Origin of the sequence: Sphingomonas sp. NCPPB 2930, from assembly GCF_042867205.1 — a bacterium.
Taxonomy (GTDB): Bacteria; Pseudomonadota; Alphaproteobacteria; order Sphingomonadales; family Sphingomonadaceae; genus Sphingomonas.
In genome coordinates, this window is sequence record NZ_JBHZQU010000019.1 from 1 (window position 1) to 55,926 (window position 55,926).

General features: G+C 65.0%; 36 protein-coding genes and 3 pseudogenes. 21 read left to right on the forward strand and 18 right to left on the reverse strand.

Going from position 1 to position 55,926, the window contains the following annotated elements; all coding sequences use genetic code 11:
• Positions 1 to 670: pseudogene (locus ACFX59_RS16280) on the forward strand (Tn3 family transposase); the annotation flags it as partial.
• Here ACFX59_RS16280 and ACFX59_RS16285 read toward each other — a convergent pair.
• From ACFX59_RS16285 to ACFX59_RS16335, 11 genes and pseudogenes are all read right to left on the reverse strand, one after another.
• Positions 630 to 1,883: pseudogene (locus ACFX59_RS16285) on the reverse strand (IS701 family transposase). The pseudogenes ACFX59_RS16280 and ACFX59_RS16285 sit on opposite strands and share 41 nt — an antisense overlap.
• Positions 1,884 to 2,539: 656 nt before the next feature.
• Positions 2,540 to 2,806, reverse strand: a complete 267-nt coding sequence (locus tag ACFX59_RS16290) for a hypothetical protein (protein WP_387433720.1) — start codon at positions 2,804 to 2,806, stop codon at positions 2,540 to 2,542.
• A 361-nt stretch (positions 2,807 to 3,167) separates the two neighbouring features.
• A pseudogene (locus tag ACFX59_RS16295) lies at positions 3,168 to 4,135 on the reverse strand (IS3 family transposase).
• A 424-nt stretch (positions 4,136 to 4,559) separates the two neighbouring features.
• Positions 4,560 to 6,194: an ArnT family glycosyltransferase gene (locus tag ACFX59_RS16300; protein ID WP_387433723.1), complete on the reverse strand. Its 1,635-nt coding sequence runs from the start codon at positions 6,192 to 6,194 to the stop codon at positions 4,560 to 4,562.
• Positions 6,194 to 7,618, reverse strand: coding sequence for a hypothetical protein (locus ACFX59_RS16305; RefSeq protein WP_387433725.1), 1,425 nt, complete (start codon positions 7,616 to 7,618; stop codon positions 6,194 to 6,196). The genes ACFX59_RS16300 and ACFX59_RS16305 overlap by 1 nt, the downstream gene beginning before the upstream one ends.
• Positions 7,619 to 8,178: 560 nt before the next feature.
• Complete coding sequence (locus ACFX59_RS16310) at positions 8,179 to 8,562, reverse strand: GtrA family protein (RefSeq protein ID WP_387433727.1); 384 nt, start codon at positions 8,560 to 8,562, stop codon at positions 8,179 to 8,181.
• 1 nt (position 8,563) lies between these two features.
• Positions 8,564 to 9,517: a glycosyltransferase gene (locus tag ACFX59_RS16315; protein ID WP_387433729.1), complete on the reverse strand. Its 954-nt coding sequence runs from the start codon at positions 9,515 to 9,517 to the stop codon at positions 8,564 to 8,566.
• A gap of 144 nt (positions 9,518 to 9,661) precedes the next feature.
• Positions 9,662 to 10,603 (reverse strand): NAD-dependent epimerase/dehydratase family protein, encoded by a 942-nt coding sequence (locus tag ACFX59_RS16320; protein ID WP_387433732.1) that lies wholly within the window; start codon positions 10,601 to 10,603, stop codon positions 9,662 to 9,664.
• Positions 10,596 to 11,303 carry an HAD family hydrolase gene (locus ACFX59_RS16325; RefSeq protein WP_387433734.1) on the reverse strand — a complete coding sequence of 236 codons (708 nt, stop codon included), beginning with the start codon at positions 11,301 to 11,303 and terminating at the stop codon, positions 10,596 to 10,598. The genes ACFX59_RS16320 and ACFX59_RS16325 overlap by 8 nt, the downstream gene beginning before the upstream one ends.
• Complete coding sequence (locus tag ACFX59_RS16330; RefSeq protein WP_387433736.1) at positions 11,285 to 13,141, reverse strand: thiamine pyrophosphate-binding protein; 1,857 nt, start codon at positions 13,139 to 13,141, stop codon at positions 11,285 to 11,287. Before ACFX59_RS16330 ends, ACFX59_RS16325 begins: the two co-directional genes overlap by 19 nt.
• A gap of 4 nt (positions 13,142 to 13,145) precedes the next feature.
• Complete coding sequence (locus tag ACFX59_RS16335; protein WP_387433739.1) at positions 13,146 to 13,949, reverse strand: aldolase/citrate lyase family protein; 804 nt, start codon at positions 13,947 to 13,949, stop codon at positions 13,146 to 13,148.
• A 382-nt stretch (positions 13,950 to 14,331) separates the two neighbouring features.
• On the opposite strand from ACFX59_RS16335, the gene ACFX59_RS16340 reads away from it, so the two are divergent.
• The 4 genes from ACFX59_RS16340 to rfbH are packed head-to-tail and all read left to right on the forward strand — an operon-like array spanning position 14,332 to position 18,521.
• Positions 14,332 to 15,321, forward strand: coding sequence for an FAD-binding oxidoreductase (locus ACFX59_RS16340; RefSeq protein ID WP_387433742.1), 990 nt, complete (start codon positions 14,332 to 14,334; stop codon positions 15,319 to 15,321).
• Between the two features lie 12 nt (positions 15,322 to 15,333).
• Entirely contained in the window at positions 15,334 to 16,107 is a 774-nt protein-coding gene (gene rfbF, locus ACFX59_RS16345; protein ID WP_309690582.1) for a glucose-1-phosphate cytidylyltransferase, read from the forward strand.
• Positions 16,092 to 17,192: a CDP-glucose 4,6-dehydratase gene (gene rfbG / locus ACFX59_RS16350; protein WP_387433745.1), complete on the forward strand. Its 1,101-nt coding sequence runs from the start codon at positions 16,092 to 16,094 to the stop codon at positions 17,190 to 17,192. The genes rfbF and rfbG overlap by 16 nt, the downstream gene beginning before the upstream one ends.
• Positions 17,193 to 17,207: 15 nt before the next feature.
• Positions 17,208 to 18,521 (forward strand): lipopolysaccharide biosynthesis protein RfbH, encoded by a 1,314-nt coding sequence (rfbH, locus tag ACFX59_RS16355; protein WP_309690577.1) that lies wholly within the window; start codon positions 17,208 to 17,210, stop codon positions 18,519 to 18,521.
• Positions 18,522 to 18,590: 69 nt separating this feature from the next.
• Here the strand turns inward: rfbH and ACFX59_RS16360 are convergent, their stop codons facing one another.
• From ACFX59_RS16360 to ACFX59_RS16375, 4 genes are all read right to left on the reverse strand, one after another.
• Positions 18,591 to 19,949, reverse strand: coding sequence for an ABC1 kinase family protein (locus ACFX59_RS16360; protein WP_387433748.1), 1,359 nt, complete (start codon positions 19,947 to 19,949; stop codon positions 18,591 to 18,593).
• Entirely contained in the window at positions 19,939 to 21,264 is a 1,326-nt protein-coding gene (locus ACFX59_RS16365; protein WP_387433751.1) for an ArnT family glycosyltransferase, read from the reverse strand. The genes ACFX59_RS16360 and ACFX59_RS16365 overlap by 11 nt, the downstream gene beginning before the upstream one ends.
• A gap of 204 nt (positions 21,265 to 21,468) precedes the next feature.
• The gene (locus ACFX59_RS16370; protein WP_387433754.1) at positions 21,469 to 22,671 is read right to left on the reverse strand and encodes a sialate O-acetylesterase; all 1,203 of its coding nucleotides are present in this window, start codon (positions 22,669 to 22,671) and stop codon (positions 21,469 to 21,471) included.
• Positions 22,672 to 22,748: 77 nt separating this feature from the next.
• Positions 22,749 to 23,174, reverse strand: a complete 426-nt coding sequence (locus ACFX59_RS16375) for a MerR family DNA-binding protein (RefSeq protein ID WP_279333555.1) — start codon at positions 23,172 to 23,174, stop codon at positions 22,749 to 22,751.
• A gap of 45 nt (positions 23,175 to 23,219) precedes the next feature.
• On the opposite strand from ACFX59_RS16375, the gene ACFX59_RS16380 reads away from it, so the two are divergent.
• The 14 genes from ACFX59_RS16380 (at position 23,220) to ACFX59_RS16445 (ending at position 47,038) form a co-directional block, all read left to right on the forward strand.
• Positions 23,220 to 23,960: a MauE/DoxX family redox-associated membrane protein gene (locus tag ACFX59_RS16380; RefSeq protein WP_387433756.1), complete on the forward strand. Its 741-nt coding sequence runs from the start codon at positions 23,220 to 23,222 to the stop codon at positions 23,958 to 23,960.
• A gap of 240 nt (positions 23,961 to 24,200) precedes the next feature.
• Positions 24,201 to 25,391 (forward strand): AAA family ATPase, encoded by a 1,191-nt coding sequence (locus tag ACFX59_RS16385; protein WP_056434743.1) that lies wholly within the window; start codon positions 24,201 to 24,203, stop codon positions 25,389 to 25,391.
• A gap of 59 nt (positions 25,392 to 25,450) precedes the next feature.
• Complete coding sequence (locus ACFX59_RS16390; protein WP_387433761.1) at positions 25,451 to 26,500, forward strand: ParB/RepB/Spo0J family partition protein; 1,050 nt, start codon at positions 25,451 to 25,453, stop codon at positions 26,498 to 26,500.
• Between the two features lie 76 nt (positions 26,501 to 26,576).
• Positions 26,577 to 27,779 carry a replication initiator protein A gene (locus ACFX59_RS16395; protein WP_387433763.1) on the forward strand — a complete coding sequence of 401 codons (1,203 nt, stop codon included), beginning with the start codon at positions 26,577 to 26,579 and terminating at the stop codon, positions 27,777 to 27,779.
• 521 nt (positions 27,780 to 28,300) lie between these two features.
• Entirely contained in the window at positions 28,301 to 28,753 is a 453-nt protein-coding gene (locus tag ACFX59_RS16400; RefSeq protein ID WP_387433766.1) for a hypothetical protein, read from the forward strand.
• Positions 28,754 to 28,953: 200 nt separating this feature from the next.
• Positions 28,954 to 29,667 (forward strand): transposase, encoded by a 714-nt coding sequence (locus tag ACFX59_RS16405; RefSeq protein WP_387433768.1) that lies wholly within the window; start codon positions 28,954 to 28,956, stop codon positions 29,665 to 29,667.
• 530 nt (positions 29,668 to 30,197) lie between these two features.
• Positions 30,198 to 37,544: an autotransporter outer membrane beta-barrel domain-containing protein gene (locus tag ACFX59_RS16410; RefSeq protein ID WP_387433770.1), complete on the forward strand. Its 7,347-nt coding sequence runs from the start codon at positions 30,198 to 30,200 to the stop codon at positions 37,542 to 37,544.
• 144 nt (positions 37,545 to 37,688) lie between these two features.
• The gene (locus tag ACFX59_RS16415) at positions 37,689 to 37,940 is read left to right on the forward strand and encodes a type II toxin-antitoxin system ParD family antitoxin (RefSeq protein ID WP_307104965.1); all 252 of its coding nucleotides are present in this window, start codon (positions 37,689 to 37,691) and stop codon (positions 37,938 to 37,940) included.
• Position 37,941: 1 nt separating this feature from the next.
• Positions 37,942 to 38,235 (forward strand): type II toxin-antitoxin system RelE/ParE family toxin, encoded by a 294-nt coding sequence (locus ACFX59_RS16420; protein ID WP_307104963.1) that lies wholly within the window; start codon positions 37,942 to 37,944, stop codon positions 38,233 to 38,235.
• Positions 38,236 to 38,428: 193 nt separating this feature from the next.
• The gene (locus tag ACFX59_RS16425; RefSeq protein WP_387433773.1) at positions 38,429 to 40,786 is read left to right on the forward strand and encodes a TonB-dependent receptor; all 2,358 of its coding nucleotides are present in this window, start codon (positions 38,429 to 38,431) and stop codon (positions 40,784 to 40,786) included.
• On the forward strand, positions 40,786 to 41,625 hold the full coding sequence (locus tag ACFX59_RS16430) for a tyrosine-protein phosphatase (RefSeq protein WP_387433775.1): 840 nt from the start codon (positions 40,786 to 40,788) through the stop codon (positions 41,623 to 41,625). Before ACFX59_RS16425 ends, ACFX59_RS16430 begins: the two co-directional genes overlap by 1 nt.
• A gap of 299 nt (positions 41,626 to 41,924) precedes the next feature.
• Positions 41,925 to 44,732, forward strand: coding sequence for a TonB-dependent receptor (locus ACFX59_RS16435; RefSeq protein ID WP_387433778.1), 2,808 nt, complete (start codon positions 41,925 to 41,927; stop codon positions 44,730 to 44,732).
• Positions 44,729 to 45,745 (forward strand): phytase, encoded by a 1,017-nt coding sequence (locus tag ACFX59_RS16440; RefSeq protein ID WP_387433781.1) that lies wholly within the window; start codon positions 44,729 to 44,731, stop codon positions 45,743 to 45,745. Before ACFX59_RS16435 ends, ACFX59_RS16440 begins: the two co-directional genes overlap by 4 nt.
• 126 nt (positions 45,746 to 45,871) lie before the next feature.
• Positions 45,872 to 47,038 carry a nucleotide sugar dehydrogenase gene (locus tag ACFX59_RS16445; RefSeq protein WP_387433783.1) on the forward strand — a complete coding sequence of 389 codons (1,167 nt, stop codon included), beginning with the start codon at positions 45,872 to 45,874 and terminating at the stop codon, positions 47,036 to 47,038.
• A 632-nt stretch (positions 47,039 to 47,670) separates the two neighbouring features.
• On the opposite strand, the gene ACFX59_RS16450 is transcribed toward ACFX59_RS16445, so the two are convergent.
• The 3 genes from ACFX59_RS16450 to ACFX59_RS16460 form a co-directional block, all read right to left on the reverse strand.
• Complete coding sequence (locus ACFX59_RS16450) at positions 47,671 to 48,519, reverse strand: hypothetical protein (protein WP_387433786.1); 849 nt, start codon at positions 48,517 to 48,519, stop codon at positions 47,671 to 47,673.
• Between the two features lie 77 nt (positions 48,520 to 48,596).
• A complete protein-coding gene (locus ACFX59_RS16455; protein WP_387433789.1) occupies positions 48,597 to 51,170 on the reverse strand; it encodes a TonB-dependent receptor domain-containing protein in 2,574 nt (857 codons plus the stop codon).
• A gap of 143 nt (positions 51,171 to 51,313) precedes the next feature.
• Positions 51,314 to 52,474: a glycosyltransferase gene (locus ACFX59_RS16460; RefSeq protein ID WP_387433791.1), complete on the reverse strand. Its 1,161-nt coding sequence runs from the start codon at positions 52,472 to 52,474 to the stop codon at positions 51,314 to 51,316.
• 517 nt (positions 52,475 to 52,991) lie between these two features.
• Here ACFX59_RS16460 and ACFX59_RS16465 point away from each other — a divergent pair.
• On the forward strand, positions 52,992 to 54,290 hold the full coding sequence (locus ACFX59_RS16465) for a PKD domain-containing protein (protein WP_387433794.1): 1,299 nt from the start codon (positions 52,992 to 52,994) through the stop codon (positions 54,288 to 54,290).
• 245 nt (positions 54,291 to 54,535) lie between these two features.
• Positions 54,536 to 55,264, forward strand: coding sequence for a ZIP family metal transporter (locus tag ACFX59_RS16470; RefSeq protein ID WP_387433797.1), 729 nt, complete (start codon positions 54,536 to 54,538; stop codon positions 55,262 to 55,264).
• The last annotated feature ends 662 nt before the right edge of the window (positions 55,265 to 55,926 follow it).

A 55,926-nucleotide genomic window follows, 5' to 3' on the forward strand; every position in this document is an offset into this window, starting at 1 on the left:
ATGCGTTCGCCGCGCCAACATCGCGCACTGGTTTTTGCAACCGCTTAAATCTGTCCGGTGAAACGGGGGCTAGATCACCGACGCTGCGACCCCTCATTGCCGGACCGGTCAATCTGCGCGCCATCGAGGAGGACTGGGACGATACGCTGCGGCTTGCCGCCTCGATCCGTGCCGGCACCGTCCGCGCATCGGTGATGCTGCGCAAGCTTGCCGGCTATCCGCGCCAGAACCCCGTCGCCCGCGCCCTGCGCGAAATCGGGCGGGTCGAGCGCACCCTGTTCATGCTCGACTGGCTCGACGATGCTGATCTGCGTCACCGCACCAACGCCAACCTCAACAAGGGCGAGGCCCGGAACGCGCTCGCCCGCGCCGTTTTCTTCAACAGCCTGGGCGAACTACGTGACCGCACCTTCGAGAACCAGCGGCACCGCGCCTCCGGCCTCAACCTTATCGTCTCGGCCATCATCCTGTGGAACACCGTCTATCTCGACCGGACCGCCCACCACCTGCGCGAGCGCGGCATCGACGTGCCCGACACCCTGCTCGCCCATGTCGCCCCGCTAGGCCGAGAGTATATCAGCCTCACCGCGACTATCTGTGGAGCGAGATCGAAAAACCCCACGAGCGGTTCAGGCCGCTGCGGACCACGGGATCAGCCATCCGCCCTTAGCGTACGCTCGGAGACACATTCTGCGATGACCCCAGATGGCCGCCAGCATCGCGAAGGCCAGCATGACGAGCGAGACGTGCCGGTGCCAGCCATGCCAGGAGCGGGTCTCGTTGTGGTCGAGACCGAGTTCATTCTTGGCCGTCTCGAAGCTGCCCTCGATAGCCCAGCAATGTCCCTCCACCCCAACCAGGGTTTCAATGGTCGTGCTGACCGAGCACCAAGTCGTGAAGAAGGCAAGGTCATCATCCGCGACGTGGCGGCGGATCAGCAGGCCTCTGGTCCATGTCCCGACTGCGTCATCGACATATTCGTCGGCTTCGAGGTCGGCGAGCTCGAAATAGGCCCAGTCATGGACGCGCTCGCCCTTGGTGCCCTGACCCGCCGAAAGACGCTGCCAGACAGCAGGGTCGAGGTCGTGTGCGATCAGCGCGGCGGTGCCCGCGACAACCGGCTTGTCGCCCCACGACCCGAAGCGATGGCCGCCCTTCACGCCCAGCACATAGCCCTTGCCAGCACGGCGCAGCACCTGCTCGATGTCGCCGACGCCGTAGACCGCATCCGCCGCGATCCAGGCGAACGGCATACCGGCCATGATCGCGCGTCCGATCATCTTCACCGCCAGCGCTGGCTTGGTGACGAATGCCGCGCCCTCCGGCACATGCGCGGCCGCCGGGCGTGCCGGGTCGGCGGTCCAGCTCTTCGGCAGATAGAGCGCCCGGTAGACGAAAGCATGGCCCTTGGACGAGACATAAGCGGCGAACACGCCGATCTGGCAGTTGGTCACCTTGCCAGCCGACCCGGTATATTGACGCCCCCATGCCCCACGACGCCTTGCTCTGCTTCAGAAACCCGTTCGCCGGCGGATGATCCCCCGGATCATCCGCTGTTCGGCTCACCGTCGATAACCAGCACTGCATCATCAGCGCCCAGGTGCTCCAGCGCATAGTCGCGCACCACGTCGCGCAGGGCATCCGCAGCCCAGGATCGCCTACTGTTGCCATGGCCCCGCATCGCCGGCCACCTCGGCGCGCATCCACCCCGTCTTGCGACGGTCGTCGCCTAGCAGGCCATCCAGAAAACTGCTCGCCGATGCCGCAACTCGCGCCTGGTTGAACAGGGGGCGCATCCGCGTCTTCACCTCACGCAGCGATGATGTCCAAAGATCCAGCGTCGCCTCGATCGATGCTCCCGTCACCACACCCCCCCCCGTCATGGTGACCCATTGATTCAAAACACGATCAAGAACGCAACTGTAATGCTAGGCTGGCAGCAGCTGGGGAGATTGGCAACGCCCCCCCCCCCCCGGGGCCGTCCAACCTCACAGGTCATCAGCGATTGCGAACTTGTCACCGATGGTTGTATTTTTAAGGGAGATAGCATGACGTCACGCACCCACTGACCATGTCGACATTTCACATGTGTTAGACTTTTAGCATTTGTCGACCAGCTTCTCAGACAATCACCTGGAACATAAATTAGCTTCGCTCGAATCGACGAGCGCAACGGGAGAATGTCATGCTGAAAGCACAGCGTCTCGCCATTTATACGTTTTTCGCTCTTCCGATATGCGTGTCTCCAATGACCGCTACCGCACAGACTCGCGACGAGGCTTATACACAGTGCGTTATTAGTTGCGAGCATTGGATTGAAGTTGACCGAACACAATATACCAGATGTTATCGCATGTGCGAGAATCGCTTTGGATACGGTGAACCTGGCCAGCGCGGCGATCCTGATCGCTTTCCTCGTCCTACCCCAGGCCGGGACTGCATTGTCCATGCAATTGAAGGTTGCAGCACGAATTTTCAATAATCGAGCCGGTTTGATATAATGTCAGGGTGCGTGAATGGATTCGCGCACCCGCAAGTATCACGCCGCCTTCCACGCCTGATACTCTGCTGCCTGCCGGTTCAACCGATACCAGCGCTGACGCTCCGGCGTCCCGTCCTTTATGGCCTTATCCATGAACGCTGTGCCCGACTTCAGGCGATACATTCCCGCCTTCACCTCGGCACCCGATACCTCGAACCGGTTGCTGCCGCCGGTGATCATGACGTCTTGCGCCATGCCTGCCCCGAGCTTTGCCAGCATCGCGAAGATGCGATCAGCGCCCATGCCGGTGCGCAAACCCGCCATATCTGCTTTCGACAAGTCCAACTCGCGTACCGCGCTGTCGAGTTGCGCGATCTGGGCATCGGCCTGCCTGCCAGACGATTTTACTCACTCCGCCGACAAGCCGTTCTGGCGCTTCGCCTCGACATTCTTATCGGCCTCTGGATTTGGATGAAATCGTTCACCAGCCTCTGAAACGCGCCCTTTAGAACGCCGTACTTGACCCCGGCCTCCGCTCAGCCGGTTCAGCACCGCGTTGAACCGCGCCGGGTTTGTCGGAGGCTCCAACTCCTGAGAGGATGGGCTATGACGAGCAAGACGATAGAGGTAGCTCGTTTTGTCTGCACAGGCTCGCGGTCTGGATAAGTGGATCGCCGCTGGTTAATCATGCCGCTGCGAGAAGCGGCTGGGCAAAGTATATATGGTCGGGCGTGCGGCCGCCAAGCGCGGAGTGTGGCCGGACGGCATTGTAGAACGCAAAGTATCGACCGATGCCGGCCCGGGCCTCGGGAACCGAAGCGTAGACGTTGAGGTACACCTGCTCGTATTTCACCGAGCGCCAGAGGCGCTCGACGAACACGTTGTCGCGCCAGCGACCCTTGCCGTCCATGCTGATGGCGACCTTCTCGCGATGCAGGACGGCGGTGAACGCGGCACTCGTGAACTGCGGGCCCTGATCGCTGTTGAAGATCACCGGCCTGCCGTAGCGAGCCAGCGCTTCTTCCAGCGCCTCGATGCAGAACCCGGCATCAAGCGAGATCGACACCCGCCACGCCAGCACCCGCCGGGTGAACCAGCCGATGATGGCGACGAGGTAGACGAAGCCGCGCGCCATTGGCGCGTAGGTAATGTCGGTAGCCCAGACCTGGTTGGGCCGGGTCACGGCCATCTTGCGCAGCAGATGGGGATAGATGTGTGCTCTGGCGCTGGCTTCGACGTGTTGGGTCGGCGGTAGAGCGTCTCCAATCCCATCCGCTTCATCAGCGTCGCGACATGCAGCCGGCCGACCGTCGTGCCCTCCTGCTGGAGCAGATCGCGCAGCATCCGGCTGCCGGCAAACGGGTAAAGCAGGTACAGTTCGTCGATCCGCCGCATGATCATCAGATCGGCCGGGGGATACGGCTCGCCACAGATAGTAGATGCTGCCGCGGCTGATCCCGAGCTGCTGCGCCTGACGGGCCAGCGGCAGCGCATGACCACGGTCGATCATCGCTTTGCGCTCGGCAAGAGACCGGCCTTCCCAAGCGCACTGGCCAAAAAATCGTTCGCCAGCGTCAACTCGCCCTTCACGGCAGCCAGCGCTACCTTCGCCTTGAACGCCGGGCTGTGGTTCCGGCACGGTCGCTTGCTCATCTTGCCTCCTGCTCGCAGCCATCATGGCCGCTGTCAGATCGGCAATCCACTTATCCCAGCTGTGCAAATCTATCGAGCCACCTCTCACCCCCGCCCAGATAGCCGGCCAATGTGGTCCGGGGCATGCCCCGGACCACATTGCCATCCCCCCTCAACCCTCAGGCATGAACCCCAAGGTTTCTACGTCTGAGTGGTAACAAGATGGGGAGCACGTCACGCTGGCCCCGTGAGGCTCGATACGGCAGCACCGACCCTTGCGATGCAGACAAATACTTGAGATCCTCAAGGAACCACCCCCGATCAGACGCAAATACAGATTCTGAGCCAAGGCCAAGGCATCCGGTCGGGACCGGCACCCGCCGTTCGAGCAGGTAGACGGACAAACGGGATACTCAGTCACCTTTGTCCGAAAACTGCTGTCCTTTTACCGCCTTTGCCTGAAGTCTATTATGGTTACTGTTGGCCCCCCGATTTTGCCCGACAGCGGCCGGAACGTCGCAACCACGCGCCCATGTTGCTCTAGACGTTGATAAGCCTCGTCTTCGCGGGAAAATAGATTACGCTCGGCGTGATAGCGTTCAGCCTGGGTCAAAATGGCAAAATCGGCAGTACAGGTAGTGCGCATATGGGATGAGACTGTCCCATAGTCCACATTTGAACGGCCACGTCTTGCGCGTTCAATCGTGGCGTAACGAATACGTCCGTGCAGCATCGCGCCAGCATCGACGCACCCCGCATTACCCATCGGGAACAGAAAGTGCCATGGCTGATTCAGCAGATCAAAAGCGAAGTGCTCAACCAATACGATACTGCCGGGCGGGATGTGGCTGCGGGACCATGCCGCTGCGATTTGGCGCGTGTCGTGGGTTCGGGCTTTCCCATCAGCCCAAGCCCGTTGGCCTGATATTGCCAAGGTTAGACCTAATAATCCAACAGATGCGTGACGCGCTCTGTCCGTGCCGATGTGCTGGCGCAACCACGCCGTTAGGATCGTAAGCCCATGCGCCGCCACCATGGCGCCAATCATCATCAGTGGTAAGGCCCACCGCTCCCAGATCAGCCTTTGACTACACAGAACGATCAAGAAACCGGCGGCCATCGGCGCCAGCATCACAAAAGCCTGGCGCTGGCGCGGCAGACGCAGCCAGCCCAAAAGAAACAGTCCTAGGCCGACCATGCCGAAACCGGACAGCAGGGGCACCCGGATATACCACCATAGGTTCGCCAGGAACCCACCTCCGGTAGCGCCCAGATGATGAGCCTGTCCCTCGCCCTGCAGATTAGCGATGACGGTGGGATAGGCGAGCAGCAGGTAGGGCGAGATTACGAACAGGAAGCCGATAGCCATCAACCCCGCTGCAGCTAGCCGGATCATTCCCTGTCGCCTGCTCAGCACACCCGAACGAATGGCGAGCCATGTTCCAGATACGATGCCGATGGCCGATAGGGCAAAGGGCCATTTGGTTGCGATCGCCAGACCCAGCCACAAGGCGGCGCGAACATAATCGCGCCAGCGTCCTTGTTCAGCGATGTCTATGGCCGCTCCCAAGCACATCAGCATGAAGAGGCAGGCCATCATGTCGGACCGAATGATTTGCGACCATGCCATGTGAACCGGATTGAAAGCCAAGAGCAATGCTGCAATTACGCCCGTGCGGTTGCCGAACAGACGCGCTGCCAACCGTGCGGTGAGCCAGATCGTGGCGATTCCGAAAAACATCATCGCGATCCGGCCGGGCAGGATAATCCAGCTAGGGTCGGTATAGACGGCCTTCGTGAAGGCGTCGGGAGATGCGAACAGGCCACTCAGCCAGCCACCGCCAAAAACCATTATGTTGATGACGGCGAGCAAATAGATGGTGGTCGTTGCCGGGTGGCCGAACCAGCCTGGATTGAGCGTCGGTCCCGTAAGCATCCGGATCGCACCCATCTCGAACATCAATTCGTCGGGATCATTGAGTCCGGGCAAGCCGAACCTGATCGTTGCCAGTCGCATCATCAGCGCCGCCATCAATATGGCTGGGAGATACCAGCCATGACGTTTGCCCAAGGCGTTCATCAGATGCCGTCGACCGTGATGTATGCTTCACGGGATGGTAGCGAAAACGGCCGATCGCCGTTCATGACGCGCGGGCCATTTCCGTCCAGTGCTGCGGGCATTATCCCGCTAGCATCGACGTGCATCTGCACCGACCCTCCAACGAATCGTACGCCCGTGGCAAACGCACCGTCCTGTCCCGAAATCAGGGGAGCGATCGTTCCGGCCGTGCAGTTGCTGACGCTGATAGCATCGCCCCCAGGCCGCGAGGAGGGATTCGTAATCAGCAAACGGAGTGACAAGCCGTTGCATCTCGTCACGACCACTGGGCGTGAATGCTCCAAAATCTTGAGCCCAGTCGTTTGCAAGCCATGACTATCCAGCGCTTCCAGTCCCGCAGCATGGCCCCCTGCAGCCATATCCATGTTGCCGACACACTGGCCACCTGTCAGGGTCGCCGCGCCTCTCATCCGATCGAACCGCAGGGCCGCTGTGGCAGAAGGGGCGACGGCGACGTAGGGTTCGGTGATATCGATCATTGCATGGGTGGAGGTATTGCGGATTTCGATCCCTATCGTCCCGCATTGATCGATGATGGGCATCGTCAGGTGAAGATTGACATGACCGTTACGGCCGCGCGCAGCAAGGGCATCGGCGCGGCCATCCACACGGATGCCGGTGGCAATGCCCGTCGTCTCGAAGCCAAGAATGAAACTGTCGGCAAAAGCGCCATCGAGCAACAGCCCAACGCCATCCCCAATCTTGGGGTCTCCTCCAATCGATGCATTGCATTCGATGAGCGACAGCGAAGCATTGCCGCCTGCCAAGCCGATGTCGACGGACCCGTCCAGCAAAAAGCCACGCCAATATTGGTTGTCTTGCTTTCCTCGCATGGAACGAAAAGCGACACAATTCGTAAAAGTCGTTCGCACCAGCCCACGCGCCACGAAACCAACCGCGTGCTCAGCAGCGCTGACGTCGTCAATGCGACCAAACAAAAGGAATTGTGCCCGCAGTCCCGCTGGCTGGGCCTCCCCGCTGGTATCGGGTGCGACCGTGCGCGCCAGCGCGATGCCGCGAACGTCAACATTCTGGAGAAAATCATTGACCGTCTTCGGGCGACTGGCAGGCCCAACGCGTAGAACGTCGGCACGTCCCCCTGTCATGATCAGGCGCGTCCCCTGCCCCGGTTCCGTTCCCCGGAAACCGCTGCCGATGATCCGGCAGAAGGAGCGTTCAACTGCAAAGGTAGCCGATATGAAGTAGTCCGCTGCAAGCAATCGCATGACAGGATGCGCGGCCAAGCATGCTTTCAGCGCAGCCAGGCTATCTTGCCTACCATCGCCTGGGGCAGCACCCCACCACTCGGGATGGGCTTCGACCATCCGACTGCGATTGAGATCCACCGTGCCAGTTCCGGTAAAAACATGAGCGAGCGGTGCCATGAAGCTGCCCAGAAGGGTAAGGGTCCGGCCTTCCGCGATCTCGATCGTCGTGCCAGACGGGACCATGAGGTCGCCGCGGATCGTTAGATTGGTGTCAACGCGGTGGACACCAGGCGTGAGTACGGTTGGAGGTGTGTCGGTTAGCGATTGCGGGTTGGCTTGTGCAGGCGCACTACCAGCGAATAGCCCGACTGCTCCCCATCCTATACCAGTCGCTACGGGCAGCAGCGCACGGCGTGAAATGTCATGCTTCAACGTAGGCCTTTCATAACCAGCATGGTTTCTCGTCCTGCCGTGGCATTGGTTGAAGATCAAACCACCCGGTATCACTAGCCAATCGTACGGATAGTGCCAAAAAGCCAAAAGATCGGTCGATGCGGGGCCATGTGTGCTCCCATGAGTGACATGGCCGGATAGCTTTGTGCCAACCAGAAAACCGTCGAGACACGCGTATGTAGCCGATACGAAATCTTCACCATCGTCAGATTGGCATCGATAGCCGTCACCGCCATCAGAAATCCGCCGTGCTTACTTGCCGGATTCCTGCCAATCACAACCGATTAAGTCGCTCCAGTCAAAAACACAAAACGCTTCAGGATAAAATAGTTGACTACCGATACAGCGCCGGCAGACACGATCCCCGCGCCGTAAGGAGAAATGATAAATTTCGATACGAGTGCCAACGTGATCAGTCCGATCAGATAATTGACCACATAGGATAGCAGAAACCGGCCTGGGGATGGGTTTGCATCGCGAAATACATGACGACTATAGGTAAGATAGTTGAATGCAACACCCATTGCATGGGCAATGAACTGCGCCATGAATATACCAAGTCCAAGCCATACAAGCGCTGAATATGCCCCCAAGCCAAAAATTGTGTTGACTACGCCTGCTTGATAATAGCGCCATAATTCGCGAACGCGTTCGCGTGAAAACTTCATATCAATAATCCGACGGGAAGTTGACACGCTCACGCTCCAAAACCAAAGGCGTGCCACGCGTTCGCTCGGAAATGATGCGGACATTATCGCCAAGAAGGCCCAGGAAACCGAACAGCAACGCCAGCTCAGCCTGTACAATTGCCGCAATGAACCAGCCGGCAATTGGCCTGTCCAGGAAAAAGGCCAGCGTCCCTCCCAGCAGCATGACCAACGTCATCAATGCGCCAAAGACGCCAATATACAGAGGTACACGTAAAAGACGCTTGGATGATCCTGCCAGTGCAGACATAGCAAAATCCAGCAGCGCAAAGAAATTGTTCTTGGACTTTCCGCCAGCCCGGGGTGGGCGTAAAAATGCAATGGTTTCTAATTTGTAGCCAGTTTCAACCAGCATACCGCGGAAAAATGGTTCGGGCTCGGACAGAAGACGCGTCGCTTGCACGACCCGTGCATCGTACAGGCCAAAGCCAGTAGCATCAGGCAAGATCGGATAGTCGCCGAAATTCCTTGCCAGCCAATAGGATAAACCTCGCATCATGCGCAGCATCGGCCCGTTCTTGGTCTCCGACTTGCGGAGAGCTAGAACGATATCCACTCCCGATTGCCAACGGCGTACGAATTCAGGCAATAATTCGGGCGGGTCTTGGAAATCGGCGCACATGCCGATGACCGCACGTCCCCGCGCCTGATAGATACCATGGGTCGGCGACCGCATCTGCCCGTAATTGCGGGTATTGACGATCAACCGGATTCGAGCATCTGCCGCGCACAGGCCACGGACGAGATCGACAGTGCGATCCGTCGAGTCATTATCAATGAAGATGACGTCGAACGACATGCCAAGCGGTTCAAGCTGCGCGATAACCGCAGCGCAGATCGCCTGGACATTGTCTTCTTCGTTGTAACAAGGGATCACGACCGAAATATCAGGTCGCTGGCTTTGAATCTCAATCATAGTCACACCAGCGCTCTTTGGAAATAAAAAAGCTCAATAGAGCATTAATAAATAGAATTTATTGCTAATTTATCAATTTCCAATAATTGACGATATATCTAGCAACGCCGAACATCTCATTAGCATTATATACTTTTGAATAAGTCAGTTTTGCCGACGAAGGTACGCAGCAGTTTCATTAATTTGCTGGCCAAGCGGAATGGGGGCAATGGAATGCTTGGACAAAAGCTGTGCATAATGCACTTCGTTCCCAACATAACGATCGGCTACAGATTCAGTAATTGCAGCCCGCATCACGCCGTTGCCTCCCAGGGCCTGATCAACAACCATGGCGACTTCACCAAGCTCCAGCGCCTCACCTCCGCTATCGAACCTGGCCACCCCGTCGGCTGCCTCATTGAGCAACGCCCATATTAAAGCCATCAGTTCTCGAATGGCGACATAGCCGCGGATGACTTCACGCGGTGCTTTTACCGTAATTGGTCGGCGGGCTAGGGCATCAAGAATAAAGCTGGCCATAGCATAGGCCTGATGTTTGTTGATGTAAGGCCCAGTAATATTGAAAATCCGCCCTATGACTGCACGCCTTGCACGCAAATCAGCCCAGTCCGAAAAACGGTTTTCGTCATCGTACTTCAACTGCCCGTATAGTCGCATCGCCGGACTGGCGGTGGGATCATCAATTTTGGTCGCGGCGCCAGATGAAGCTATGAATAGGCGCTCCGCATCGATCTTATCCAAAGCGGTCAGCACGGTATCGGCAATGGCACGATTGGCGCTGCGGTAATCCGCTTCGCTCATCAATTCCGCCCGGTCCTTCGTCTGAAAGGCGAAATGGAGGACTGATATCCGCTTCGCTTTGAGTGCCTCTAGATCGGTCAAGGCGCGCTGTTGCACCGTCCTCCCCCCCCCTAAATCAAGAAGGCGAGCGGTGGAGCCGTAGCAACTTACCCGTGACGAGAAATCTGATCCGAGCGTTCGCTCCAGCAGATCAAGTGTCGCCAGACCGATCCAACCGCTTGCGCCGGTTATCGCGATGTGGCGATCGCTGGAGGCCAGGTCATGGCCGATGGAAGCCTCAGGCATGGGGCGAGGTTGATGTGCGCGCCAGGATCGCACTGGCCATGGTTTGAAAACAGTCGAAGGCGACGCCTTGCTGCAGCGCCCAGCCGGGTTCGGCATAGCCATAGGTCATGAAGTGAAATGGTATGTTCGCTGCGGCTGCGACCGCGTGGTCCAGTTCGCTGTCGCCGACGAACAGACACGCTTCGGCTGGATCGTCCACGCGGTTCAACACGGCATGAAGCAAATCCAAAGCAGGCTTTGGGCGCATGCCAGGCTGTCCGCCGACCACGACGGCGAAATGATCCGCCAAGCCTGTATCGGCCAGCACCTTCTCGCAAAGGATCTGCGGCTTGTTCGAGCAGATCGACAAGGTCAATCCCCCTTCACGTAGACGCGCCAAGCCGTCCGATACGCCAGGAAACAACGTTTCGACCGGCGTCTGACGCAGTTGATACCGCGCCCGGAACTCAGCCAGATCCGCTGCCGGATCGCGACATGCGTCGCCAAGCAAACCCGACACCATGTCGAGCCCGCCACGGCTCATATAAGCCCGCGCTCCGACCGGATCGATTGCCTGTACCGAACCACGCTCGACGAGGATTTCGGACAGGATATCGACGCAGACGGCACAGCTGTCGACCAGCGTGCCGTCCAGGTCGAAGATGACATGGGCGATCGGCGGGCTATCAGAACCGACCGGGCTCAGTCGTTCGTGACGCACGGTGCCATGGCCTCCGCCAGTTCCTCGCGCGGAAGGAAGGGGGACAGGTCCTCCAGGGTCGGCGAAACCATGGTGCCGTCCTCCAGGCGGCGCGAACTGAGCTTGGGCGCGAATTCCTGCCGCTTGTCGATCATGACCTCGCAAAGCTGAGGACCGTCGCTGTCCAACGTCGCACGGATCGCCGTGGAAAGACCCGCGTGACTCTCCACCTTCGATGCGGGCAACCCGAACCCTTCCGCAAGCCGCGCGAATTCGGGAAAGCTCAGCCCGCTGTCGGGACCACAGCCAACGATATTGTCGGGGAAGTGGTTCTGCTGGGACTGGCGGATCGAGTGATAGCCGTCATTGTTGAGGACGAAGACCTTCACCGGCAGCTTCTGACCGACGATGGTCTGAAGTTCCTGCAGGTTCATCATGATGCTGCCGTCCCCGGCGAGGCAGATGATGCGCCGGCCGCCGCCCGCATAATAGGCACCGATCGCGGCCGGTAGGTCATAGCCCATCGAGGCGCAGCCGGAATTGGTATAGAGCCGCTGACCGGGCTTCAGATAGGCCGCCTGGAAGATGGTGACGCAGGCCGTACCGTCGCCGGTCACGATGATATCGCCTTCTCCCAGCTCGGCGAACAGCGCCTCGCCGAAAACATAAGGATTGATCGGGCTTTCTACCGATCGATATTCGGGTAGCACGACGGGATAGCGCGCGGCGCGCTCGACGCTGCGCTTCAGGAAATCGGCGCGTGCCTCGTGCCGATCGCCCTCGGGCAGGGTGGCACGGGCCGCAGCCGCAAAGAAGTCGGCCAGATCGGCGTGGATGGGACGGTGCAGCGATAGGGTCGGCTTTTCCAGCTCGCTCCGATCGATGTCGACCATCGCGACCCGCGCATTGCGCGCGAAGCTCTTCCAGTTGTAGCTGATCTGACGAATGTTGAGCCGCGAGCCCAGCACCAGCACATAATCCGCCGTCTGCACGGCAAAATTTCCGCCGCGATCGCCGACCGAACCTGGCCGTCCGACATACAGCGGATGGGTGTTGGGGATCGCGTCATGCGCGTTCCAGCCGGTAACGACCGGCACGCCCAGTCGCTCGACGAAATCGAGGAATGCCTGATGCTGCCCGGACAGGCGTACGCCCGCCCCCGCCAGAACCACCGGGCGCTCGGCCGCGCACAGTTCGGCCAGCGTCGCCGCGACCACCTGATCGAGTGGCGTGCCCGTCAGCGCGCCCGTTTCCGCCCGGGTATTGGCGGCTTCATGCGCGTCATCGTCCTGGGACGGATCATAAGGCGCAAGCGTGTCGAAATCGACCGGCGCTGCCTGCACGTCGATCGGCACATCGATCCAGACCGGCCCCGGCCGCCCCCGCCGTGCGAGATGGATCGCTTTCTCCACCACGCGCCTCGCGTCCTTGGGATCGTCGAGCACCACTGCATATTTGGTGATGCCGCGGACCATCCCGACGATGTCGACCTCCTGATCGCCCAGCTGGCGCAGGGGCAGGGGATAGTTGAAGGCGCAGGTTTCGCGCTTCACCTGTCCCGAGACGACGATCATCGGGATCGAGTCCACATAGGCACCATAGACGCCATTCAGCGCGTTGACCCCACCCGGTCCGGTGGTGACATTGACCGCCGCAGGCCGCCCGCATAGCCGGGCATAGCTTTCCGCCGCGATCGATGCTGCCTGCTCGTGATGGACAAAGACCTTTTTCAGGCCCTTCGCCCGGCCAAGCGCATCGTTGAGATGCATGGCCCCACCGCCGGTGAGCATGAAGACGTCGGTAACGCCCTGCTCCACGAGCAGGCGAGCGATCAGGTCGGCAACGCGCATCTTGGCCATGGGATCAGGCAGCCGCCTTGATCGTGGTCTGCTGGCGCTTCTCCATCATGGCGATACGGGCTTCGTCTTCGGCCGCGATCGTCTTGTAGTAATCGCGCTTGTTCTTGAGCCACAACAGTTCGAACTCGATTGCCAGTTCCATGCCGGCGCGCGCCGCGACGGGCGTGTTGGCGATCGCACCGTCGAAGATGACCTTGCGCGTCTCGAACCGGTCCAGTCGGCGTTCATGGACATGCGCCAGGAACGGGATGGAATCCGGGCTGACGGCGCCACCAACAACCAGTTCGACATCGGCGTCACGCGCGGCTTCACCGACCTTCGCGACGTAACCGCGCATCTCGTCGGAATTCACGAAATCGCGGCTGTGGCCCATCGAACCGGCGAAATCGACGCGGCCAAACACCATGCCGACGCGGCCTTCCTGCGCGACCTTGGCCAAGGCGTCGAGTTGCTCATAAGTCTGATAGGTTTCGACGTTGAACAAGAAGCTTACGTCGGCCTGCTCTTCGCGCGGATAGACCTTGTCCTTGGCCGCGACATATTTGCTGAGCGCGTAAGGGGTTTCGACCATCGGAGCGATGATATAGTCGACGCCATACAGGCGACATTCGATCAGGTCGCGAATGGCCTCGCATCCGCCGATCTTGATCGCGACCTTCACCCCTGCACGTCGGGCAATCTCAAGAAGCCGGAGCAACTCGTCGACCCGCGTTCCTTCGGCCTCGAATTCCGCCTTGACCGCGAGAATGCCGTACTTGGCCTTACCTTCTTCAAGGATGGCCTGCATCCGCTTTTCGTACTGATTCACGTCGGGTCCCCCGATGATCCGTTAGGTTGTTGATGGATTTAGGAATGTTGTCGTTCAGGCAATTGAGCGACTGCCGCCCTGCTTAAGGCAAACTCGACCACGGCTGTTCTCACCTTAGGCAAAGAGGCAGGATGAAGGCGATTAATCTGTCCGCCTTGCAGAGGCGATTTTTAAGATGCGAGGCATTCGCAGTCGACACCGACATATCAACCAACACATCCCTCGAGCAAGATGGAAAAGCCAGCCATGCATGGTCTCACTTTAAAAAATCCCTTGCTCGGCTTTGGCAAGCCGTGTCAATGCCCGACCACCGCGAATAGGGCGGCGTTCGTCATTTTATGTGCTGGACTAGTACGCATAAACAAGTATCAGCGTAGCGCCCATGCCTATCATACGCCTTAGCAATGGACGTTCCTTTGAAGCGGATTCCGCGACGTCTATCCTTGACTCAGCTCGCGCTGCTGGCGTCGCGCTCGAGTATAGCTGCCGGACAGGACGTTGTGGTATCTGCAAATCGCTCGTTCTGAATGGTGAGACGCTCATACTCCGCTCGGAAGACGAAAGCCTCACGGGCGATGAAGTGGCGCAAGGACTTATCCTTACTTGTTGTCGGTCTGCTACCGACGATGTCAGCCTCGACATCGAGCCGCTCGACCGGGTCGCAGGGCTTGAGATCCGCACCATGCCCAGCCGGATCGTCACGATCGACCGGCTGGCGCCGGACATCGTCAAGGTCATCCTGAAGACGCCGCCCGCCTCGCCGATGCGCTTCCTGCCCGGCCAATATATCGACGTCCTCGCAGACGGCGTCCGGCGCAGCTATTCGCTGGCCAACGCGCCGCGTGAAGACGCCCTGCTCGAACTGATCATCAAGCGCTATCCGGGTGGCCGGCTGAGCGACTATTGGTTCGAGCGGGCCAAGCCCAACGACCTGATCCGTATCGAAGGCCCGTTCGGCACCTTCTTCCTGCGCGACGAGGCGCCGACCAACATCCTGTTCCTGGCGACGGGGACAGGGATCGCGCCGGTCAAGGCGCTGCTTGAAGAACTGGCAGCCGACCCGGCACGCGCCGCGCGCCATCGAATCAGCGTGTTCTGGGGCAATCGGGCGGCCGAGAGCTTCTGCTGGGATCCCGTCGGCCTGGGGCTGGATATCGGCGTTCACCATCTTCTGTCCGATCGCCAGGCGGCTTGGCCAGGCAAGCGCGGCTATGTTCAGGATGCGGCGATCGCCGCTGGCATCGATGCCGGCGACACGGTGGTCTATGCCTGCGGCTCGCAGAGCATGATCGCCTCGGCCCGCAACGCTCTTCTTGCGCTGGGCCTACCGACCCGGCGCTTTTTTTCCGACGCATTCGTCAGCTCGAACTGAGGTTTTTCATTCATGAAGGCAGTCATTCTGGCCGGTGGGCTTGGCACGCGCTTTGCCGAAGAAACCAGCCTTCGGCCCAAGCCGATGATCGAGATCGGGGGGCGTCCGATCCTGTGGCACATCATGAAGATCTACGCGGCGCATGGCGTTACCGATTTCGTGATCTGCTGCGGCTACAAGGGCTATGTGATCAAGGAGTATTTCGCCAATTACTTCTTGCACATGTCGGACGTGACCTTCGACATGAAGGCCAATGAGATGATCGTCCACGAACGCCGCGCCGAACCGTGGCGGGTGACGCTGATCGATACGGGCGACGAATCCCAGACCGGCGGACGGCTCAAGCGCGTGGCCGAGCATGTGAAGGATGAAGAACTGTTCTTCTTCACCTATGGCGATGGTGTCGGCGACATCGACATCACCGCGACGATGGAATTCCACCGCAGTCATGGCAAGGCGGCGACCCTGACCGCGACCTATCCGCCAGGCCGTTTCGGCGCGCTGCAGATCGAGGAGGGCCGGGTCGCCAATTTCCTCGAAAAACCCCAGGGCGACGGTGGCCTGATCAATGGCGGCTTCTTTGTTCTGTCGCCCAAGGTGCTGGACTATATCGAGGGCGACCATACGCTTTGGGAGCAGGAACCGCTGCGCAACCTGGCCAGCGACGGCGAACTGATGGCCTTCGAGCATCATGGTTTCTGGCAGCCGATGGACACGCTGCGCGAGAAGCAGATGCTCAATACGCTTTGGGAAAGCGGCAAGGCTCCGTGGTGCGTCTGGCGATGAGCGCCGATCGGCGCGGCATGGTCGACCCCGCCTTCTGGGCGGGCAAGCGCGTCTTCCTGACCGGTCATACCGGATTCAAGGGCAGCTGGATGGCGCTGTGGCTCCAGCAGATGGGCGCGGACGTGACGGGCTTCGCGCTCGCTCCTCCTACCGAACCCGCCTTGTTCGACGTGGCGCGCGTATCGGACGGCATCACCTCGATCATCGGCGACATTCGCGATCGCGACATGCTCGAACAGGCGCTGGTGGCGGCCGATCCGGAGATCGTGATCCATATGGCCGCCCAGCCCCTCGTGCGGGCCAGCTATGACGATCCTGTCGGCACCTATGCCACCAACGTCATGGGCACGGTACATCTGCTCGAGGCGGTACGCCGGGCGGGCCATGTCCGCGCCTGTGTCGTGGTGACGACCGACAAATGCTATGAAAACCGGGAGTGGGTCTGGGGCTATCGCGAAGACGAAGCGATGGGCGGTCATGACCCCTATTCCAACTCCAAGGGATGCGCCGAGCTCGTCACCTCCGCCTATCGGCGTTCGTTCTTCGATGGCGAAGGCAAGACGGCGGTCGCCTCCGGCCGGGCAGGCAATGTCATTGGCGGGGGCGACTGGGCGGTCGACCGGCTGGTCCCCGACATTTTGCGGGCGATCGCCGCGAACGATCCGGTGCTGATCCGCAACCCCCTGGCAATCCGCCCGTGGCAGCACGTCCTCGAGCCCGTATCCGGCTATCTCGTCCTGGCACAGGCCCTGTGGGATGATCCCTCGGCCGCCCAGGCCTGGAATTTCGGTCCGCGCGACGAGGATGCCCGTCCCGTCCAATGGATCGTCGAGCATATGTGTGCCGCCTGGGGCGACGGTGCCGACTGGGTGCGGGACGAAAGCGTCCAGCCTCATGAAGCACGCTACCTCAAGCTCGACATCTCCAAGGCGCAGGACCGGCTCCGCTGGCGGCCGCGCTGGACATTGGCCGAGGCGCTGGAGCGCATCGTCGCATGGCACCGCGCCTGGCTGTCCGGTGCGGACATGCGCGCCTATTGCCTTTCCGAACTGGAACGCTTCGCCAGCGCTCCCCATTCTTCCTGACAGGATCGATTTTCTATGACCGCTGATGATCTCCGCAAGCAAATCCGCCAGCTTGTCGGCCAATATGCCGAGGCCCAGTTCGCCCCCAAGCCGTTCGTACCCGGCGAAAGCGTCATTCCGCCCGCCGGCAAGGTGATCGGCGCGCCCGAGATCGAGCTGATGGTCGAGGCGTCGCTTGACGGCTGGCTGACCACCGGCCGCTTCAATTCGCTGTTCGAGGCCGGGCTAGCGAAGATGCTGGGCGTGCCGCATGTCCTGACCACGACCTCGGGATCGTCGGCCAATCTCCTGGCGCTGTCGTGCCTCACCAGCCACAAGCTCGGCGACCGCCGCTTGAAGCCGGGGGACGAAGTGATCACCGTCGCGGCCGGCTTTCCGACCACGGTCAACCCGTCGATCCAGCATGGCCTGGTGCCGGTCTTCGTCGATGTCGACATTCCGACCTACAATATCGACGCCAGCCTGATCGAAGCAGCGATCACCGAAAAGACCGGTGCGATCATGCTCGCCCATACGCTGGGGAACCCGTTCAACCTCGCCGAGGTCCGGCGTATCTGCGACGAGCATGACCTGTGGCTGGTCGAGGATTGCTGCGACGCGCTCGGCTCGACCTATGACGGCAAGTGGGTGGGCACGTTCGGCGACGTCGCCACCCTGTCCTTCTATCCGGCGCATCATCTGACCATGGGTGAAGGCGGTGCGGTCTTCACGCGTTCGGCGGAACTCAAGCCGATCATCGAGAGCATCCGCGACTGGGGTCGCGACTGCTATTGCCAGCCGGGTTGCGACAATACCTGCGGCTCGCGCTTCTCGCAGCAGCACGGTTCGCTGCCCTATGGTTACGACCACAAATATGTCTATTCGCATCTCGGTTACAATCTTAAGATCACCGACATGCAGGCGGCATGCGGCCTGGCGCAGCTCGACCGCGCACAGGATTTCATCGAGGCACGCCGGCGCAATTTCCGGTTGCTGACCGAACGCCTGAAGAGCCTCGAGGAAGTGTTGATCCTGCCGGAGGCGACGCCGAATTCGGACCCGTCCTGGTTCGGCTATCCGGTCATGCTGCGCGAAGGCGTGGATGCCAAGCGCGTCGACGTCACGCGCTTCCTTGACCAGAACAAGATCGGGACGCGGCTGCTGTTCGCCGGAAATCTGACCCGTCAGCCCTATTTCCAGCATGTGAACTACCGTGTCGAGGGCGACCTGACCCGGACCGACCGGGTCATGAACGACACCTTCTGGCTGGGCGTCTTCCCGGCGCTGGGCGAAACCCATTTCGACTTTGTCGGCGAAAAGCTCGAAGAATTCTTCGGCCTGAACTTCTAAAATCCCGAGGGGCCTCATCATGTACGTGGCGGCATGATGAGGCCTCGAATGGCCCGCAGGGGCTGAACCCTACTTCACCGCCCCGATCGCCTGCGCCGCCAGCCCGCGTATATCGACCTTCGCCTTCAACCGCGCGCACAGCAGGGCGGTGCCGCTGATCTTGCGCTGGACGAACAGCGTCTCGACATGGGGCACGTGCCAGGTGTCGCGGTCGGCGATCATGGCGCGGGTCTCCTCGCGCACCACCGGCACGAAGGCGCGGTCGCCGAAGTCGAAGGGGCCGGGACGCGCCATGGTGTCGTCGATCGCGGCGATGATCCGGTCGACCGCCGGGCGGTGCGCCGCGACCGCCCTTTCGCCCAGGAAACCCGTCTCCACCGCGATCTCGCGGATACGGTCGCGGTCATGCGCCAGCCCGGCCTCGATCAACCGGCGATAGGAGGCGGCGGTCTCGGGCGGCACGTCGCGCGCCGCGCCGAAGTCGAGGAGGACCAGACGCCCGGTCTCAGCCTGCCAGCGGTAATTGGCGAAGTTCGGATCGGTCTGCATCATCCCGAACTCGAACAGCTCGCGCAGGACCAGCTGGATCAGCGCGGTCATCGCGCCGTCGCGGGTGGCCTGGTCGGCCTCGACCAGCGTCTCGATCGGCTGGCCGGGGATATAGTCCATCGCCAGCACCAGCGACGTGGTCAGCGACGGCTCGGGCGCGGGCACGACATAGCGCGGATCGCCCGCCAGCCGCTCTCCAAAGCAGCGCATCCGGTCGGCCTCGCGCCGATAATCGGCCTCCTCGGCCAGTTGCCGCTTGGCCTCTTCCAGCAGCGGCTTCAGGTCGACCGAGGGCGGGATCAGGTTCGACACGCGCAGCAGCGTCGCGACATTGTCGACATCCGACCCGATGCTGCCCTGCACGCCGGGATATTGCACCTTGATCGCCAGCACCCGGCCATCGGGCAGGGTCGCGCGGTGGACCTGCCCGATCGAGGCGGCGGCCATGGGGGCCGCCTCGAAATGGCGGAAGCGGCGTCGCCAGTCGGGGCCCCATTCGGCCCGGAGCAGCTTGTCGAGCTGCGCGGGCGGCATCCGGTACGCCTGGTCGCGAAGCCGCGCGAGGATGGCCTGGAGCTCGGGCGGCAACAGGTCGCCCGCATCCATCGAGATCATCTGGCCCAGCTTCATCGCCGCGCCGCGCAAATGCGACAGCCGGTCGGCGACCCGCGCGGCATTGCCGGGGGTGAGGATCAGGTCGCCGAACCTGGGCCGCTCGCCGCTGGCCAGTCGCCGCGCGCCCTCGGCCAGCATCCCGCCCGCGACCCCGCCCGCCAGCCGCCCGAACGCGCCCGCGCGCGCGAAGCGGCCGCTGGGGACGGCGCGGTGCCGGGGCTCCTGCCCGGACTGGGATGGGGGATTGCTGTCGTCATCGGCCATGATCCGGGATAGCGGCGGGCGGGCGGCTTGGTTCCGTCGCCCCGGCGATCACGCTTGCCGCGACCCAGCCCGCCAGGATCATGACGAAGGGCATGGCGGGATAGTGATAGCGGGTCTGGCCGGTGAAGCCGAAGGCCAGGACGGTGCAGAAGACCGGCATGGCGGCGGGGATCAGCATCGCCGCGCCGGGCGCCCCCCGCCACGCCGCGCGCGCCGCCCGGCCGGTGCCGACCAGGCCCAGCGCCAGCACCGCCAGATAGAAGAGCTGGTTCACCCCCTGCATCGCGCGCCACAGCCCGCGCCGCGCCGGGTGGCTGGCGTCGAGCGGCCAGAAGCCGTCGCTGTCCTTCCACCAGAGCAGCCCCATCTTGCGCAGGCCGAGCAGCCCCCAGCGCAGCGGATGCGCGGCGATCCAGTCGATCGCCAGCGTCTTCAACCGGCGCTCCATCTCCATCTGGCGCTCGACCCGCTGGGCAAAGGGGATGCCGACCTGATCCCACAGCGGCGACCGCTCGACCTGGAAATAGCCGCCATCGGCCAGGTCGTTGGCCCCGGCGTGCAGCGCGACGCCGCTATTGCTCGACACCAGGACCGGCGCGCCGAGCATCGCCTGGTTGCGCCAGCTCCAGGGCAGCAGGACCGCCGCCATGCCCGCCAGCACCAGCGCCAGCATCAGCCCCGCCCGCCGCACGCCATGGCCGCGCCACGCCACCGGCAGGACCAGCGCCAGCAGCACCGGGAACAGCATCATCTGCGGCCGCATCAGCGCCCCCGCCCCCAGCACCAGCCCGGCGAGCAGCGCAGGGCCGATCCGCCCCCGCGCCTTCAGCATCAGCGCGGTCCCCGCCATGACGATCGCGGTCGAGCTGGGTTCGGCCGCGGTGTCGCCGCTATAGGCGATATGCGCGGGATAGACGGCATAGAGCAGCGCCGCGAGCCGCGCCGCCCCCTCCCCTGCCCCCAGATGCCGCGCGAACCACAGGATCAGCGCCAGCGTGGCGGCCTGCGCGATCAGGTTGACCAGGATCGGGCCGACCAGCGACGACCCGAACAGCGCGGTCGCCAGCCCCAGCAGCGCGGGATAGCCGACCGGCCAGAAGGCGGTGGGAAAGCCCCCTTCCTGATAGCCCAGCCCTTGCGCGATCTCGCGCCCCCGGATCAGATACCAGAGCGAGTCGCCGCGCGGCGCGATCGGAAAGGCCAGGATCAGCCCCAGGCGCAGCGCGATGGCGGCCAGCAGGATCGCGGGGATCACCCGGCGCGAGGTGGCGAAGCCGTGCCAAAGGCCGGACGGCGCGCGCGCAGGATATGGCATGGCGTGATCCCCCCGTGACGACCCTGTCCCCATCGCCGTCCCCCGCTTCCCCCCGGATGCCTCCCCCAAGCCTCCCCCACGGGACAGGCGAGGGCGGCCGCGGATCGGAACGGCGATCCGGCTTAGGATGACGGGGGCGCCGGGGACAAGGGGACGGCTTCGGGGCGCTGTGCCGGGGCGGGATGGCCGACCGCGCCCGGTTCGTCAGCCGGTGACGGCGACGATCCCCAATGACGGCTCCATCGGCAGCCGGTCGGCGCTGCCGTCATGCACCCCGTTCAGATCGTCGGGATCGGTGGCCAGGCCATAGGAGACGCCGCGCGCCCCGGTCCCGATCGCGCCATGCGACAGCAGGATCGTCGTCCGGCTGGTCCGCACCGCAGCGGTGATCGGCACGGCCTGTCCGTTGTCCGTAACCTGAAAGCCCAGGATCGCGCTGGTCGGGGTGAAGTCGACGCCGTCCGCCAGCGCCAGCGTCACCTCGGTCTGGCTCGCCCCGACCGCGCGGACCGAGGCCAGGCGCGGCCCGCGCGGGCCCGGCTGCCCCTGCAACCAGGCCATGACCTGCGCGGCGAAGCGCTGGCCCGACCGGACCTGCCCCTGTTCGCTCTGGTGGATGCCGTCGATCACCGGCAGGTCATAGGTGGTGAAGCCGTAGCGGACATGGGGATCGCCCAGCGCGACGGTCATCTCGGCCTGGCGCTGGATCGCCTGCATCCGGTGCAGGCCAGCGTCGCTGCCCCCGATATTCTGCGACCCGCCGATGAAGACGGTCAGGTCGGGCAGCCGCGTCTCGCTGCGCAGCGCGGCGATCAGCGTGCGGATCAGCCCCAGCTGGGTGGCGAGATCGCCGATCAGCCGGTCCGCGACGTCGTTGCGCCCGACCTGCAACAGCACCGCATCGACCCCGCCCGCCGCGACGATCGCCCGGACCAGGTCGGCACGCATCGTGGAGTGGGACGCGGCCCATTGGATCAGCGTCGTGCTGCCCACCCCGCCACGGACATAGCGCACCGTCCGCCCGGTCGCCGCGTTGATCGCCAGCCCCGCCGTCTTGCCGAACGCCCCCCGGCCGAGCGGCGCGAAGCTGATCCCGTCGCCGGTCGACACGACCGCCGAACTGGTCGCCGGGCCGTCATAGTTGGACAGATATTGCGCGCTGCTGCTCGACCCGGCGAAGGCGATGGTCAGCCGGTCGGCCGCCAGCGTGGTCGGCCGCGTGGGGGCCGGTGTCGGCGTGGGAGTCGGCGTGGGCGTCGGGCTGGGTTGCGGGGTCGGGGTGGGGGTCGGGATGATCAGGTCCGACGGCGCCTTGTCGTCGGCGCAACCGGGGATCAGCGGCAATGCGATCGTACAGGCGGTGCCGGTCAGGAAACGGCGTCGGCTCGGAAAGGGCGTATCGGTCACGGATCAACTCATGGCGGGGGGAGCGGGGCGGCCCTGCGCCATTAACCATCAATATAGATTAAATGTGACGCGGAATGTCATGCCCCCTCGAACGACCGGAGGATGGGGCACGGCCCCGCCCCCTCGCCCGCGCATCGCTCGGCCAGCGCGTGGAGCGAGGCGCGCGCCTGTTCGAGCGCCGCGATCTGCGCATCCAGCGCGACGATCCGCTCGCGCGCGAGCTGGCGCACCCGCGCCCGGTCGTCGGTCGCGTCGAGCGCCAGCAGTTCGCCGATCTGCTCCAGCGTGAAGCCCGCCGCCTGGCCCGAGCGGATGAAGCGCAGCCGCCCCAGATCCTCCGCGCCATAGCGCCGGACCCGCCCCCCCGCGCTCGCCCCGGCGGGGCGTTCGGGCGTGTCGAGCAGCCCGCGCCGCTGGTAATAGCGGATCGTCTCCACCCCCACCCCGCCTTCGCGCGCCAATCCGGCGATGGTCCATTCCGACACGTCTTGACTCCGTACCATGGTACGGATGCCATATGGCGCATGGACCCCAGTCGGAGAAGGACCATGACCGCCACCCGCAAAGCCATTCTCTACCGCATGGTGATGCCGACCCACAGCTGCCCCTATGGCCTGAAGGCGAAGGACCTGCTGCGCCGACAGGGTTACGAGGTCGAGGATCACTGGCTGCGCACCCGCGAGGAGACCGACGCCTTCAAGGCCGAGCATGGCGTGAAGACCACCCCGCAAATCTTCGTCGGGGGCGAGCGGGTGGGCGGCTATGACGATCTGCGCCGCTTCTTCGGCAAGCGGGTCGCCGATCCCAAGGCGACCAGCTATCGCCCGGTCGCCGCGCTCTTCGCGATGACCGCGCTGATGGCGCTGGCCACATCGCAGGCGGTCTATGCCACCCCCTTCACGACCCGCGCGGCCGAATGGTTCATCGCGTTCAGCATGGCGGTGCTCGCGCTTCTGAAGCTCCAGAATGTCGAGAGCTTCGCGACCATGTTCCTGAATTACGATCTGCTCGCCAAGCGCTGGGTCCCCTATTCCTATATCTACCCCTTTGCCGAGGGGCTGGCCGGGGTGCTGATGATCGCGAGCGTGCTGACCTGGCTGTCCGTCCCGATCGCGCTGTTCATCGGGGGCATCGGCGCGGTGTCGGTGGTGAAGGCGGTCTATATCGACCGGCGCGAACTCAAATGCGCCTGTGTCGGCGGATCGAGCAACGTGCCGCTGGGCTTCCTGTCGCTGACCGAGAATCTGATGATGATCGGGATGGCGGTGTGGATGGTGGTGGCCAAGTAGATTCCTCCCCTGCAAGGGGAGGTGGCAGCGCGCAGCGCTGACGGAGGGGTGTCGCGCTATCGAGAGGGGGACACCCCTCCGACGCGCTCTGCGCGCCACCTCCCCTTGCAGGGGAGGAATAGAAGTTTCCCCGGGGAAACATGCCTCCTCCCTTCCCCCCATCTTGCCCATTTGAATGAACTTTGCCATTAACCAACCCCAAAAGCTTCAAGGGGTGCGCGAGTGGCGGAAGATCATGCAATGCTGTCCCAGATCGGAGATCTGGCCAGCGCGGGCGAGCGGATGATCGAGCGGTTGCGGCGCAAGGCGTTCCTGCCCGAAAGCCGCAAAGGCCTGCATGTCCGCTTCGGCATCGCCGAGGCCGCGCAGCTGCTCGGCTGTTCGACCAACCGCATCCGCATGGCCGAGGAGGATGGCCGCCTCCCCCCTGCCCCGACCACCGACAATGGCCGACGCCAGGGCTATACGGTCGAGGAACTGCTCCACATGCGCGAGGTGCTGGGCGCCTCCCCGGCGCGCGCGCCGCTCGACATCCCCGCGATCATCGCGGTCCAGAACTTCAAGGGCGGCGTCGGCAAGTCGACCGTCACCACCCATCTCGCCCATTATTTCGCGGTGCAGGGCTACCGCGTGCTGGTCGTCGATTGCGACAGCCAGGCGACGACGACGACTTTGTTCGGCTTCAACCCGCATTTCAACGTCACGCGCGAAGAGACGCTCTACCCCTATCTGTCGATCGACCCGACCCAGACCGACCTGGCCTATGCGGTCAAGCCGACGCCCTGGCCCAATGTCGACCTGATTCCGTCGAACCTCGAGCTGTTCGACGTGGAATATGAGCTGGCCGCAGCCGGGTCCGACGGCGGATCGGTGCTGGCCGCGCGGTTCCGCAAGCTGAAGCGGGGCCTGGCCGATCTCGCCCGCAATTACGACGTCGTGCTGCTCGATCCGCCCCCTGCCCTGGGCACGATCAGCCTGGCGGTGATGCAGGCGGCCAATGCGCTGCTGGTGCCGATGGCCGCGACCACGCCCGATTTCTGTTCGACCGTCCAGTTCCTGTCGATGATGGATCAGGTGCTCAACCAGCTGACCGGGGCGGGCATCGAGGTCGATTATCAGTTCGTCCGCCTGATCTGTTCCAAGTTCGACGGCAACGACCCCAGCCACGCCATGGTCCGCGCGATCATGGAGCAGAGCTTCGGCCCCGCGCTCCTGCCCGTCCCCATCCTGGAATCGGCCGAGATCAGCCATGCCGCGATGCGGATGATGACCGTCTATGAGCTCGAAAAACCGATCGGCACGCCCAAGACGCACAAGCGCTGCCGCGCCAATCTGGACGAGGCGATGCGCCAGGTCGAGCAGCTGGTCCGCCAGAGCTGGGGCCGGGTCGAACCGCTGAGTGAAGAGGCGGTGATCCATGCCGCGGCTTGATCGGCTTCCCCTTTCCTACACGACAATGTTCTGCCTATGTTCCTGGCGGGAGGCATAAGATGGCGCGTAAACAATCCGATTATCTGGCGGCCCTGCTGGCGGAGGAAGAGGGCGACGCCCCCTCCCCCACCCCGGCCCGCGAGGTCGTGGCGGAACGCAGCCGGGGCACGACCCTGCTCGGCCGCGAGTCCGCGCTCGCCCGCGTCGCCAGCGGCGAGGTGCGACAGGTCACGCAGCTGCTGCTCGACCCGGCACGGGTGAAGATCTGGTCGGGCAATGCCCGCAACTACGACCTGCTGACCGAGGCGCATTGCCGCGAGCTGATCGACTCGATCATCGCCGAAGGGGGGCAGAAGGTCCCCGCCGTGGTCCGCCGGATCGAGGGCGATCCCGATCATGATTACGAGGTGATCGCGGGCACGCGGCGCCACTGGTCGATCAGCTGGCTGCGCGCGAACAGCTATCCCGACATGGTCTTCGTGGCGCAGGTCGCGCAGCTGGACGACGAGGCCGCGTTCCGCCTCGCCGATCTGGAGAACCGCGCGCGCGCCGATGTCTCGGACTATGAGCGGGCGCGCAACTATCTGGCCGCGCTGACCACCCATTATGGCAATCACCAGACCCGCATGGCCGAGCGGCTGAAGCTGTCCAAGGGATGGCTGTCCAAGATGCTGAAGGTCGCCGCGCTGCCCGACGAAGTGGTCGCCGCCTTCGCCTCGCCGCATGAGGTGCAGCTGAAGCCCGGCTATGCGCTGGCGCAGGCGGTGCAGGACAAAAGCGAGGCGTCGGCCATCATGAGCGTGGCCCAGTATATCACGCGCCAACAGGCCGAGCGGCGCGAGGCGGGGCAGCCGCCCATCCCGGCCAGCGAGGTGCTCCACCGCCTGCTGACCGCGCGCAAGATGATGCTGGGCGAGGATGGCGAGCCGGAGCGCTACAGCTATCACAACCGCTATGGCCGCCCCGTGCTGTCGGTCCAGTCGGCCAATCGCCAGGGCGTGACGGTGCGGCTTCATGCCGGATCGGGCGCGGATGTCGAGGAAATCGTGACGGCGCTGCGCGGCGCTCTGGCGCATCTCGAGCAGACGGGCAGGGGGCTCCAACCCTGATGTTTCCCCGGGGAAACACGCTTGCCCGCCCATCTTGCATGTTTCCCCGGGGAAACATGCGCCGGGGTCATGACGCATGAGCAGCAAGCCCAAGGACGGATCGGCCGAACAGTTCGAGCTGTTCCTGCCCTATCTCGCCGACCTGCCGCTGCGCGACCAGCGCGAGATGATGGAGCGGCCGTTCTTTAGCCTGGCCAAGTCGAAACGGGTCAAGCCGATCGACTATCGCTCGCCCGACGGCAAGCTGTGGGTCCATGTCTCGGGCAATCCCGATTATGGCATGGCGACGATCTGGGATGCCGACATCCTGATCTATTGCGCCTCGATGCTGGCCGACATGGCCAGGCGGGGGATCAACGACGTGCCGCGCAAGCTGCACCTGATGCCCTATGACCTGCTGCGCGCGATCGGGCGCCAGCCGACGGGGCGTGCTTACGAGCTGCTCGGCCAGGCGCTCGACCGGCTGGTGTCGACCACGGTCAAGACCAATATCCGCGCCGAGAATAGGCGCGAGGCGACGTTCAGCTGGCTCGACGGCTGGACGCAATTGGTCGACGAAAAGACCGAACGCTCGCGCGGCATGACGATCGAGCTGTCGAGCTGGTTCTATGAAGGCGTGATGATGACGGGCGGCGTGCTGTCGATCGACCGCGCCTATTTCGACATTTCGGGCGGCCGCGAACGCTGGCTGTACAAGGTCGCGCGCAAACATGCCGGCGGGGCAGGGGAGGGGGGCTTCGCCATCTCCATGCCGACCCTGTTTGAGAAATCGGGGGCCGAGGGCCAGTATCGCCGCTTCAAGTTCGAGATCGCCAAGATCGCCGAGCGCAACGAGCTGCCGGGCTATGCCCTGACGCTCGAACAGGCGGAGGGCAAGCGCGAGCCGAGCCTCAGGATGCGTCGACGGGCGGAAGGGGAGGGGGCTGGCCCAGCCGTCCCTGCGCCCCCGAAAAGGTCCAGGGGCGCTGCCGCGCCAGCACCCAAGCCACCGACGCCGGAGGACACTCCGCCGCCCCCCTCTGACCAGGACATGGATGCCAGCGGGCTGATCCGTCGCAGCGTCAAGAGCCTGTCGACCCGCTCGACCTTCGGAGAGATCACCGACGCGACCCTGGCCCTGCTAAGATCCGAATGTCCGGGCTGGGACTATCAGACGCTGCACGCCGAATTCAAAGCCTGGGTCGAGGGCGATCCGGCCCGCACGCCGGTCAGCTATCAGAACGCCTTTATCGGCTATGTGCGCCGTTTCGACGCCAAAAACCGGCACCTGCTTCGCTGACGAAAGGGGAGGGGGGCGCGGCAATGGCGCTCCCTTCCCGCCATTTCAGCCGCTGGAATTGCGGCGCAGGAGGGATGCGCAGCGAAAACGCGTTCCCGAAATATCGCGTGTTCGATCGTCGCTACGATCGCGTGTCCCGGCGGGTCGCCACTTTGAACCTCACCATGCGGGATCGGTCGAAAACTGATTCAATCCGACCCGCTCCGACGGCGTCCGTCCCGCCTTTTCGATATATCGGGAACGGGCAACGATACTCCCGGAACGGTCGGGCGATACATCGGGAACGCTCATCACGATATTCCGGGAACGGACACTCGATATGTCGGGAACGCGAGGGTCCCGAAAAAGCGAGTGAATCCGGCATTTTAGCCTGTGGAAAACACGGCTTAACCCTTTAAATCCCTTCTAACGCTCTAACCCTTCCGGATATGTTTTTTGAGCTTTTTTGAAGAGCTTGATGAGTTTTCTGAATCAGTCGCCTTTTCGCTTTGGGTTTGCCCCCTATCGATTCACAAAGGGCCATGCCGATCGCGCGCGAACATCGCTGGCTCTACCCGATCGACTGGCGCGAGCTGTCCGCGCTGATCCGCTTCGACCGCGCCAAGGGGCGGTGCGAGCATTGCGGGCGGCCGCACGGACGCGAGATCGTGCATCTGGGCGACGGAACCTGGTGGGACGACACCCGGGCCCGCTGGCGCGACGGCCGGGGCAGGGGGGTCAAGGCGCTGCCCAGCCCCACCGCCATGATCCACGCGCAACCGGGCCTGGCAGGCATCGCCCCGCCCCTGCCGTTCCGCCGAACCCGCGTGATCCTGGCCAGCGCGCACCTGAACCACGACCCTGGCGACAACCGACCGCGTAATCTCGCCGCGCTGTGCCAGGCCTGCCACATGCGCCATGATGCGGGGGAGCATCGCAGGCGCCGGTTGCGGAACTGGTTCCGGTCCAGTGCCATTCGCGATCTTTTTGCTTGAGCGGGCAGCGAGCCTTCCAAAAGGCAATGCCCCCCCTTGTCTGATGTGATGCTGGTCTGACGGTGTTGCGGAAGGGAGCCCGTCCCCCCCCGAAGGTCTGGAGCCCGATAGGGAGCAAGGGTCCCTTCCGCGTTGGTCACAACCCTGAACAGTTTGCTTGGGACTGCTGATCCCGCACGACATGGACAGGAGCCTATACCATGCCACAAGCCGTCATCGGCTGCGACCTTTCACGTGCCGTCATCGACATTTGCGAGCTGCCATCCGGCCGGATCGGGCAGATCGCCAATACACCGGATGCCATCGACGCCTGGCTCGACACACTCGACCACGACATTCGCCTCGTCTTCGAGGCCACCAGCGGCTGCGACGGCGACCTGATCGCCGCGCTGGCGACCCGCAGCCATCCTTTCTCGCGCGTCAATCCGCGTCAGGCGCGCGAGTTCGCCAGAGCCACCGGCACGCTCGCCAAGACCGACTACGTCGATGCCCGGGTGCTCGCGCAGATGGGCGCGGCGCTCGACCTGCTGGCTACCATCCCGCTCAGCCCGACGCGTTCCCGCCTAGCCGATTTCCTGCGCCGTCGCAGGCAGTTGGTCGACATGCGAAAAGCCGAAAAGCTGCATCGCCACAGCGCAGGTCAGCCCGATATCGCGCAAGCCATCGAGGCCATGATCGACCTGCTCGGCCAGCAGATTGCCGAGCTCGACCGACAGATCGCAGGCATCATCGCCCAAGATCACGCCCTGTCCGAACAGGCCCGGCTGCTAACGGCCGTTCCCGGCATCGGGCCCACCGTCCTCGCCACCTGCTCGGCGAACTTCCCGAACTCGGCACGCTCTGTCGTCGCAAGATCGCCTCGCTCGCAGGCCTCGCCCCCTATCGCCTGGACGCGACCGCGATCGCCGACCTGACCGACGGACGGGGCCGCGCGGCCGACGAACGGATCGCCCAGGCCCTGGCCGCACCCTGGAAGGCCATCGCCGGGATCGAAGGCGGCATCCCGCCGAGCTGGGCGCTGGCGCAGGCGCTGATCGCGCGCGGCGCGGAGGGCGCGCTGGTCCCCTCCGCGCAAAATCCGGGCGGCACCGCGCTGGTCCTGTGGCGCTGGCACCGTGCGGATGAAATGGGGGAGGGCGAATCGAGGGAGGGCGCGGCGCTGGAACTGCTCGATCCGGACCATGTACTGACGCCGCATCCCTGAGCGGCGCCGATTTGCTTCGGTGCCGTCGACCGGCAACTGGCCGCGCAAGTGATCGGATCGCCCGATCCTTTTCGACCCCCGAACCGTCAATGATGGAAATTCGGTAACTCCGGTCGTGCCAAGAAAAGAGCAATGACTTTATTTCGTCATGACGATTATGTCATGAATTCACGTGACATGACGCCGACTTCATCATAGGAATCGTCCGACAATTGGGGGTTTCGAAAAATGGTGAAGGCAATGTCGCGCGCTCGGCAGGTGAAGGCGCGCGCTCTGGAATCGAGTGCCATTCTGCTTGCGGTGATGGTGGCGGGCCCGGCCTTTGCCCAATGCACCCCCGATCCGACCCAGGCCAACACCACCACGACGTGCAGCGGCACCGACAGCAACGGCCTGACCGTCACGACCTCGGGCACCACGGTCGATGTGGCGACCGGGGCGACGGTGACGAACAGCGGCGCACCCGCCATCGCCTTTGCGATCCCGACCTCGGCCACCAGCTATCCCTATGGGGTGCTGACCGTGGGCGGCCGGGTCGATGGCGCAAGCCAGACCGGCGTGCAGTTCGTCCGCCAGACCACCGCCAACAGCTATTCCAGCGGCCAGCTGTCGGTGACGGTGCGCGCAGGCGGCAGCATCAGCGGCGCGAACGGCATCGTCATCGGCCAGACCGGCAACGGCTATGGCAGCACGACCGCGTCGATCGACAATAGCGGCACGATCAGCGGCACGGGGACCGGCTCGGACGGCTATGCGCTGCTGTCGAGCAACCCGACCTATGCGGGCTTCCAGACGATCACCAACCGCGCAGGCGGCACGATCGGCGCGATCAGCGGCCCCGTCGGCACGCTGACCAATGCCGGCACCATCGATGGCGGCAGCCGCAGCGCGATCGATGTGGGCGCGACCTACAGTTCTGTAGTCTATGGTTTCAACTGGACCAACAGTGGCGCGATCCGCAGCGCCAGCACCACTGCGACGCTGGCCAATGTCCGTACCTCGACGCTGACCAACAGCGGCACGATCGCCAATATGGGCACGGGCGCGGCCATCACCGGCATCGGCGTGTCGCTCGTCAACCAGGCCGGCGGTCAGATCACCACCGCCGGCACCATCGCCATCCAGGGTAGTGGCGGGGTCAATCTGGTCAATAGCGGCACGATCGTCGGTGGCATCACGACGACCGCCAACCAATATGGCTATGATGCCAGCACAGTCGACAACATGCTCGGCACGATCACGGGCGATCTGCGTCTGGGCTCTGGCAACGACACGCTGACCGTCGGCTATGCGAACGGCGCGATCCGTACCGGAATCAGCGGCGCTATCGACGGTGGGGCGGGCACGGACACGCTGCGCGTTCGCCTGACGAGCGACACCAGCCTGTCCTCCGCGCTGACACTTCCGACCAATTTCGAACAGCTGACCCTGGTTACCGATGCGAAGATGACCGCCACGCTGGCAGGCGGCTTTGCAACGACGGGGACCTTGCGCGTGGGCGGCGACGGCACGCTGGTCAACAATACCGCGCTCAGCGGCAGCGGTACGGTCCTTGCCGACGAATATGCCTCGTACAGCGCGGCCATCGTGAAGAATGCCGGTAGCATCAGCGGCACGGGATCGCAGGTCGACAGCTTTGCCGTATCGCTGGGTTCGGTGAAAAGCTTCGAGAATAGCGGCACGATCACCGCGAGCATGGGCGGCCTCTCGTTCACCTCGCAAGGTACGGTCGTCAATTCGGGTACGATCACGGCAGGCGGGACCGCCGTGTCGCTGATCGGAAGCTTCACCAATTCGGGCACGATCCGCTCGACCGGCGGGATCGCTGCGATATTGTCGGCGTCGTCGGGGGCCACCCAGACCAATAGCGGCCGGATCGAGGGCTCGACCGCCGGGGTCCAGCTGTCGAGCAGCCTGAACAACAGTGGCACGATCACCGCGACCGGGACCGGTCTGTTCATCAATGCCTATGGTCGGCTCAACAACCAGGCGGGCGGCGTCGTCACCGGGGGCACGCGCGGTATCGGGCCGAACGGCAATTTCACCGTGTTCAGCGCCGAGATCGCCAATGCGGGTACGATCAACGGCAGCGTGACCTTCGGGACGTCGTCGGACTATTTCTACGGCAACAACATCTATTACGCGCTGCCCGGCGGTATCCTGAACGGCGATCTGACGCTGTCGAGCAGCGACCTGCTGGTCGCCGAACTGGCGGGAACCAGCGGCGACCGCTTTGCGGGGATCAACGGCACGGTGTCGGGTTCGGGGGCGGGGTTGCGCCTGCGTGTTCGCAACGACACGAGCACGACGCTGCCGACCTCCACCACATTCGCCAAGATCGGCTATGAGCTGTTCGACAAGGCAACGCTGACCCTGACCGGCACAGCTTCGGGTCGGGCGCTGACCCTGGCCGGGCAGGGAACGGTGGACGTCACCGCCGATATCGCCACCACCATGGGGGCGGCGATCTCCACCCTCTCGCGCACGACGGCACCTGGCGAGAGCTATGCCGCCAACGCCCTGACCATCATCAGCCGCGGCACATTGTCGCTGGTCCCGGCCAACACCAATCTCTATCTGGGCGGGGTCGTCCTGCTCGGCAGCACCGATATCTTCACCAATATCGGCACCATCGCGGCCAGCGGGCGGGCCATCAACGGCTATAACCCGATCGTGGCGATCTCGGGCGGCAAGACCGTGACCAACCAGGGCACGATCACGCTCGATGGCGCGGTCGGTGCCCAGGGCGTGCAGAGCCTTACGAACAGCGGGCGCATCGTCCAGGCCACGAATGGCCGCGCGGCAACCGGCGTCACCGGTATCGGCACGCTGGCCAACAGCGGCACGATCGAGGTGGGCGGCTCGGCCGTCCTGCTCGATTACAGCGGCTATGCCACGGTGATCGAGAATAGTGGTCGGATCGCCAGTACGGGCGGCGTCGCGATCGCCCAGAGCTATAATTCCGGTTACGGCATCACGATCCGCAATCTGGCCGGTGGCACGATCGCGGGAGCGACGGGCCGGTCTGCGATCCAAGTGGCGGGCGGCCAGATCGTCAATGCCGGTACGATCACCGGCGACGTTGATCTGGGCTACACCACCTATGGCGGTCGTTCCTACGCCAGCGCGGTCTATACCAGTAATGGGGGCACGCTGACCGGCAATCTGCGCTTCGGCGAAGGCGATGACCTGTTCGTCGAGACGGACGGCCAGACCGGCGTGACCGGGACAATCGATGGGGGCGGCGGGACGGACACGTATCGTCACGCCTTCACCAAATCGGCGAGCGCAGCACTGGGCAAGCTGACCGCCATCAATTTCGAGCGCGAAGACGTCCAGGCGATCGGCGCCGATACGGTCGTGACTATTGGAGCCGACGCTACGCTGACGTCGCTCGGCCTCCGGGGCGATGGCCAGATCGTCAACACCGCCAATGTCGATGGCGACGTCACCATCGGCGACGCCAATTACTACTACCAGCCGCAGCCGCAGGCCATGCTGGCGGCGCTGACCAACCAGGCCGTCGTCAAGGGCGCCATCTCGGGCCAGGTTTCGCGCTTCACCAACAGCGGGACGGTCGGCGATGCGGCGCTGAAGCGCACCGCCGTTTCCATCTATGCGGTCGGCGACCTGAGCTTTACCAATTCGGGCAGCATCCTGAACGACGCCAGCCGTCGCGGTGTCAACCTGTCGGTCAATGGGGGGGCGATCACCGCCACCAACAGCGGTTCGATCGCCCAGGGGTTCAACGCCTTTGCCAGCGACTATAGCTATTACGGCACGACGCCACCGGACGCGCCGCAGCCGCAGAAGATCGCGCTGACCAACAGCGGCACCATCGCCTCCACCGACGAGGGTCGATCGGGCGTCCTGCTTCAGATGAACAATGATCTGGGCGGGTCGATCCAGTTCGACAACAGCGGCACGGTCACCCAGGGCGTCAACGCCTATGCGGGCCGCTACAGCTATTACGGCACGCCGGTATCGGACGCCGCGCGCTCCTATGCGATTGCCGTCACCAACAGCGGATCGATCACCGCGACCGGGCAGGGCCGGTCGGCCGCCCTGCTGACGATCGACGATTACCGGGGCACGGGCGGTTCGATCCGCCTCGACAATAGCGGCACGATCGACGCCAGCGGAACCTCGGCCTATGGCGTCCGCGCCGGTTTCAACGGCTCCGGCACCACCACCACCGGCGCGCAGAGCATCGCCATCACGAACAGCGGCACGATCCGCGCCAATGGCGGCGGGGTGACGATCACCGATCCCTATGCGGGCGCCAGCGTCCCGAAGGATCCCACCGCACCCACCACCTATATCGCCGCGGCCGTGTCGGTCTTCGGCAACGGCACCGCGACCGCCACGATCACCAACGCCGCGACCGGCACGATCGAGGCGACCGGGCCGCTGTCCGTCGCGGTCAGGACCAACGGCGCCGCGCTCGACCTGACCAATGCCGGGACGATTCGCGGCGGGGCGGGCACCACGCCGGCCGCCAATGACACCCTCGTGCGCCAGATCGGCAGTCCCTATCTGGCGGGCGCGATCCACAGCATCGGCGCGACCGACGACAGGATCGTCAACACCGGCAGCATCTTCGGATCGATCGCGCTGGGCGACGGCAATGACCGGATCGAGAATTACGGCCGGATCGAGGGCAATGTGTTCCTCGGCGCGGGCGACGACACCTTCCTGCACCGCGCCAGCGCGACGCTGGTCGGGACGGTCGATGGCGGCACGGGCACGAACAGCCTGATCGTCGACGCGACCGGGGGCGGGACGGTCAATGGCGACCAGTTCGTCAATTTCCAGCGCTTCAACCAGGTCGGACAGGGCAATGTCACATATGCCGGTATCTTCCGCTTCGACACGATCGGGGTCGCGGGCGGAACGGTGACCGTCGCGGCGGGCCAGACGCTGGCCAGCACCGGCCCGGTCACCATCACCGGCACCGATGCGAACGAGACGGTCGTCAATTCCGGCACCATCGCCGGTTCGGTCGCGCTGGGCGGCGGGAATGACAGCTTCGTCGAGGGGCCCAATTCGCGCGTCCTGGGCACTCTCGATGGCGGCACGGGCACCAACCTCTACGGCGTGCTGCTGGCGGGCGACCGCAGCGGCATCGGCCAGCGCAGCAATTTCCAGCAGCTGGCGGTGACCGGCACCGGCACGCTGTCGCTGACGCTCGACCAGAGCTTCGACACGGTCGCGCTGGCGGGCACCGGGCTGAACGTCGCGCTGGCGGGCAACCGGATCGGATCGGTCACGGGCTCGGACGCGGCCGAGCAGCTGCGCGTCGATGGCGACATCGCCGGCGTTTCGCTAGGCGCGGGCGACGACCTGCTGGCGCTGGGCACGACCAATGCGGCGGGCCGTTACGATGGCGGCGCGGGCACCGACAGCTTGCGCTTCGCCGCCAATGCGCCGGTGGTGCTGAGCGGGGTGGCGACCGGATTCGAGACTGTGTCGCTGACCGGCAACGCGCTGACCGTCACCGGTTCGCTGGGGTCGCAGGGTGCGCCGCTCGGCTTCGGTGACGGCGATACGGCGCTGACCGTCGCCAAGGGCGGCACGCTGGCCGGGGTCATCGACCTGGGCGCGGGCAATGACAGCTTCCGTCTGGCGGCGGGTTCGGTCCTGATCGGCAGCGTCGCGGGCGGCGCGGGCAACGACACCGCCACGCTGGAGCTGGCGGGCAACCAGATGCTGGCGGCGGGCACGCTGACCGGGTTCGAGACGCTGGCGACCGAAGGGACCGGCGCGCTGACCCTGACGGGCACGCAAAGCTATGCCCAGGTCAACGCCGCGACCGACCTGACCATCGCCTCGGGCAGCAGCCTGACCGCGGGCCAAGTCGCCTTCACCGGCGGAAACCAGCGCTTCACCATCGCGGGCACCTTTGCGGGCGCGGTCGATGGCGGGGCGGGCACCGACACGATCGCGCTGTCGGGCGGCACCGCTGCCGCGCCGGTCGCCTTCACCAACGTCGCCAATGTCGAGGCGCTGGCGATGACCGGCGGCTATGCCACCGTGTCGGGCAACGCCGCCTTCGGCGCGGTCGATATGACGAGCGGCCGCCTGGTCGGTTTCGCCGGGTCGACGATGAGCGCCGCGCAGTTCCTGGTCCGCCAGGGCGCGACCTTCGGTTCGGCGGGGACGGTCAACGGCAATGTGACGGTCGCGGGCATCCTCAGCCCCGGCGCGTCGCCGGGCACGATGACGGTCAACGGCAACGTCACGCTGGCCAGCGGCTCGCTGTCCTATTTCGAGCTGACCCCGACCGTGTCGGACAAGCTGATCGTCAACGGCGCGATGACCATCGGCAGCGGATCGACGTTGCAGATCGTCTCCAGCGGCGCGCTGCGCCCCGGCACCTCCTATGACCTGATCGTCGCCAGCGGCGGGATTTCGGGCAGCTATGCCAATGTCCTGAAGCCCGCCGACCTGTTCGGCTTCATCGTCCAGCGTGCCGACCGCATCCAGCTGCTCGGCCAGTTCCTGGGCGATGCCGGGTTCAGCCCGCAGGTGGCGCGCAGCATCGACTATGCCAATGCGACCCTGGCCAAGCAGCCCGCGACCAGCACGCTGTTCGCCGCGCTCCCGTCGCTGCTGACCGCCTCGGGCGCGTCCAATCCGCGTGGCTTCGCGCAGATCACGCCGGAGGCCTATGCCTCGGCATCGCAGATCGGCGTCGACAATGCGCTGGGGCTGGTCCAGGCGGCGCGCGGGCCCGCCTTCGCCACCACGCGTGAGGATGCCGGCGTCTTCACCTTCGCCCAGACGCTCGGCCAGTGGCACACGCTGGGCGCCGACCGGGCACAGGGGACCAGCACGGCGCAGACGCGCGGCTATGGCTTCCTGGGTGGGGTCGGTTACGGCGATCGCCAGTGGATGATCGGCGCGTTCGGCGGCTGGCTCGACACGCGTCAGTCGATCGCCCCGCTCGCCGCCTCGACCAGGGCCGATGGCGTGGTGGCGGGCGTGCATGGCCGCTATGCGATGCCGAACGGCTTCGGCTTCGGCGCGTCGATCGTCTATGACGGTGCGCAGGCGCGGACCACCCGCGCGCTGCCGGGCACGGCCTCGGGCTTCGGCCGCTATGACCTGCACACATGGACCAGCGACCTGTCGGTCCATTATGCCGCCGAGATGCCGGAGGGCTGGGCGCTGACCCCGCGCGCCGGGATCACCTATCTGCGCACCCGCCGGGCGGGCGTGGGCGAGACGGGGGGCAGCCCCTTCGCGCTCACCGTCGCGCGGCGCGATCTGGTCGCGGGCTTTGCCGATGCCGGGATCACGGTCGGGCGCAGCGATGCGTCGGACGCGCCGTTCCGCCCGTTCGTGACGCTGGGCGCGCGCTACCAGATCGAGGGCAACCGCGCGGTCGCGCTGGGCGGCTATGCCGGGGGCGGCCTGGGTCTGGTCGCGCTGGGCGCCGCGCGCGCGCCGCTGGTCGGCACGGCCACGGGCGGGGTCGCCTATCGCTTCCGCAACGGGATCGACCTCTATGCGACCGGCAGCGCGCAGACCGGTCGCGACGATCACCAGGAAACGATCGCGGCGGGCCTGCGCCTGCGCTTCTGATCGACCGGGGGTGGAGCGGGCCATGTTGCTCCACCCCTTGCTCCTCACAGAACGGGCAGGCGATATCCTTGCAGCCTCTGCCGTTATGAATTATTATGAACGGCATCGATGGATGCGAGTTCTACGATGGGTGAATATGCCAGAATGACCGTCGTGGTCCCCGAGCCGATGGCGGAGACGATCCATGCCGCCATCGCGGCGGGGGAATATGCGTCGGCGAGCGAAGTGGTGCGCGATGCGATGCGCCTGTGGAACGAGCGCCGGGCCTTTCGTGCGGAGGAATTGCGGCTGCTGCGCGACGCATGGGACAAGGGCAAGACCAGCGGTATTGCCGGTCCACTCGACATGAAGGCGATTATCGCAGAAGCCCGAGGCGAAGCCGACGCTGCGGGCTGAGATGACCGCGATCGTCCTATCGCGTCGCGCCCGCGAGGATTTCAAACGGATCTGGACCTATATCGCGCGGGATGACGACCATGCTGCCGACAGGCTGCTGCTGGCGCTGGACGCCAAGATCGAAAGGTTGCGGGATTTCCCCGGCATCGGCACGTCCCGGGACGATATCCGACCAGGCGCCCGCACGCTCGTTCATGGGCGCTATCTGATCCTCTACGAGCATGACGCCGACGCCGATCAGGTCGAGATCGTTGCGGTTGTCGAAGGCGTGCGCGACCTCGACCGCCTGTTCTGAAGGCGACGTTGCCGATGGACGGCACGGATCGCAGCGATATTCTCGGGTTGCCGGGCTCGGCGTAGGATTGACCCGCCCCCAAGATGACACAATCGTCATCATAAAAACCGCAGCATCCCCCCAAAACGTCATCATCCCGCAATGATCCGCCACCAAGGGACGCGCCGATAATCCTTTGGGGGGAACCACGGAAATGACTTCGTTTGACTCGCATTTCGCGGGGCGGCTCTTTGCGTCCAGCGCGCTGGCTCTTCTGCTTGCCACGCCCGCCTTTGCGGCCGAGCCCGAACCGGCCAAGACCGCCGCGCCCGACGACCAGAAGACCAATGCCGACGGTTCGCTCAACGAGGTCATCGTGACCGCCGAGAAGCGCCCCCAGAGCCTGCAGAAGACCCCGATCGCCATCTCGGTCCTGTCCGCCGAGGATCTCCAGAACCGCCACGTCCAGTCGCTGGTCGACCTTCAGGACGGCGCGATCCCGTCGCTTCGCGTCGCGCCCTTCTATTCGCGCAACTCCGCGCTCATCATGAACATCCGCGGCATCGGCGTGCTGGCCGACAGCAACCAGCCCGCGCGCGACCAGGGCGTGGGCGTCTATATCGACGGCGTGTATCTGGGCCGCGCCCAGGGGCTGGGCACTGCGCTCTATGACATCGAGAGCATCGAGGTGCTGAAGGGTCCGCAGGGCACGCTGTTCGGCCGCAATACCGAAGGCGGCGCGGTCAGCATCGTGACCAAAAAGCCCACCGGCCAGTTCGGCCTCACCGCGACCGCGGGCATCGGCAATTTCGGCAGCCACAAGGCCGAGGCGCATCTCAACCTGCCCGAATGGCATAATTTCAGCGTCAAGCTGGACGGCATCGTCACCAAGCGGGGCGGCCTGGTCGCCAACCCGCTGCCCGGCCAGTCGGACTTTAACGGCTTCGACCGGCACGGCGCGCATGTCGAGGTGCTGTGGAAGCCCGAAAGCGGCGTCAGCGCGGACTATGCCTTCGACACCTCCTATGACGCCTCGACCCCGCTCTATCTCCAGGCGATCACCGCCGGAACGCTGGCCCGCGCGCCCGCCTTGCCGCTCCAGCCCGACCGCGTCCGCACCGCCAGCATCGGCGTGCCGCAGCAGGAGAGCATCGGGCGGACGCATGGCCACCGCCTGACGCTGGGCCTGGACATCGCGCCGGGGCTCCAGCTCAAGTCGATCACCGCCTATCGCGAGCTGGACCAGAGCCAATATGACAATGGCGGGCAGAACAGCTCGACCTACAAGCCGAACGGCGCGTTCAGCCGCTATAGCCTGGCCGGGTTCGCGCAGAACCAGTTCAGCCAGGAAATCCAGCTGATCGGCGACACGCCGCGCCTGAAATATGTGCTGGGCGCGATGGCGTACCGCGAGCATACCGAGGACAACGCCCAGGCGTTCAACTCGATGGTTTGGAACGCCGACGGCACCGCCGCCACGGTCGCCACCTATAATATCGCGACCGTCCCCTATGACCGCGCCAGCCGGATCACGACGCGCAGCATCGGCGCGTTCGGCCAGGCGACCTGGACCCCGGGGATCGCCGACGACCGGCTGCACCTGACCGCGGGCGCGCGCTATACCCGCGACATGAAGCGGGGCGAGCTGTTCATCGTCAACGGCAAGACCCCCAGCGTCAACGGCGTGGTCGCGCCGCGCGCGCTGGACGCGGCCTGGTCGCGGGTCGATCCGCTGGTGACGCTGGCCTATGACGTGACCCAGGCGGTCCATGTCTATGGCAAATGGTCGGAGGGCTATAAGTCGGGCGGCGCCAATTCGCGCTCGCTGACCTATGCGCCGTTCAACCCGGAAACGCTGTCGATGTTCGAGATCGGCGCCAAGAGCGAGTTCCTCGACCGCCGCGTCCGGCTGAACCTGGCCGCCTATACCGGCGCGTACAAGTCGATCCAGATCGATTTCCAGGCCAATTATTTGCAGTTCGACGCGAACGGCAAGCTGCTGGAAACCACCCGCACCACGATCGAGACGACCAATGCGCCCGGCACCGGCCGCGCCAAGGGGATCGAGGCGGAGCTGACCGTGGCGCCGATGGCGGGCCTGACGCTGACCGCCAGCTATTCCTATAACGACCTGACCATCCCGGCGACGGTGAACCCCTTCCCGCAGGGGGTGAACGGCACGGTCGTCGCCACGCCGATCAAGATCTATCCGGTCTATACCCCCGCGCATGCCGCCAGCGGCGCGATCGATTATGAGCGGCCGATGGGCGATTACAGCCTGGTCGCGCATCTCGACGCCAATTATGACAGCGGCTTCTATGCCAATTACAACGACCCCGCGCCGGGGGTGAACCAGCCCAAGGGCGATCCGGGCTTCATCGTCAACGGCCGGATCGGCGTGACCGACATCGCGCTGAACGACACCGGCGCACGGCTGAGCGTGTCGGCATGGGCGCGCAACCTGCTGAACGAGCAGCATCTGTTCTACAAGACGCTGAACACCGCGACCGGCGTGTCGGGCTTCTTCAACGAGGCGCGCACCTATGGCCTGGAAGCGACGGTGAAGTTCTGATGCGCCGCGCGGTCGCCTTGGCGATGCTGTTGGCGGTCCCGGCGGGGGTGGGGGCTTCGGCGCCCGCCCCGGTGGCGGGGGCGGCGCACCGCCGCGTGCTGCCGCTTCAGGGCGGCCGCAATTTCCGCGATCTGGGCGGCTATCGCACCGCCGACGGGCGGATGGTGAAATGGGGGCTGCTCTATCGCTCGGGGCAGATGCACGACCTGACCCCGGCGGATTACGTGACGCTGCAAAGGCTGGGCATCCGCACCGTCTGCGACTTTCGCGACACGCGCGAGCGGGCGGGCGAGCCGACGCTCTGGCCTGCGGGCCGGAAGCCCAAGGTGCTGAGCGACGATTATGCGCTCGACATGAGCGGCATGATGCTGCCCGGCGATCCGTCGACCTGGACGCATGAGCAGGTGGTCGCGGCGATGACCGCGACCTATCCGAAGCTGCTCGACCAGTTTCGCGGCCAGTATGCCCGCATGTTCGCCGAGCTGTTGGCGGGCGACGTGCCGCTGGCCTTTCACTGCACGGCGGGCAAGGACCGCACCGGCGTCGCGGCCGCTCTCCTGCTGACGGCGCTGGGGGTGCCGAGGGCGACGATCGTCGAGGATTACCTCCTCTCCAACCAGCACATGGCCCCGCCGCCCGCCCACCCGACCGGCTTCTGGGCGAAACTCTCGCCCGAGGCGGCGCACGCCTTTGCCGGGGTCGACCGCCGCTATATCGACGCGGTGTTCGCGGTGACCGACCGCCATCCGGGCGGGACGATGGGGTATCTCAGGGACGAGCTGGGGCTGGACGCCGCCAAGGTTGCGAAGCTGCGCGCGCTGTATCTGACCAGGGGGTGACCGTCATTCCTCCCCTGCAAGGGGAGGTGGCGCGCGCAGCGCGACGGAGGGGTGTCCCGGTCGGAGAGGTCGGGAAACCTCACGGCGGGTGACACCCCTCCACCAGCTTTGCCGGTCCCCCTCCCCTTGCAGGGGAGGAATAAGCTTTTGGCGAATGCGCCTCGAAAAACGATTGCGTGACGCCCGCGTCACCCAATCGTCATCCCTTTCACATCGCTTCGTAACAAACCCCCGCCACGGGGGCGGGAACGACCGGCGCCGGGGGGTGTCGGCACGACCAAGCGCCCAGGGGAAGCATCATGCACGCCATCCGTTTCGGCATCCGCGGTTTCGCGGGGGCCTCGCTCATCGCATTGGGCTTTGCCGCCTCGCCCGTCCTCGCGAAGGTCCCGGGGGAAATGCCGGCGGGGGCACCGGCGGGGGTGCCCGTGTCGGGGCCGATCCTGTCGGGCCGCCTCTATGACGCGACCGGCGTCGCGCTGCCCGGGGCGCGCGTCACCGTCGAGGAGACGGAGGCGCAGGCGACCACCAATCTCCAGGGCGCGTTCAGCATCGTCACCCCCGACGAGGCGGGCGACGTCACGCTGCGCATCGACTATCTCGGCCGCGCGTCCGTGACCCATGTCGTGCCCGCGGCCGATCGCGGCCGCCCGGTGGTGCTGACCATGCCGCCCGCCGCTGGCCCGGACCATGAGGTCGTCGTCACAGGCGCCTCGCTGCTCGACAATACCGCGCGCGCGCTCAACCAGCAGCGGACCGCCGACAACACCGTCACCATCATCTCGTCCGACGCGATCGGCCGCTTCCCCGATCCCAACATCGCCGAGGCGCTCCAGCGCGCGCCCGGCGTCGGGATCGAGCGCGACCAGGGCGAGGGCCGCTATATCAATGTGCGCGGCGCGCCGAGCGAATGGTCCGCCGTCTCGGTCGACGGGATCCAGATCCCCTCGGTCGATCCGACGACGCGCGCCGTCGACCTCGACACGCTGCCCTCGGACATCGTCGCGAACCTCGAAGTGACCAAGTCGCTGCTCCCCTATCAGGATGCGGATTCGATCGCGGGCGCAGTCAACATCACCACCCGCTCGCCCTTCGACCGCAAGGGCTTTGCGCTGACCGGCATGGCGGGGGCCAGCTACAACCAATATGGCAAGGGTAGCGACTATCGCGGATCGGCCGCGGTCAGCGACACCTTCGGTCCCGATCGCCAGTTCGGCCTGCTGCTCTCGGGCAGCTATTCGATGACCCATCGCCGGCCCGACAATGTCGAGAACACATGGAGCCAGACGCCCGCGGGCTTGCGCGTCACCGAGACGCTGTTCAAGGATTACGACACCAAGCGCCAGCGTATCGCGGGCACCGGCGCGTTTGAATGGCGCCCCTCGGACCGGACCCATGCTTGGGTGCGCGGCACCTATGCCCGGTTCGAGGATGACGAATATCGCGACCGTATCGGCATATTGTGGAGCGAGGGCACGCTCCTGTCGGGATCGACCGACCGCGCCGCGACGTACCGCAACACCCGTATCGAAAAGCAGGTCCGCCACCGCAAACAGGTGAACGAGATCTGGTCGGCGACCGCCGGGATCGAGCAGCGGCTGGGCGAGGGCGCGATCCGCGCGGATGTGGCCTATAGCGAAAGCTCGCAGACCTATCCGCGTCGCGACGAACTGCTGTTCCGATCGTCGTTGCGGCCGACCTTGTCCTATGACTTCAGCGATTCCGACCTGCCCGGCTATTCGCTGTTCAGCTCGAAGGAGCATCTCCAGCTCGGCACCTATAGCTTCCGCGAAAATGCCTATCGGTCGAACACGACGAAGAATGACGAATTCACCGTCGCCGTCCGCTCCGACCTGCCGGTCGGCGATCTCGTGACCTTCTCGACCGGGGGCAAATATCGCGCGCGGCATATCAATGCCGACGAGGAGCGGTTCCGCGATCGCCGTTCGTCCGCCGCGCCGAGCCAGAGCCTGGCGGGGCTGTTGTCCGACCAGGAGTCGCGCAATTTCGGCTATGATCTGGGGCAGCGCTTCGGCACCGGGCTGGTCGATGCCTATTTCGACGCGACCAAGGCGGCCTCGGAGCGTCGCCTGCCGCAATCGCTGACCGCCGACTATACGGCGGAGGAGAAGATCCTCGGCCTGTTCGGCATGGCCAAATATGTCAAGGACGGCACGACCCTGATCGCCGGGCTGCGCGTCGAGACCACCGATTTCGAGAGCAGCGCGCCCAGCGTCTCGCGCACCGGGGCGGTGACGACCGCGCGGGGGCATAACGGCTATGCCGATGTCTTCCCCAACCTGACGCTGCGCCAGGCCTTCACCCCCAACCTGATCCTGCGCACCGCCCTCAGCCGCGCGATCAACCGCCCCAATTTCCCGCAGATCGCCCCGCGCGTGCTGGAGACGACCGAGGGCAATACGGTCCGGGTCGAGTTCGGCAATCCCGACCTGAAGCCCACCTTGTCGAACAATGTCGATGCGGGCCTGGAATATTACATCCGGCCGCTGGGGGTGATCTCGGTCAACGGCTTCTACAAGGACCTGTCCGACTATCGCTACACGCTGACCAGCACGGGCGTTTACAATGGCGTAGGCGGCGCGATCCTCAGCCGTCCGGTCAATGCGCGGCGTGGCGAGCTGTACGGCGTCGAGCTGAACTGGCAGCAGCAGCTGAGCTTCCTGCCCGGCGTGCTGGGCGGGTTGGGCGTGTTCGCCAATTACACCTATACCAAGGGGAGCGCGCGCTTCGACGGGAGCTATGCCGGGCGCAGCCGCTTCGCGCTGCCGGGCCAGTCGACGCATATGTGGAATGCCAGCGTCTTCTACGAGCGCGGGCCGGTGAATTTGCGCGTCGCCTATACCAAGCGCAGCGACTATCTGGACGAGATCAACGCTGACAATCCTGCGCTCGATCTGTATTGGGAAGGGCGCGGCCAGCTCGACGTGACGGGCAGCGTGCAGCTGGCGCGCGGCATCAACCTGTTCGCCGAGGGCAAGAACCTGACCAACACGCCGGGCGTCCGCTATTTCGGGCAGCGTTACCGGACCTATGAATATGAGAAGTTCGGCTACACCGTGTTCGGTGGCGTGCGGGTGAAGCTGTGAGGGCGGCGCTGACGGCGCTGCTGCTCGCCGGGTGCGCCAGCATGCCCGCCGCGACGCCGGTCGCCACGCCGACCGTGGCGGCCAGCGCCGAGACCGATCCGGTCGACAGCACCTCCGACGCGGCCGACGATCCCGCCATCTGGCGCAACGCCGCCAATCCGGCCGCGAGCCTGGTGATCGGCACCGACAAGCAGGCGGGCATCCATGTCTATGACCTGGCGGGCAGGCGGTTGTCCTTCACCCCCGCCGCGCGGCTGAACAATGTCGATCTGCGCGAGACGGGGGGGCGGGTGATCGTCGCGGCCAGCGACCGGGCGGACAAGGCGCAGGCGCATGTCGCGCTGTTCACCCTCGACACCGTGGCGCGCCGGCTGGTGCCGATGGGCCGCTATCCGGTGGGGGCGGGCGAGGCGTACGGCATGTGCCTGTGGACCCGCGCCAGCGACAAGGCGCTGTTCGGCTTTGTCGTGCTGAAGGACGGGCGGATCGACCAGGTCCGCATCGACCTGTCCGGCGCGACCCCGCGCGTCGAGACCGTGCGCAGCATGAAGCTGGGCAGCCAGGCCGAGGGGTGCGTGGTCGATGACCGGACCGGGCTGCTCTATGTGGCGGAGGAGGATGTCGGGCTGTGGCGCTTCGCGGCCGACCCCGCCGCGCCCGGCACCGCCACCCCGATCGCGCGGGTCGACGGGCGCACCCTCGTCGCCGATGCCGAGGGGCTGGCGCTGGCGCCCAAGGGGGCGAAGGGCGGCTATCTGGTCGTCTCCAGCCAGGGCGACAATGCCTATACGCTCTATCGCCTGCCCGGCGTGATCTATGCGGGGCGCTTCCGCATCGGCGGAGGGGCGATCGACGGGACCAGCGACACCGACGGGATCGAGCTGGCGCTGGGCGATTTCGGCCCCGCTTACCCCAGGGGCCTGTTCGTCGCGCAGGACGGCGACAATGCGCCCGATACCCAGAATTTCAAATATGTCGGCTGGGACAAGGTGCGGAAGGCGCTGGGGTTGTAGGGAGAGCGCAGCATTCCTTCGCCACGGCATTTGCGATTGCGGGACCGCTCATGCATGGCACGCGGGACAAGATGCAACGCAAGCTGACGGACGGACCGATGGCCCGCCCCGTCTGGGGATGTTGAAATGAAGATTGCCGTTTTCGGCCTGGGCTATGTCGGACTGTCCAACGCCGTGCTGCTGGCCCAGCACAACCGGGTCGTCGCGGTCGACATCTCGGCCGAGCGGGTCGCGATGGTGAATGCGCGGACCTCGCCGATCATCGATGCCGAGTTGCAGGACTTCCTGACCGGCCGCGACCTGGACCTGTCCGCCACGACGGATGCGGCCGAGGCGCTGGCGGGCGCCGATTACGTCATCGTCGCGACGCCGACCAATTACGACATCGACACCAACAGCTTCAACACCAGCTCGGTCGAGGCGGTCATCACCCTGGCCAAGACCCATGCACCGGGGGCCACCGTGGTGGTCAAGTCGACCATCCCGGTCGGCTTCGTCGACGATGTCCGCGCGCGGCTGGATACGACACAGGTCATCTTCAGCCCCGAATTCCTGCGCGAGGGGCGCGCGCTGCACGACAATCTCCACCCGTCGCGGATCATCGTCGGCGAACAGTCGGAGCGGGCGCGGATCTTTGCCGAGCTGCTGGTCCAGGGTGCAGAGAAGGCCGACATCCCCGTCCTGTTCACCGGCACCCGCGAGGCCGAGGCGATCAAGCTGTTCGCCAACACCTATCTCGCGATGCGCGTCGCCTTCTTCAACGAACTCGACAGCTATGCGATCGCGGGCGACATGGACACGCGCCAGATCATCGAGGGCGTCGGCCTCGACCCGCGCATCGGCACGCACTACAACAATCCCAGCTTCGGCTATGGCGGCTATTGCCTGCCCAAGGACACCAAGCAGCTGCTGGCCAATTATACCAGCGTGCCGCAGAACCTGATCCGCGCGATCGTCGACGCCAACCGCACCCGCAAGGATTTCCTGGCCGACCAGATCATCGCCAGGAAGCCCGGCCGCGTCGGCATCTTCCGCCTGACGATGAAGGCGGGGTCGGACAATTTCCGCCAATCCTCGATCCAGGGGATCATGAAGCGGATCAAGGCCAAGGGGATCGAGGTCGTGGTCTACGAACCGTCCCTGCACGAAGACGCGTTCTTCGGCTCGCGCGTGGTCCGCGACCTGGCCGCGTTCAAGGCCGATTGCGACGTCATCATCGCCAATCGCAACGACCCCGAACTGGCCGATGTCGCGGACAAGCTGTTCACGCGGGATATCTTCGGCTCGGACTGATCGCTCCCCATTCCTCCCCTGCAAGGGGAGGTGGCAGGCCGAAGGCCTGACGGAGGGGTGTCACCCTCTCGCGAGCGGGACACCCCTCCACCATGCTGCGCCTGGTCCCCCTCCCCTTGCAGGGGAGGAATTCCATCACCGGCAGATCCGCACCCGCTCCCAGCCGCGATATTCGGTCCAGCAGCGATGATAGGGGCGATACGGCCGATAGGGCCGGTAGCCATAGCCCGCATCGCGCCAGCCATAGCCTCCGTCATAGCCACCCCAATGCGGGGGCGGAGGCGGCGGAGGGGGCGGGGGTGGGGGGCCCCAGCCGGGAGGCGGCGGAGGCGGGGGCGGTCCCCATTCCTGCGCACTGGCATTTGCACTGAGCCCCAGCGTTGCGATCGCGAGGCCGGCGACAATGATACGCGTCACCTTCATGACTGGTCCCTCCATGCCCATCACCGGGCATGGCACGGATGTATCACGGGCCGTGCTTCGCGAGGCTGAACGGGGTTGTTCTCTGGCGTTCAGGAATGTCGGGTTGGAGACGCGGGCACGCCTCAGGCGCGCTCCGTCGCCACCTCGCGTGCGACTGCGGCGACATCGCCAGCCGGGGTGTCCCGATCAAAGCGGGGGGGCGTCAGGACTCACTGAATGGACGCCTCGACTTTGGCAGCCGCAGGGTCCAGCAAGCCGATCAGAATCGCCAGTTCATAGCGGGTCTGGCCCTCATAGCTGCTGGTCATCCCGTCGATGGCGCCTTGGACGGACTTGCTGTCGGTGGCATTGAGGGGCAAGAGCCGGGCCGTCGCACGAAGGTCCGCGATACAGGCGACGATCGCATGCCTGCTATGGACATAATCGAGCGCCAGCCGTCGATCTTCGTCGGTCGCCGGTCGCCCCGACCGATCCCGCAATGCCTTTTCCGCCGCGAATCTCAGCGTTCCCGATCGCTCCCATGCCGGGTCGAAACAGGCCCGCGTGCGTGCCAGGGCAGCGGCCAGCACCGGGTCGTGGATGGGCGGTGGCGGCGGGGGAGGCTTTGCTCCCTCGATCATGCAGAAGGGCGGGTGGCATTCCTTCGGCATGCCATAGCTGTCGACGGCGTCGAGCGCGACATCGATCGTCAGGCGATAGGCCTGGTCATGGGCCAGCGCGGCGCTCGCCCGGCTCAGCCGGTATAGCGGTGTAAGCGCACGCACCAACGCGGCCTTGTCGATGGACTCGGGGGACAGGTAGATCGGCCGGCAATCGGACAGGCTGCCGTTCGTCCTGACGGCGCAATTGAACGACAGGCTGAAGTCGACGGCCGCCTCGCGAGGCGCCGCGCGGGTCAGCTCGGCAAGCGTCGGTTCCTTGGCGAATTCCGGCTGACTGTGCATTTCCCAGAAGCCGACCGTCGTATCGACGAAGCGGCCCGACGCGCGCAGCAATCGACTGTCCGGGGCAGGGGGCTGCGCGATGGCCGCCGTCGCGGTCGCGAAGGTCAGCCCCATGAAGACGAGACGTAGAAGCATCGCGAGGACCTATCCGATTCTCGCTTATATCCCAAACCTTTCCCACCTCGCCCCCCTCAGAACAATTTCCGCACCCCGATCCGGATCGAGCGGCCGATTGGGTCGAGATAGGCGGGTTGGAAGCGGTTGGGGGTCTGGCCGTCGCGGTCGGTGACGTTGATCCGGTCGTTGAGCAGATTCTCGACCGCCATGCTGACGTTCAGCCCCTTGGCCCAGGGCTTGTCGACGATCCTCTCGACCCTGATGAAGCTGTAGAGGACCAGCCAGGTCCGCCCCGAGAAATGCAGGTCCGAGGCGGCGATGTCGCTGCGGATGCGGGTCGGGCCCTGGATGCGGCCGAACACGCCCAGATTGGCGACCCCCTTCGAGACATGGGCGTTCAGCTCGACATCCCAGCGCGGCCGCCCGCCCGTGCCGTTCAGCGTCGCCCCGTCGAGCAGGTCGAGCACCGGCCCGCCGTCGCGCAGGGTCAGCCGGTCCTCCAGCCGGTAGCTGGTCGTCGCCGACACCATCAGGAAACCGGGCTGCTTGCGCGGGCGCGGCGGGGGCGCGGTCTTGGCCGCATCCGGGGCGGGGGGTGCGGCGGGGGGCGGGGGGCTCTTGCCCAGCTGGGTCTGCACGTCGAAGGTCAGCCGCAGCTTGCGCTCGCGCTCGAACGCCAGATTGACCGGGCGCAGGTCGACGCGGGTCAGCGCGCCCAGCGCGTCGCGCGCGAACAGGTCGGGAAAGACGCGCTGGAACGCCGGGGTCGCCCCGCCCAGCGAGGCGGCCTGGTTGTCGATCCGCGTGTCGAGATAGTCCAGGCTGAGCCGGATCTCCTTGTCCTTGATCGGCTGCACCGCCAGGCCCAGCGTCGTCACCCGCCGCTTTTCGGGGGCCAGGTTCGGATTGCCGCCCATGATCGTGGTGACCAGCGTGCTGCGCCCGGTAACGAAATCGAAAAAGGGCGTGTTGGGCGTCGCCACGACCGGCGCGACCAGCTGGGTCACGGCGGGCGCGGCCTGCGCGACATTGACCGAGGCGTTGAGCTGCACGGGGCGGAACGGCGTCCAGTTCAGCCCCAGATTGGAGGTGCCGAGCCGCCCGAAGCCCGACACCTGCGACACGCCCGCCATGCCGCTGAGCTGCAATTCGCCCAGAAAGCCCAGCGAGCCTTCGCGCGCCGAGGCGAGCGGCACGCTGGCATTGACGCTGGCCCCGCGCGTGGTGCGCCCGATGCCGTCGGCGGGCAGCGCCAGATCGGTGCGCGCATCGCTGTCGACCCGCGCATAGTCGGTGGTGACGGTCAGCATCGCCTCGCCCGCGGGCAGGCGGGCGACCGGGCCGTTGGCGGTCGCCTTGACCCCCAGCGTGTCCGACACCGCGCGGCTGCGGTTGAGGTTGCGCTCAGCGGCGATCGCGGGATCGATCGCCGCCATCGGATCGCCCCCGGCATCGATCGACGCCTGGAGCGCGCCCAGCGGCACCCCCGTCTCCGAGGTGCCGCGCGACACCATCCGGTCGTAATTGCCGGTGATCGCCCAGCTCCAGCGCCGGACATCGCCGGTCAGCGTGCCCCCGCCATGCAGCGCCATGCTGGTCGTCCGCTGGTGCAGCACGCTGCCGGGCAGATAGCGATAGAGGAGCGTGTCGTTGGCAAAGGGAAAACTCCCCGCCCCGCCCGGCACGCGCAGCAGCGCGGGGGCCAGCCCGTTGAGCCCCTTGGTCTGGACCGCCTCCATCGACAGGATCAGCGAGCCCGACATGGTCTTGCCGAGCGGCGCGGCCAGGCTGGCCTCGCTATGGATGGTGTCGCTCAGCGGCTGGAGCGTGCGATAGGGGCCCAGGTCGGTGACCCCGGCCGGGCTGTTCGCATAGGCGGCCAGCGACGCCCGCGCGGCCGGATCGACCGGCACCCCCGCCATCGTCACCGCCCGCCCCGCCAGCGTATCGAGCCGGGGGTCCAGGCTGGCGCCGTTGACGCCCGTCACATTGCCGGTCGTCGCATAGAGCGTCTCGGGATCGGGGACGATGGCACGCTGGCTCTGGAGCACCGGGTCCTGGCGCAGATGCGACACGTTGAAGGTCAGGCGGCGCGGCCCGTCGATCCGGGCCGAGGTGACTTCGGTGTATTGGGTGCCGCCCCCGCCCTCGGGGGTGATGCCGGGCAGCACATGGACGGTGACCGCGCGGAATTTCTTCTTGGTGATGAAGTTCATCACCCGGACATTGGGCGGATAGCCGAAGCGCGCCGCCTCCTGCTCGGGCAGCACCTCGACCTTCTCGATCGCCTCATAGGGCAGCGACTGGAATTCGGAAAAGCCCGACACGCGCCGCCCGTTCAGCAGCATGACCGGATCGCCCCCGCCCGACGAGCTGGCCAGCGCCTTCACCTTCTTCAGCAGGTCGCTCAGGCTGCTCACCCCCAGCGCGTCGAGCGCCTGCGCATCGAGGACCGCGACCGGCTCTACCGCGCCGACGACCGAGCCGGGGACGCGCTTGCCGGTGACGGTGACTTCGGGCGGGGGGATGTCGGTGGCGGCGGGGGGCGGCGCGGTCTGCGCCTGAAGCGGTGTCGCCAGGCCCCAGGCCAGCGCGATCGTAGACCATCCCGCGCGACACCCGGGCCGCGCGCTCCCCTTGTAGAACATCGTCCAGCCACTCCCATCGCCGACGTGATGGGTCCTTCATACTGTGGCGATGATGTCACAATTAAGGCGAATTTCTTCGGGAGGGTTGACTTATCCGGCGGGGCCTCTCGCCCGATCCGGAATTCCCCCCTGATCGAAGCCACTTACAGGAGCGGCAGGACCGGTTCGCCGCAGAGCGGGGCGGGTGCGGCGCGACGCCGCAGGACGCCGTGCATCACGCGCAGATAATGGTCCGCGCCCTGTTCGATGGCGAAGCGCCGCGCCTGGTGCAGCGTGCGATGCGCGTCCTGCGCCCCCGGCCGGGCCTGTGCGATCGCCGCGGCAAAGCCCGCCGCGTCGCCGACCGGCACCAGCGTGCCGAGCGCCCCCTGCTGCAACAGCGCGGCCATCGACCGGCTGCAATCGGTGGCGATGATGCCGATATTGGCGGCCAGCCCCTCCAGGATCACCGCGGGCACGCCTTCATAGTCGGAGGACAGCAGCAGCATGTCATACGCCCCCAACCGCCCCGCCGGATCGGTGACATAGCCGCGAAAATCGACCCGGTCCGCGACGCCGAGCGTGGCCGCCAGCGCCTCCAGCGCGGGCCGCTCGGGCCCCTCGCCGAACAGGGTCAGCGTGTCGGCGGGATCGCTGCCCGCCGCGAAGCCGCGCAGCATCAGCGCGAGGTTCTTCTGGGGCGCCAGCCGCGCGATGGTGACGAAGCGCCGCCCCGCCACAGGCGGCCGCGCGGCCACCGGCGTCCGAAGCGCCATGATCTGCGCCTCGGACAGCGCCGGGTCGGGGATGATCGCGACGCGGGCGGGCGACACGCCGACGCATTGCACGATCTCGGCGCGCATCGGCTTTTCCATGCCGACGAAATGGTCGATCGCCAGTCCCTGGATGCGCAGCCAGATGCGGTAGAAGAACCGGTAGAACCAGGACGCGTCGGTGCGGTCGAGATTGTTGCTGATCTTGGCGACGATCGGCGGGCAGTTGCGTCCCAGGGTCAGCTTCAGCATCACGGCGACAAAGGCATAGGTATTGCCCGCGCAGAACAGCATGTCGGGCCGCATCGCCCGCACCGCGCGCGGCAGGGTGGCGACCATCCAGATCGTCTCCCAATGCGCGATGCCCGGCCAGCGGCGCCGGGGCGTGACGAAGTCCAGCCCCGCCCCGACATCCCCCGCCATCGCGCCGTCGGTCCGCCCCAGGAACAGCGGCGCATCGACACCGCTGTCCCGCCAGCGCCGGACGAGCCGCAACGCGATCCGCTCGACCCCGCCCGGCTCGAAACTGTGAAGGAAGGTCAGGACGCGCAAAACGCCGTCCACCCCGATCGCCGCAGAGGATCCACCGAAAGCCCGCCCATATTTTCGGGCCGATAGCATGACTGACGGGAAAAACGATACCCTGTCGTGACGTATTCGTTATGACCCCTGGGGGTGGCGGTCCGCTTTCGACAGGGCGGGAAATGATCGATCGGCGACGCCCCGTCCCGGCATCCTTGCGCCGGTCCTTTGGTCGGGAATGCGTGACATCGACCAGCTACGAGCCTGGGCCCGCCCTGTTGCGACCTATATTCGCCGCTGTCGCCATCGATCCGGAAAAGCATAGCGGCATGACGCAATTTGGTCCGATATGGAGATTTATGAAAGTCAGGGAAAACTGGACTATACACCTGCAAAAATCACCCCTAAGGGCTTAGTTAAAGGCAAGTCACAGGGGGGATGCCATATGTTGAAGTTAAAGAACCTTGTTGTCGTAGGAAGTATATCGTTGACCGTCCTGCTTGCAGGATGTGGGGGGGATGGAAGTTCCGGGAGCGGAAATATACCGGTGGTTACCGCGCCCACGCCGACCCCGACGCCCACCGCGACATCGACTCCGACCCCGACCAACACGGCGCCGGTCGCCAATCCCGGCGCCAATCAGAATGTTCTGACCAAGACGTCGGTAACGCTGGATGCCAGCGCCAGCATCGATGCCAATGGCGATGCGCTGACGTACAAATGGGCATTCAAGTCACGGCCATCGGGTAGCGCCGCGGTCTTGTCGTCCGTGACGGACGCAAAGCCGACCTTCACGGCCGATGTCGCCGGCACATATGTCGCAACCCTGATCGTCAATGACGGCAAGGTCGACAGCGCGCCTGCCGATGTTACCATCACGGCTGCGGTCGCCAATGCGGCGCCGGTCGCCAATGCGGGCCCGGATCAGAACGTCAAGAACGGCACCACGGTAACGCTCGACGGCAGTGCCAGCAGCGACGCCAATGGCGATGCTCTCACCTATCAATGGACGATGGATGCCCGTCCTTCGGGCAGTTCGGCCGCCTTGTCGTCCACCACGGCCGCGAAGCCGACCTTCACCCCGGATGTCGCCGGAAATTATATCCTGTCGCTGATCGTCAGCGATGGCGCGCTGAAGAGCGTGGCCGACAGCGTGACGATCACGTCGAGCCGGGCGAACGCCGCGCCGGTCGCCAATGCGGGGAAGGATCAGAATGTCCTGACGCGGTCGACCGTCACGCTGGACGGACGGGGCAGCAGCGACGCCGATGGCGATCCGCTGAAATATGACTGGAATCTGACGTCCAAGCCCGCCGGAAGCAGCGCGTCCCTGTCGGCGAACACACAGGCGGTCACCAACTTCACCGCCGATCTGGCCGGTACCTATGTCGCCACGCTGGTCGTCAACGACGGCACGGTCGACAGCGCTCCTGTCACGGTCGCGATCACGGCGGTGGCGCCAACCCTGTCCCTGTACCGCGTCGACAGCTTCTCCACCGAGCTTCTGAAGCTGCCTTACACCACCTCCGCATCGATGCAGAAGTCGCAGAGCTGCGCGGGGACGGGCTGTCCGACCACCGTTACCGTCGACAAGTTCCGGTTCGTCGCCAATGGCGGCAGCTTCACCATCCAGAATCCGACGGCGGTCAATCTGACCACGGGTTCGACGGTTGCGGCGTCGTTCACCGGCTTGGGCAACGGCACGGTGATCGCCAACGGACAGACGGTCAACTTCAGCCTGGAGTCGGGCTTTACGCGGGGTCAGAGCGTCAACCTGCGCTATGAGTTCACGATCAAGGAGACCGGCGACAAATTCTCCTACACGGTAGAGCTCAAAACGAACTGACGGTCGGCAGCGACGCTTGGTTAAGGCGGGTTTTCCCCGCCTTAACTTTGCCGGTTTGAGAGACCCCTCTTTCCCTCCACCAGACCATAGCCGCTATCCATTCGACACAACGCCGAAGGGGCGTGTCGGGCAGCACCGGCCCCTATGTGTCGCCGACGACCAGGCCATGTTGACCGATCTCCAATGATACACCATCACATCGCCATCGATCCATGATGGGCATAGGCGATGGGAGGCGCGACAGCGTGAACCGGGAGCTTCTCCTGATCCTGCTGACCGGGACATTGGTCGTCGTGGCGGTGGTCGCGGCGATACCCTGGTTCCGCACGAGCCGCCCGTTGCACGGGTCGCCGATCGCCGCGACGGGCGACGCGCTGGCCGCCGGTATCTTTCTGGGCGCGGGCCTGATCCACATGCTGCCGGACGCGGCGCAGGGCTATGCCGCTTATGGCACCGGCTATCCCTGGCCCTTCGTCATCTGCGGCGCGACGATCCTGGGCCTTGCCCTGCTCGAGCATCTGGCCTTGGGCAGTAGCCGCTCCGCCGTCCCCGCGCTGGCGGCCGCCATCGCGCTGGCGGCGCACAGCTTCCTGGCCGGGGCGGCCCTGGGCGCCACGTCGCGCGAAGCAGCAGTCCTGGCGCTGTTCCTCGCGCTGATCGCGCACAAGGGGGCGGCGTCGTTCTCGCTGGCGCAGGTGCTCACCGAAAGCCCGCTCTCCCGCCGCAGGGCCCTGACGATGCAGAACATGTTCATCGCCGCGCTGCCGCTGGGCGTCGTGCTGGGGGCCGTGGCGATACGGCAGGAACAGGCCTGGCCCCTGGCCAAGCCGACCATCCTGGCGCTGGGCGCGGGCACCTTCCTGCACTTCGGCCTGCAACGCCATCGCGCCCGCGCCCCGACATCCGGCAGGGCGCGCTGGGTCATGCCCTGGTTCGGCTTCGCGCTGATGGCGCTGATCGCGGTCGTGGACTGAATTTGCGCGTCATCGTTGCGATGAGGGGGGGGCGATGGCAGCGGCGTCCCGCGTTGCCCGTCGATCCGGCATCATTGCGGGAAGGAGCAATCGGGAACGGATTGCGAGACACCAGCTTCACAGACAGGCGTGCTCAGGCCCATCGAGCGACACCGTCCCGTGCGACCATTCCCAAACGAGAATGGCTGGAAGCGCCCACTTGCGGACGTTCTTAACGAGCCTAGAGTGTCTACCTATGAGAGTCGTCATTCCGCTCGCGCTCGCAGCTCTTGCGGCCTGTGGCCGGCAGCTCCCTGGTCAGGATGGGGTAGGCGCCGAGGACTGCCGGGGACTTCCGGTCCTAAACTTGAACACTGCTAGGCAAGACGCAGCATCGGCATACAAACGAAACGATCACCACCTTATCGGAATTTACGGCTTCACTTCAGAGGTGCCGGGCGTCGCGAATTCGAAGCTCCCCGTTCGCATGATTGAAGCCACGTCTGACAGCAAATGCTTGGAAGAGAACTTTGTGATTCGCCGTTACGCTGCGATCTACAATCGAGAGTTAGACCGGCTTTCCATCAAACGCTGAACGTCCTCTTTCCACCGAGGCTGTGTAAAAACGCTGTTTTGTGATAGAGTTTGCCGCGATGTCGGGAGGCTTGTCGATGGGCCGTTTC

Excerpts from the sequence above, each read along its gene's own strand:
- ACFX59_RS16395 (WP_387433763.1), top strand. The coding sequence starts at position 26,577 with ATGAGCAGCAAGCCCAAGGACGGATCGGCCGAACAGTTCGAGCTGTTC.
- ACFX59_RS16320 (WP_387433732.1), bottom strand. The coding sequence starts at position 10,603 with ATGCCTGAGGCTTCCATCGGCCATGACCTGGCCTCCAGCGATCGCCAC.
- ACFX59_RS16330 (WP_387433736.1), bottom strand. The coding sequence starts at position 13,141 with ATGGCCAAGATGCGCGTTGCCGACCTGATCGCTCGCCTGCTCGTGGAG.
- ACFX59_RS16290 (WP_387433720.1), bottom strand. The coding sequence starts at position 2,806 with ATGGCGGGTTTGCGCACCGGCATGGGCGCTGATCGCATCTTCGCGATG.
- ACFX59_RS16455 (WP_387433789.1), bottom strand. The coding sequence starts at position 51,170 with ATGTTCTACAAGGGGAGCGCGCGGCCCGGGTGTCGCGCGGGATGGTCT.
- ACFX59_RS16430 (WP_387433775.1), top strand. The coding sequence starts at position 40,786 with ATGCGCCGCGCGGTCGCCTTGGCGATGCTGTTGGCGGTCCCGGCGGGG.
- ACFX59_RS16445 (WP_387433783.1), top strand. The coding sequence starts at position 45,872 with ATGAAGATTGCCGTTTTCGGCCTGGGCTATGTCGGACTGTCCAACGCC.
- ACFX59_RS16375 (WP_279333555.1), bottom strand. The coding sequence starts at position 23,174 with ATGGTACGGAGTCAAGACGTGTCGGAATGGACCATCGCCGGATTGGCG.
- ACFX59_RS16405 (WP_387433768.1), top strand. The coding sequence starts at position 28,954 with ATGCCACAAGCCGTCATCGGCTGCGACCTTTCACGTGCCGTCATCGAC.
- ACFX59_RS16390 (WP_387433761.1), top strand. The coding sequence starts at position 25,451 with ATGGCGCGTAAACAATCCGATTATCTGGCGGCCCTGCTGGCGGAGGAA.
- ACFX59_RS16420 (WP_307104963.1), top strand. The coding sequence starts at position 37,942 with ATGACCGCGATCGTCCTATCGCGTCGCGCCCGCGAGGATTTCAAACGG.
- ACFX59_RS16315 (WP_387433729.1), bottom strand. The coding sequence starts at position 9,517 with ATGATTGAGATTCAAAGCCAGCGACCTGATATTTCGGTCGTGATCCCT.
- ACFX59_RS16340 (WP_387433742.1), top strand. The coding sequence starts at position 14,332 with ATGCCTATCATACGCCTTAGCAATGGACGTTCCTTTGAAGCGGATTCC.
- ACFX59_RS16360 (WP_387433748.1), bottom strand. The coding sequence starts at position 19,949 with ATGGCCGATGACGACAGCAATCCCCCATCCCAGTCCGGGCAGGAGCCC.
- ACFX59_RS16380 (WP_387433756.1), top strand. The coding sequence starts at position 23,220 with ATGACCGCCACCCGCAAAGCCATTCTCTACCGCATGGTGATGCCGACC.
- ACFX59_RS16365 (WP_387433751.1), bottom strand. The coding sequence starts at position 21,264 with ATGCCATATCCTGCGCGCGCGCCGTCCGGCCTTTGGCACGGCTTCGCC.
- ACFX59_RS16450 (WP_387433786.1), bottom strand. The coding sequence starts at position 48,519 with ATGGGGCTGACCTTCGCGACCGCGACGGCGGCCATCGCGCAGCCCCCT.
- ACFX59_RS16415 (WP_307104965.1), top strand. The coding sequence starts at position 37,689 with ATGACCGTCGTGGTCCCCGAGCCGATGGCGGAGACGATCCATGCCGCC.
- ACFX59_RS16310 (WP_387433727.1), bottom strand. The coding sequence starts at position 8,562 with ATGAAGTTTTCACGCGAACGCGTTCGCGAATTATGGCGCTATTATCAA.
- ACFX59_RS16425 (WP_387433773.1), top strand. The coding sequence starts at position 38,429 with ATGACTTCGTTTGACTCGCATTTCGCGGGGCGGCTCTTTGCGTCCAGC.
- ACFX59_RS16385 (WP_056434743.1), top strand. The coding sequence starts at position 24,201 with ATGCTGTCCCAGATCGGAGATCTGGCCAGCGCGGGCGAGCGGATGATC.
- ACFX59_RS16410 (WP_387433770.1), top strand. The coding sequence starts at position 30,198 with ATGTCGCGCGCTCGGCAGGTGAAGGCGCGCGCTCTGGAATCGAGTGCC.
- ACFX59_RS16300 (WP_387433723.1), bottom strand. The coding sequence starts at position 6,194 with ATGAACGCCTTGGGCAAACGTCATGGCTGGTATCTCCCAGCCATATTG.
- rfbF (WP_309690582.1), top strand. The coding sequence starts at position 15,334 with ATGAAGGCAGTCATTCTGGCCGGTGGGCTTGGCACGCGCTTTGCCGAA.
- ACFX59_RS16400 (WP_387433766.1), top strand. The coding sequence starts at position 28,301 with ATGCCGATCGCGCGCGAACATCGCTGGCTCTACCCGATCGACTGGCGC.
- ACFX59_RS16305 (WP_387433725.1), bottom strand. The coding sequence starts at position 7,618 with ATGGCACCGCTCGCTCATGTTTTTACCGGAACTGGCACGGTGGATCTC.
- ACFX59_RS16435 (WP_387433778.1), top strand. The coding sequence starts at position 41,925 with ATGCACGCCATCCGTTTCGGCATCCGCGGTTTCGCGGGGGCCTCGCTC.
- rfbH (WP_309690577.1), top strand. The coding sequence starts at position 17,208 with ATGACCGCTGATGATCTCCGCAAGCAAATCCGCCAGCTTGTCGGCCAA.